Origin of the sequence: Janthinobacterium lividum, assembly GCF_034424625.1 — a bacterium.
Lineage (GTDB): Bacteria > Pseudomonadota > Gammaproteobacteria > Burkholderiales > Burkholderiaceae_D > Janthinobacterium > Janthinobacterium lividum.
The window spans coordinates 5,144,775-5,202,445 of record NZ_CP139976.1 but is presented as its reverse complement, the minus strand read 5'-3'; the positions used below and the strand labels follow the sequence as shown (position 1 = coordinate 5,202,445).

Genomic DNA, 57,671 nt, shown 5'->3' with positions numbered 1-57,671 from the left:
AAAGTGCAGCCTTCAGAGGCGCTGGTGAACGCTTTCACGCAGGCTCTGCAAAAGTTGCACGGCAATTTGCGGCCATTTGTGCCAACCGATGCGCCGGCGAAAAGCGTCAATAAAGGCAAGGTGCTCAATATCTTCGTGTCGATGTTCGGTTTCTCGCGTGGCGCGGCCGAAGCGCGCTCGTTTGCCAACTGGTTCATCTGGTTATGCAAGCTCGATGCGCAACTGACCGCTAGCAAGGGCGTCAAGGCTCGCCAGTTAAGTATTGGCACTATCGAGGTGACCTTCGACTTTATGGGCCTGTTCGATACCGTCGCTTCGGTTGGCTTGGCGGCTTCAGTGCCCCTCCCGAACAGGATGGTGGATGGACATGGCGGCTGGGCCGACGCCGAAGTGTCGCTCAGAATACCCACATCACCGGGGCCAAGCAAGTGCCTGCATCTGGTGTCGGCGCATGAAGTACGCCGGTCTTTTCCCTTGGACTCCGTTGCTCACCTGGGCAATATTCCCCCTAATTGCACGGAAATTGTTTTTCCTGGCGTTCATTCGGACATCGGGGGCGGCTATTTGCCGCGAGAACAAGGGCGCGGCACAGATCCAAGCGGGGGCGACTTGATGTCGCGCATTACGTTGGCCACGATGTATCGGGCTGCCCGCCTAGCCGGGGTGCCGCTGAAGCTGGAAGAGGCCAGTGAAGCGACGAAGCGGGCCTTTCGCATCGATCCGCGCACAATAGCCACTTTCAATGCGTATATCGGCTTTTGCCATGCGCAGCAAGGCGCCGAGCCATCATTGCGGCTACATAGGGTCATGGAATTCCAGCACATGCTGTACATACAGTGGCGCAAGAAAATGCTAGGCAAGATGGGAGATTTACCGAATGTCAAGAATCTGGCAACAAGCTATAAAAGCGGGAAATTCGATTTTACTGATCTCACTATGGCGGACAAGGAGCTGGAAGAAGAGGTTGCGAGCTTTGAAAAATGGCGCGCCAATCAGCGCACGACCAGCAGTAGAGGGCGGCCCCGTAATCCTGAATGGGAACCTATCGCCGAATTTTGGGACAAGCCAGTACCACCCGCGGAAGTAAACAATTTTTTTGAACAATTCGTGCATGACTCGCGCGCGTGGTTCAAGCCGTTGGGGAAAGACATTCCCGACTTGTGGTACGCGCTGGAATTGCTTGTGGCTCAGGAAGAGCGAGCCCGTGACTGGGAGAACGGACCGAATGCCGACCCTGGTAAACCCAATCCCTATAGCTTGAGCAATAAGGAAAAGGAGCAATTGCTGCGATACAAAGCTGTCAAAGGCACTGAAAATGAAATGGATGCGATCGAGCCGGACAAGGGCGGACGCGAGAACAGACTCCTGGGAGGTGGCTACTTGCGTTTTCGGTCAATTTACATGGGATCGGATACCTTCAAGCCGTCGGGCGCTCAGTATGCGGGCATGCTACCTGTTTTGCACAAGGAACAGCGCGGTATCGCGGTGGCCCATCACAGATCTGCCGATGCGATGGAGCAAGCGAAGACGGTGTAAGTCAAGCTAAGTCATTGAGCTACCCGTGCGGCCCGGCGGAGTTTGGCAAATTTCCCCTAAGTGACACCGCCTTCGCCGGGGGCAGTTTTGCAGACAAGAAATTGAAAATCCCTTCTATGGCATTCCCCGCAAGCCTCACAGGGAATGACGGATGGGCAACCGGCTGGCGCCGGCATGGAATCAGCCGATGAAGGAATCGAACTGCATGTCGAATTCCTGCAGCGCCTTCTGCGCATTCTGCATCTTCTTGCGGAACTCCGGACCCCGTTGCAGGGCCAGGCCCACGGCCAGCACGTCGATCACGACCAGGTAGGCCAGGCGGGCGGAAATCGGGGTGTAGGGGTCGGTGTTGAAGACCAGGTCGATCGGGATCAGCACGGTCGCCAGGTCGGCCAGCGGCGTGCCCGATGGGGCCAGCACGACGACGTCGGCGCCGCCGCGGCGCGCCAGTTTCACGGAGCGGACCAGGGCGGGGCTGTTGCCGCGCTGCGAGATGGCCACCAGGCAGTCGCCGCCGCGCAGCAGGGCCGCCGCGATACTGTGGATGTTCGGGTCGCTGTAGGCCACCGTCGGCACGCCCGAGCGGAAGAACTTGTGCTGCGCGTCGGCCGCCACGATGCCCGACGTGCCCTGGCCATAGAATTCGATCTTGCTGGCGCGCGACAGGATGTCGAGCGCGCGCTGGATCGCTTCCGGGTTCAGGTTGTTGCGCAGGTCGAGCAGGGTGTTGATCGAACGGCTGCAGATTTTATTTACCAGGTCGGCCGCCAGGTCGTCCTGCGCCGGCTGCTCGTTTGCGCCCGGCATGGCCAGGGCCAGGCCCTGCGCCAGCTTCAGCTTGAATTCATGCCAGCCGTCATAACCCAGGGTGCGGCAAAAGCGCACCACGGTCGGTTCCGATACCTGCGCGCTTTTCGCCAGCGCCGTGATGTTCTGGCTAACCGTCTGGTTAGGCTGGTCAAGCACGGCTAGCGCGACCTTCTTCTCCGACTTGGAGAGCGAATCGAGCTGTGTGCGGATGGAGTCAAGCAGCATTAAATTTGTCTTCTGTTTTCGGGAAGCGGTGAAGCAGGGGTTTCGCAGAGCACCACTCCGCGTCTGCGTAACGGCCTGCCCATGTATGGGCAGGCTCCTTGCGCTGCCAAACTAGTCTTCAGGCAGGGGTGAAGCAGGGGTTTCGTGGAGCACCGCTCCACGCCTGCGTAACGGTCTGGCCTTGCAAGGCCAGACTCCTTGCGCTTCCAAACTAGTCTTCAGGAAGCGCTTCTTCACGCCACTGCAAGCCATCGCGGCCGATCAGGGCGCTGGCGGCCGCAGGGCCCCAGGTGCCGGCCGTGTACGGAATCGGCGCGCTGTCGTTCTGTTCCCAGTTGTCGAGAATCGGCTCGACCCATTCCCAGGCCGCTTCCAGTTCGTCGCCGCGCATGAACAGGGTCAGCTGGCCGCGCAGGACGTCGAGCAGCAAACGCTCGTAGGCGTCCATGCGCGGGGTCTTGAACGATTCGCGGAAATCGAGTTCCAGTTCCGCCGGTTTCAAGCGCATGCCGTCGCCCGGGGTTTTCGCCATCAGGTTCATGCGCAAGCCTTCGTCCGGCTGCAAACGGATCACCAGGCAGTTCGGCTGGAAGCTGGACGTCGGCTGGTTGAAGATCGAGTGCGGAATCTGCTTGAAGCGCACGACGATCTCGGCCAGACTGTCGGCCATGCGCTTGCCCGTGCGCAGGTAGAACGGCACGCCGGCCCAGCGCCAGGTGTCGATTTCCGCCTTCAGCGCCACGAAGGTTTCGGTGCGCGAATGTTCCGGCGCATCCGGCTCGTCGCGGTAGCTCGGCACGGTGGCGCCATCGACGTGGCCGGCGCGGTACTGGCCGCGCACGATGTTTTGCGCCAGGGTGGTGGGCGTGAATTTTTTCAGCGAGCGCAGCACTTGCAGCTTTTCATCGCGCACGGCGTCCGGCGCGATCGAGGTCGGCGGTTCCATGGCGACGATGCACAGCAGTTGCAGCAAGTGGTTTTGCAGCATGTCGCGCAGCGCGCCCGACGTGTCGTAGTAACCCATGCGGTTGCCCACGCCCAGTTTCTCGGCGATGGTGATCTGCACGTCGGAAATCCATTCGCGGCGCCACAGCGGTTCGAACAGGATATTGCCGAAGCGCAGGGCCAGCAAGTTCTGCACGGTTTCCTTGCCCAGGTAATGGTCGATACGGTAGATCTGCGATTCCTGGAAAACCTTGCCCACTTCGGCATTGATCTGCTTGGCGCTGGCCAGGTCGCGGCCCAGCGGCTTTTCCAGCACCACGCGCGAGTTCGGCGTCACCAGGCCGTTGTCTTCCAGGTTGTCGCAGATGAGGGCGAACAGATGCGGCGGCGTCGCCAGGTAATACACGCGCGTCAGGTCGGCATCGCCGCGCAGCGCTTCGACCAGCGGTGCATACGTGGCCGCATCGCTGGCGTTGAGCGACACATACACGATGCGCGCGCAGAATTTGCTCCAGGTGGCGGCATTCAGGGTGCTGGCCTTGATGTGGGGACGCGAGTTGCTTTCCACCATTTTCAGGAAGGCATCCTGGCCGCTGTCCTGGCGGCCCACGCAGATGATGCGCGCCGTCGGCGGCAAATCGTTCGCGACGTCGCGCGCATACATTGCAGGCAACAATTTGCGCATTGCTAAATCGCCGCTGCCGCCAAACAGGACCAGGTCAAAATCGGTAAGTGCCATAAGTGAGTGTCGTCGCAAAAGTAAAAGGGCCGGAGCGGGGAGGAAGCCGACCGGAAGTGCCAGTCTGTCGCTACTATAATCGGTGGTGTAAATTTACTACGTAGAACAGGCAATTGCAAGAAATTTTACTACATTCCAGCCCCTGCCGTCGCCATTTTGCCCGGTATGCCCGCCAGCGGCGCCGGCATGGCCATTATATGCCGTTCGCCGGTGCCGGCGCGGTGTCCTGCTTTTCATAGCCTTTTCAAAGCAACCATGGTTACCAGGGAAATTTCTAGTTCTCTCCGTCATCATTTGCGCTGTAGCAACAAGCAAATCAAGAAATGCTGTCAGGATCGCTGTTGGCAGCGTAAAGTAGCTTTGAAGAAAGTAAAAAACCGTATAATTCAAGCTCGAATCGATAGCAACTATTGGTTGTAAGAAATTGTACGATATACACTGCACCGCTAGCGCCGGCCATGCCCCGAACCCGCCATCCGACGTCCATGCGACGTGCAGTCCGCACTGTCCGCAGCATCAGGGCAGGCGACTTAACTTTACAAGACGGCTCAAGGGGACACAATGAATTCAATGCAGCAAGATGTCGATGAACGCACGAGCCTGACAGGCAATAACAAATTCGAACTGTTCCTGTTCAAGCTGGGTACCAGTGATCACTCGACCAGCCGCGAACTATTCGGCATCAATGTGTTCAAAGTCCGTGAAATCATGGAAATGCCGGCCATCACGGCCGTGGCCGGTTCGCACCCGCACATGCTGGGCGTGGTCAATATCCGTGGCCAGATCGTGCCCGTGATCGACTTGCCGATGGCGGTCGGCTGCAAGAGCAATGGCTTGAAGATACTGATGGTGACCGAATTTGCCCGCTCGACACAGGCGTTTGCCGTGGAGGAGGTCGATGAAATCGTGCGCCTGGAATGGAACCAGGTGCTGTCGGCCGAATCGAGTGTCGGTGGCGGCCTCGTCACCAGCATCGCGCGCCTCGATGGCGACACGGACAAGACGCGCCTGGCGCAAGTGCTGGACGTGGAACAAATCCTGCGCAACGTGCTGCCGTCGGGCGACCCGGACGTGGACGAGAACAGCATCGGCCCGCAAGTGCGCTTGCCTGCCGGCGCCGTGATCCTCGCGGCCGACGATTCCTCGCTGGCCCGTTCGCTGATCGAAAAGGGCCTCGAAGCGATGGGCGTGCCTTTCATCATGACCAAGACGGGCAAGGAAGCATGGGAACGCCTGCAGGCCATCTCGGCCCAGGCGGCCACGGAAGGCAAGAGGGCGAAAGACAAGGTGGCGCTGGTGCTGACCGACCTGGAAATGCCGGAAATGGATGGCTTTACCCTGACGCGCAACATCAAGAACGATGGCCGCTTCGCCAACATCCCCGTGGTGATCCACTCGTCGCTGACGGGCTCGACCAACGAAGACCACGTCAAGGGCGTGGGTGCCGATGGTTATGTGGCGAAATTCGTGGCGGCTGAATTGGCTGAAACCATCCGCAAGGTGCTGGCGCGGTAAGCTGAAGCAACCGTAGGTCGGATTAGCGGCGTACGCCGCGTCATCCGACGCCACCATGGCCAACACTGTTGTCGGATTACGCGGGACCTTGCCCCGCTAATCCGACTTACGTGATCGTAAAAAAAGCGCCGGACCCTCGCAGGTACCGGCGCTTTTTCATGTTTGAAACGATTACGCCTGGTAAGCCGTCTCCGGCTGGCCCGCCACGTCCACGCGCACGGACAGCACGTGGCCGGTCAAAGGGTAGTTGGCAATTTCCTCGGCCGAGCGGTTATGGCTGGCGCTGGTGATGTACAGGGTGCGCAGGTCGGGGCCGCCAAACGTCACCATGGTGGGGCAGCGCACGGGCACGGTAATTTCGCCCAGCAGTTGGCCATCGGGGGCGAAGCGCAAGATCTTGCCGCCTTCAAACATGGCCGACCAGTAATTGCCTTCGCTGTCGACGGCCGCGCCATCGGGGCGCCCGCCGTAGTCCGCAGCTTTCTTGTCCATGGAAAAACGCTGGAACGGCTGCGGCGCGGAAATGGCTCCGCTGGCCGCATCGAAATGGTAGCGGTCGATGCGGTGCGTGGTGGTATCCGAGTGGTACATGGTGCGCTTGTCGGGGGAAAAGCCCAGGCCGTTCGAGACGGTCATGCCGCCCGACCAGACCTTGCGCACTTGTCCCTTTTCCAGCACGAACATTTCCGCCGCATCGGCGTTGCGCGGCTCGAAAATCGTGCCGACCCAGAAACGGCCTGCCGGGTCGACCTTGCCATCGTTGAAGCGCGTGGTGGCCATGTCGAACGGCGCCGGGGCGATTTCCGCCAGGCTGCCCGTCTTCGTGTCGAGGTGGGCAAAACCGCTGCGCAAGGCCACGATCAGGCCGCCGCCCGCGTTGATCGCCAGCGCCGACGGTTCCGTCGGCATGCTCCACTGGTCATGCTTGCCGCTGGCGGGGTGCAGGCGGTGCACGGCGCGGCCATCGATGTCGACCCAGTACAGGGCCGCTTCCTTGCCATGCCATAGCGGGCATTCGCCCACTTGCATGGGTTTGTCGCTCACTACTTTAATTTCGTAAATATTCATCTATCTCTTTTAGTATGCGGCTTTTGCAGCTTTAGCCAGCGCAATCAAGCCATTGGTCGAGCTGTCGTGGTGGTCGGGACGGGCTTCGCCCGTCAGTTCGGCCTGGATTTTCTTGGCCAGTACCTTGCCCAGTTCCACGCCCCACTGGTCGAAACTGTTGACGTTCCACAAGACGCCCTGCACGAAGGTCTTGTGTTCGTACAGCGCGATCAGGGCGCCCAGGGTGGTCGGGGTCAGCTGGTCCATCAAAATGGTGTTGCTGGGGCGGTTGCCGGGGAAGGTCTTGTGCGGCACCAGCGCCTCGATCTCGCTGTCCGGCAAGCCTTGCGCCTGCAGATCAAGACGCACCTCATCGCCCGTCTTGCCCGTCATGAAGGCTTCCGACTGGGCAAAGCAGTTCGCCAGCAGGGCGTCGTGGTGGCCCGGTAAATCGTGCGTGGCGCGCAGGGCGGCGATGAAATCGATGGGCGTGATGTCCGTGCCCTGGTGCAGCAGCTGGAAGTACGCATGCTGCGCATTCGTGCCGCAGTCGCCCCAGATGACGGGGCCGGTCGGCCCGTCGACGGGCACGCCATCCTTGGTGACGCGCTTGCCGTTGCTTTCCATGTCCAGCTGTTGCAAATAGGCGGCAAAGCGGCTCAAGTCCTGGTGGTATGGCGCGATGGAAACGGAGCCGCAATCGAGGAACTGGCGGTTCCAGAAGCCCACCATGGCCAGCACGACGGGCATGTTCTGTTCCAGCGGCGCCTGGCGGAAGTGCTGGTCCATCGCATGCGCGCCGGCGAGGAAATCGCTGAAGTATTCAAAGCCGATGGACAGGGCCACGGCCAGGCCGATCGACGACCAGACGGAGTAACGGCCGCCGACCCAGTCCCAGAAAGGGAACATGTTGTCCGGCGAAATGCCGAAGTCGACGATGGCTTGCGTGTTGGTCGAAACGGCCACAAAATGTTGGGCCAGATCCTTTTCTTCGCCTTCGAGCAGGAACCAGGCGCGCGCCGTGTTGGCGTTGAGCATGGTTTCGGCCGTAACGAAGGTTTTCGAGGCCACGATGAACAGGGTCGTTTCCGGATCGACTTTCGACAGGGTCGCTTCCATGTCGTGGCCGTCGACGTTGGAAACAAAGTGCATTTCCAGGCCCGGGTTGGCATACGAGCGCAGGGCCAGGCAAGCCATTTTCGGGCCCAGGTCCGAGCCGCCGATGCCGATGTTGACGATGTCGCAAATCGGCTTGCCCGTGTAGCCGAGCCAGCTGCCATTGCGCACCTTGTCCGTAAACGCCTTGACGCGTTGCAGCACATCTTGCACGTCGGTATCGATATCCTGGCCGTCGACCACCAGCTTGGTGCCGCGTGGCGCGCGCAAGGCGGTATGCAGAACGGCCCGATGTTCGGTAAGATTGATTTTCTCGCCAGTGAACATGGCTTCGCGCTGCGCTTCCACGCCGCGCTCGCGGGCCAGGTCCATCAGCAGACGCATGGCGGTGGCGTCGACACGGTTCTTCGAGTAATCGAGCAGCAGGCCGGCCGCATCGACCGTCATCGTCGAGAAACGCGCGGGGTCGGCCGCGAACAGCTGGCGCAGATGCACGTCGCGCAGGCTGGCGCCATGTGCTTGCAGGGACTGGAAACTGGCGGTGGCGGTGATGGCAGGAGTAGGTGCTGGCTGGCGCATGGCGGTCGGCTTGGGTGCTTGTCTCGGTTGAAAGGGGCGCGGCGCGTTCTTGATGGCGAACAGCGGATCCGGCATTGGTATGAGAATAATACATCAGAAAAACGTAATTTCACTACAGTTTGTGCAGGCGCCTGGCATTTTCAGCGTTTTTTCAGCGTTTTATCCGTGCTGCAATAGATAGGCACGCAAGACGAGTGGGCGTGGCACGCTGTTGTTTTGCCTTGAAAGGTCGTGGAAAAATGGATTATTTCTGCCACTGGCCACTGCAAGAGTGCTTCTGCACGACCATTTTGTAGTAAAATTTCACGAAATACTCATTTTTAAGGAAATCCATATGGCGCTGCATCCAGTAGTCGAATCCGTAACAGCGCGCATCATCGCGCGCAGCCGGCCATCGCGCGGCGCCTACCTGGCGCATCTGGATGCTGCCCGCATCCAGGGCGTGCAGCGCGGCGCCCTGTCGTGCACCAACCTGGCGCACGGCTTTGCCGCCTTTCCCGCCAACGACAAGCTGTCGCTGAAGGAATACAAGAAGCCTTCCGTGGCCATCGTTTCCTCGTACAACGACATGCTGTCGGCGCACCAGCCGTTTGAAGGCTTCCCGCAGATCATCAAGCAAGCCGTGCGCGAAGTAGGCGCCGTGGCCCAGTTCGCCGGCGGCGTGCCCGCCATGTGTGATGGCGTGACGCAAGGCCAGCCGGGCATGGAACTGTCGCTGTTCTCGCGCGACACCATCGCCATGTCGACGGCCGTGGCGCTGTCGCACAATATGTTCGATTCGGCCCTGTACCTGGGCGTGTGCGACAAGATCGTGCCGGGCCTGTTGATCGGCGCGCTGCACTTCGGCCATTTGCCGGCCGTTTTCGTGCCGGCCGGTCCGATGACGTCGGGCCTGTCGAATCAGGAAAAAGCCAAGGTGCGCCAGCTGTATGCGCAAGGCAAGGCCACGCGTGAAGACTTGCTCGAAGGCGAATCGAAAGCCTACCACGGCGCCGGCACCTGTACCTTCTACGGTACCGCGAACAGCAACCAGATGCTGATGGAAGTGATGGGCCTGCACTTGCCGGGCGCCGCCTTCATCACGCCGAATACCCCGCTGCGCGATGCGCTCACAAGAGCGGCCGCCCAGCGCGCCGCCGTCATCACGGCGCAAAGCGCCAGCTACTTGCCGGTCGGCCATATCGTTGACGAGAAATGTATCGTCAACGCCGTCGTGGGCTTGCTGGCCACGGGCGGTTCGACCAACCACACCCTGCACCTGGTGGCCATCGCCAAGGCGGCCGGCATCGTCATCGACTGGAACGATTTCAATGAACTGTCGGCCATCGTGCCGATGCTCACGCGCATCTACCCGAACGGCGACGCCGATGTGAACCATTTCCACGCGGCCGGCGGCACGGGCTATCTGATCCGCGAACTGCTGGACGCGGGCTTGCTGCACGACGACGTCAACACCATCCTGGGCCACGGCTTGCGCGCCCACTGCATGGAGCCGTTCCTCGGCGAAGACGGCAAGGTTTTCTGGAAAGATGCACCGGCTGCCAGCGCCGACGAAAACGTGCTGCGCCCCGCCTCGAACCCGTTCGCGCCGGACGGCGGCATGGTCCTGGTCGCGGGTAACCTGGGCCGCGCCGTGATGAAGGTCTCGGCCGTCAAGCCGCAGCACCGCACGGTGGAAGCGCCGGCGCTGGTGTTCAATTCGCAGGAAGATTTCATGGCCGCCTACAAGGCGGGCACCCTGGACCGCGATTTCGTTGCCGTGCTGCGCTTCCAGGGCCCGCGCGCCAACGGCATGCCGGAACTGCATGCGCTGACCCCGGCGCTGGCCAACCTGCAGGATGCGGGCCGCCACGTGGCGCTGGTCACCGATGGCCGCATGTCGGGCGCATCGGGCAAGGTGCCGGCCGCCATCCACGTCTCGCCGGAGATTCTCGCCGGCGGCCCGCTGGGCCTGGTGCGCGACGGCGACATCATCCGTCTCGACGCCTTTACCGGCGTATTGGAAGCGCTGGTGCCGGCCGATGTCTGGCACGCCCGTTCGCTGGTCACGGCCGACTTGTCGCCGAACCACGTCGGCATGGGCCGCGAGCTGTTTTCCATGTTCCGTTCCACCGTCAGCGCGGCGGAAGAGGGTGCCACCACCTTCGGCCTGCCGTCGCCGATTCCCACCACCGTCGCCTTGCACGACGCCGACAATGTCGGTGATACCGTACCGGGTTCCGATGAAGACTTTTTGGCTAGGAAATAAGAGATGACCATGACACTACTGGAAATTATGCGCACTTCGAGCGTGATCCCCGTGATTGCGATCGACGATCCTGAACACGCCGTACCGCTGGCGCGCGCGCTGGTGGCGGGCGGCATCCGCGTGCTGGAAGTGACCCTGCGCACCAAGCACGGCCTCGAGGCGATCCGCGCCATGTCGGCAGTGCCGGGCGCCATCGTCGGCGTCGGTACCTTGACCCGTCCCGAGGAATTCGCGCAGGCGCGCGATGCGGGTGCCGTCTTCGGCGTCTCGCCAGGCCTGACTTCCGCCCTGGTGGCGGCGGCGAAAAGCAGCGGCCTGCCGTTGCTTCCAGGCGTGATGACGCCAGGCGAAGTGATGGCGGCGCGTGAAAATGGCTTCCAGCAGCTGAAACTGTTCCCGGCCGTGCCGGCGGGCGGCATCGGCATGCTCAACGCGATTTACGGCCCGCTGCCGGACATCACGTTCTGCCCGACGGGCGGCATCTCGCAAGAGACGGCGTCGCAGTTCCTGGCGTGCAAGAACGTCGCCTGCGTGGGCGGTTCGTGGCTGACGCCGAAAGACGCGATCGCGGCCGGCAACTGGGACCGCATCACGGAAATCGCGAAAGCAGCCAGCGGCCTGCGTTCAGCGTAAGCAGCTCCGGCGCGGCAGGCTTCCCGCTTGCCGCGCTTTATTTCTTTCTCTCATGCGAGTCTTGCGCCGTCCCCTCACCATCGGCGAAACCGCCATGGCCCGCAGCGTCTTCCAGGGCGCCATCGACTACGCGCGCGTGCGCGTCGTGCGCGGCTCCTTTCTTCCGTTTGGCTTGCAGGACCAGAACACGGCCATGACGCCGCGTGGCAGCCTGCACTTCATGCCGGCCCAGTACCGCGACGATTTTTCCCGCGAAGGCAACAGCGGCAAGCTGTTCTTCATCCATGAGATGGTGCACGTGTGGCAGTACCAGCTCGGCTACGGCGTGCTGCTGCATGGCGTGCTGCTGGCGCTGCGCGGCGGCTACATCGGGCAACGCGCCTACCGCTACGATGCGCAGGCTGGCGGCGTCCTGTCCGACTTCAACATGGAGCAGCAGGGCGACATCATCGCCCACTACTTCGGCGCGCGCCAGCTGGGCATACCCGCCTACGTGGCGAAACTGCCGCAGCTGCAGGATATCCTGCAAGGCTTCCTGATCAACCCTGCCGACCGCCGCTTGCTTCCGCGCTAATTTCGTTTCCGATCGTTATTTTGTGTACGCGTGAATTTGTATGTAATTTGCATGTATTCAGACCTTGACTTTCGGCTTTGCATTACCTAAATTAAATTATTCAAAGAACAATTTATTTGGTTTTATTGCAACTTCGGCGGAAGACCGAGAGCAACCTGTCCAAGCGAGTAAATCATGCAGACTAGAAACAGCTGTAGGAGAAAGTTGTGCCTGAAAAATCGCCCACGTGGCGCTGCGATGGTGGAATTTGCCTTGATCGCCCCCATCCTGTTTTTCCTCATCGCCATGATCATGGAACTGGGGGTCATGTTCTGGGTCAACCTGACGATGCAGTATGCCGTGCGCGAAGGGGCCCGCTACTCGATTACGGGACAAAACAACCTCGATCCCGCCAGCGCCAACAAGCAGCGTTATGAAGCGGTGCTGAGAAAGATCAACGACAGCTCGCTGGGCCTGTATGCGATGGTCAGCCCAGTGGTAGTGGTCAATGGCGTATCGCAAGCGCCTTCCTCGTACAACAACAATATGTTTGGCGCGGCCGGCGATATCGTCGTCTTGCAGGTGAACTGTACCTGGCCCGTCATCACGCCCGCCTGGCGTCTGATGGCCCTGCTCAATCCTAAAACCTCCACCAGCGCGCCCGGCCAGTACTCGTTCAGCGTCGCTGCCACCATGCGTAACGAGGCCTTCTGATGCTACCTCCTACACTTTCCCGGCGCGTGCGGCGTCAGCAGGGCGTGGCCGCCGTGGAGTTCGCCCTGGTGCTGCCCTTCCTGCTGATGATGGCCGTGCCCGTCTTCGACCTGGCGCGCATCGTACAGGGTGACATGATATTGACCAACCTGAGCCGCGAAGGCGCGAACCTGGCGTCGCGCTCGTCGCAGGATCCGCAAACCATCATGACGGCGCTGGCGATGACGACGCCGCCGCTGGACATGGCCAGAAATGGCAGCATGTACATCAGCAAGATCATGGGTAATGGCCCCGGCAAGCAGAACGTCATTCTCGAACATTATCGCTGGACCAACGGACCGCAGCAGGCCAGCAAGGTGTGGAGCTGCGGCAGCTGGGCCAGCGACGGCACGGGCAAGTGCACCAGCATCCCCAGCGCGGGTTCGCCCATCAACGATGCCATGAGCAACCAGCTGGCCAATGGCGAAGTCATTTATGTCGTCGAGGGACTGTATCGCGCCAACATCCTGTTTGCTGGCATGAACCTGGGCTTTGGTGCGCAAACACCCCAGCTGAGCGGCAATCTGTATGCCAAGACCATTTTTTAGACACGCTGTCATCATTGCGCAGGCGGCCGTGCAGGCGCCGGGAGAACATCATGAAAAGCATACGCAGGCGGACTGGAAAACAAAAGGGACAAGTTCTGATCGTCATCGGCCTGTCGATGGTGGTGCTGATCGGCGCGGTGGGCCTGGCCATCGATTCCGGCCTGGGTTTCATCATCCGCTCCAAGCTCAATGCGGCCGTTGATGCGGCCAGCATCGCCGCCGCGCGCGCCGTCACGCAAGGCGTCGGCGAGGCGGCGCAGCGGGCCAGCGCCCAGGCGGCGGCGCAGAAGTTTTTTGCCGCGAATTTTCCCACCGGCTACCTGGGTGCCACGCCCACCTTCAACGATCCCAGCGTGACCTTTGACGCTGGCAAGGTGACGATCGATGCGGCGGCCACGGCCGTCGTGCCCGTGACACTGATGCGCGTGCTGGGCTTCAATTTGCTGACGGTCAGCGCCTCGGCGCAGACCATCCGCAAGGACCTGGACCTGGCCTTCGTGATGGATACCTCGGGGTCGCTGGCGCCCGTCGGCGCCACCGTCATCAGCAGTGCGCAGCTGTTTCTCAGCAAGTTCAACCCCGCGCTGGACCGCATGGCCCTGATCCATTTTTCCTACGGCGCTGAAGTCGATGCACCGATCAGCAAGGTGGCGCGCGGTTTCGACCAGGCGGGCATGAAGACCACCATTGGCAAGTATTCGTTTGACGGCTTGACGAATTCGGCAGAAGGCGTATGGAACGGGCGCGATCAGCTCAACAGCATCGCCCTGGCCAACCGCTCCAGCCTGCGCGTGATCGTGTTTTTTTCCGACGGTTCGCCCAATACCATTTCCTCCGTCTTCAAGTTCAAGACGCCGGCCGACTGCACCACGGCAGGCTCGCTGGTGACGGGCGACGGCACCAGCACCGGCACGCCGGCTGGCCTGTGGCTGATCAACAAACAGGGCACGACGGCGGCCGGCAAGTGCAACCAGGGTTCGAACATCGTCAAGAACCTTGATGCGGCCGCCTTGCCGCAATGGTATAACGCGCACAATCCCACGAACTTGCCGGCCTTGCAGGAGTTCCCCGTCATCACGGCCACGCCTCGCTCCGTCACCAACGATACCAGCAGCAACGCGGCTACCTGGATCAATATCAACCGGGCTTCGCGCAACCTGCTCGAGGCGATGGCCGCCAAGGCCCGTGCTGAAGGTATGTACGTATTTACCCTCGGACTCGGAAGCGAGCTGACGAAAGCGAATGGACCCGCTCCCAGTGACAAGGGCGAAGATATCCTGAAATGCATGGCCAACACACCGGACGCCTTGTCGCGCTGCGTGAAAGCCGGCGCCGGCCAGCCAGTGGGCATCTATTGTCACGCGGCAAACTCGGATGAGTTGAAACCTTGCTTCGAGAAACTTGCTTCTGCCATTTTGCGTATCAGCATGTAGATACGCAAAACAGATGGCCAGGGCCGGATATCCCCTCCGGCCCTTTTTTATGCCTGTGCATTTCGGCTGCCGCCCGCACACCATGCCGCTGTGCCGCTGAACCTCACTCGCCGAGGAATCGATGGCGCATGCAGCGGGATAGTCGTGCCGTATGGCGGAGCACCCCGTGGCGATAGGCAGACCTTGGTCCTGAAGGTTTTGGTCAGCCAAATCCGGCCTGTTTTCTGCTCTTGGCCATCCATGATCGGTCGGTTGGCCGCTGATTGCCCACAGGGGCTTGGCCCGGGTACATCCCGACGCCATCCGTAACGCGGAGGCAAAGGCTGGAATCGCTTACCGTGCCCGTGCGGCCCAGCGGCCCGGTGCCATGCGCAGTGCCTGAGGCGCCCGGCAGCGTTGCAGGAACTCGTGTTTCAGTGGCAAGGGCAATGCAGGGAGGTAGGAGAACAGGCAAACGGCGGGGAGAGTCGTGGGGCAGACCTTTGGCCCCGCCAGCGCTGGCTGGCGGGGGCAGGCGGGGAGGAGGCTGCTGTCCTAATTGCCCCCGGCCATGCCAGGCAGCAGCACGCGGTAGATTTGCAGGAAAGCGGGCCCCATGAGGACCACCAGCAGCGACGGGAAAATGAAGAAGATCAGCGGGAACAGCAGCTTCAGGGCAATTTTGGCGGCCTGCTCTTCGGCCAGCTGGCGCCGCTTGGTGCGCAGCTGATCCGATTGCACGCGCAGCGAGGCGGCGATGCTGGTGCCGAAGCGTTCGGCCTGGATCAGCATGGCGACGAGGGCATCGACATCTTCCACGCCCGTGCGCAGGGCCAAGTTGCGCAAGGCCCGTTCCTTCGAGTTGCCGGCGCGCAGCTCCAGGGTCAGCAGGTGCAGTTCTTCGGCCAGCACGGCGCTTTTCAGCGTGATTTCGGATGCCACCCGCGCCAGTGCCGCGTCCATGGCCAGGCCCGCTTCCACGCACACCGTCATCAGGTCCAGCGCATCGGGGAAACTTTCAAAGATGTCGCGCTGGCGCAGGCGGATGCGGCGGTTCAGCCAGGCGTTCGGCAGGTAGTAGCCGAACGCGGCCGCTAGTAGCAGCCACAGCAGCAAGGCAGTGCCGCTGTAATGCACGCCTGCCACGCTCAGGCCCAGGAACAGCAGCACGGGCAGGCCCACGGCGAGGGCCGTCTTGGCGCCAAAATACAGCAGCGGCGCCGATGGGTGACGCAGTCCCGCATGCATGAAACGCAAGCGTATTTTCGATGTCTCCCAGCCGTCTTCGGGCAGGGACAGGCGCGCCAGTGGTCCGCTCAGCTTGACGAAGTGCACCAGCCAGTGGCGGGCGCCGCCCGGCGCTGCAGCACCCACGCTGTCGAGGCGCTGGCGCAGCGGGTCGGGCACGGCCAGCAGCAGCACGAACATGGCACCAGCGAAGACGGCGACAAACAGCAAGCCGAGAAAGCCCATTTGCAAGGTAGTCATGATGTCATTCCCTTCAAAAAATCACACCCGGATATGGATCACCTTGCGCATGACGATGACGCCGACCAGCATCAGCAGCAGGGCGCCGACCAGCATCTTCTGTCCGCCGGGATCGCGATACAGCAGCTCCAGGAAGGTGGGGTTGGTCAGCTGGATCATGGCTGCCGCGCCGAATGGCAGCAGCGCCAGGATCCAGGCCGACAGCCGCGCCTCGGCCGACAGCACGCGTACCTGCCCCAGCAGCTTGATGCGTTCGCGGATGATGTGACTGATGCTATCGAGCAATTCCGACAGATTGCCACCCGTCTCGCGCTGGATCAGCACGGCGATGACGAAATAGCGCACATCCGTGCTGGGCACGCGCGTGGCCAGGTTCATCAGCGCGTCCGGCATGGCGATGCCGAAGTTGACTTCGTCGAAGGCGATGCGAAATTCGTCGGCCAGCGGCGCGTTCATTTCCTCGCCGACCATTTTCAGGGCCGTGGGAAAGGCATGGCCGGCGCGCAGGGCGCGGCTCATGAGTTCCAGCGCGTCTGGCAACTGCTGGCCGATGCGCTGCAGGCGGTGCGCCTTGGCGCGCTCGATGTAGTACAGGGGCAGCAGCGCACAGGCGGCCGCTACCAGCAGGCGCAGCAGCCAGGGCAAGTCGATCAGGCTGGCGCCGACCAGGCCGACGAGGAAGGCCAGCAGCACCAGCATGGCCCACTGTGCCACGCTCCACGTCAGCCCTGACTGTTCCAGCAGGCGGTCGAGTGCATGCACGCGCGGTACTTCCAGCAGCAGCTTCTGCAGCGCCGGTGTGTCGCTGAGCAGGCGCTGCTTGATCATCGACGTGTTCTGCTCGCCCGCGTGGGCCCCGGCCGACATCACGCGCAGGCGCCGCGCCACCCGTTCCGATTCCGGCCCGCGCACATTGTTCCAGCTCTGGTACAGGCCCGTGACGAGCAGCAGCACGGCGATGAAGATGAGGGCCCCGAAGACGTAATAACTGGTGTCCATGGCGTGGCTCCTCAATGGTATTGGCGGTTGGGATCGAACAGGCTTTCCGGCACGACCACGCCAAAGGCGCGCAGACGGTCGAGGAAGCGGGGACGCACGCCGCTGGCCTGGAAGTGGCCGCTGACGGCACCGTCCTGGGCCACACCCGTCTGGCGGAACGTGAAGATTTCCTGCATGGTGATCATCTCGCCTTCCATGCCCGTGATCTCCTGGATCGACACCACCTTGCGCTTGCCGTCCGTCAGGCGCGCCACCTGCACCACCACGCCGATGGCTGCGCTGATCTGCTGGCGCATGGCCTTGCCCGGCAACATGGAGGCGGCCATGCTGATCATGTTTTCCAGCCGCGTCAGTGCATCGCGCGGGGTGTTGGCGTGGATGGTGGCCATCGATCCCTCATGACCCGTATTCATCGCCTGCAGCATGTCGAGCGCCTCGGCACCGCGCACCTCGCCCAGGATGATGCGGTCGGGCCGCATGCGCAGGGCATTGCGCACCAGCGCGCGCTGCGTCACTTCGCCCTTGCCTTCGATGTTCGCTGGCCGGGTTTCCAGGCGTATTACGTGCGGCTGCTGCATTTGCAGCTCCGCCGCATCCTCGATGGTGACGATGCGTTCGGTGCCGCTGATGAAGCCCGATATCGCATTGAGCATGGTGGTCTTGCCGCTACCCGTGCCGCCCGAGATCAGGATATTGATCTTGGCCTTGCCCAGGCCCTGCAGGATTTGCGCCATTTCGGCCGTCAGGCTGTGATGCTCGACCAGGTCGGAAAGCCGCAGCGGCTGGGCCGAAAAGCGCCGTATCGACATCACGGGCCCGTCGATGGCCAGCGGCGGGATGATGGCGTTCACGCGCGAACCGTCCGGCAGGCGCGCATCGACCATGGGGCTCGACTCATCGATGCGCCGCCCCACGCGCGAGACGATCTTGTCGATGATCTTCATCAGGTGCGCATCGTCGGTGAAGCGGATGTCGCTCAGCTCGAGCTGGCCATGGCGTTCGACATATACCTGGCGGTGCGTGTTGACGAGGATGTCCGAGACGGTGGGGTCGTTGAGCAGCGGTTCAAGCGGGCCAAAGCCCAGCACTTCGTCCTGGATGTCGCGCACCAGGGTGCGCCGCTCCAGGTCGTTGATGACGACGCTGTCTTCTTCCAGCAGGCGCCCCACCAGGACCTTCAGGTCGTCGCGTATCTGTTCCTGGGACAGGCGTTGCATGCCTTCCAGGTCGATGCGGTCGAGCAGGGACTGGTGCACGTGCTGCTTGAGTTCCTGGTAGGCGGGATTGTCGATGCTGCCGCCGCGCACGGTGCCGAAGGCCGTATTGCCGTTCGCGGCCGGGGCGCTGCCGAGGCGTTCGCGCAGGCTGGGGCCGGCGCCATTGATGTCGATGCTCATGCTGTTTCCCCTCGAAGATGGATGGGCCTGTTACGCTGGAACAGGCGTGAAAACAGGCCAGGCGCGCTGGCCGCGCGCGTGCCGCCCAGCTTGCGCGCACACTCCTGCAGTGATTTGGCCAGCGGGCTGCCGGGCGCCAGCTTCAGTACGGGCACGCCCTGGTTGACCGAGGCTGCCGCCACCGCGTAGTGATTTGGCATGGCGTGGAAGATGTGCTGGCCATAGGCTGTTTCCAGGTCGCGCCCGCGGATTTCATCGGCGCCCGCATGGCGGTTCAGGATCAGGTGAATCTTGCTGGCCGGGTATTCCAGCGACTGGAACACCTGCAGCAGCCGCTTGCCATCGCGGATGTAGGGCAGGGTTGCCTGTACCACGGGGCAGATCATGTCGGCGTGATCGAGCGCGCGCACGCTGACGGCATCGAGGCCGCGGCCCGTGTCGAGCACGATGAAGTCATATTCGTGGCGCGCCAGATGCAGCAGCTGGTCGATGTGCTCGGGCTTGATGTCGCTCGCGTGGCCCGGATCTTCGGGAGCGGCCAGGATGCTGAAATTCGGCGTCACCTGCACCATGCTGGCGGTGAGGAAGGAGGGGTCGAGGCGGTGGATCTGCTGTGCCACGTGCGACAGCGTGGCGGCCGGCTTCTGATCCGAGACAAACAGCGCCGCATCGCCAAACTGCAGGTTCAGGTCGAACAGCGCCACGCGCTGCTTGTCCTGCGCCAGCGCATATGCCAGGTTGGCGGCGAGGAAGGTAGCGCCGCTGCCGCCCTTGCACGAGACGAAGGCGATGATCTTGCCATCGCGCCGCACGTGGCGCGTGCTCTTGTCCTCGATGCGTTGCAGCGCCGTATTCAGGGCGACGCCGTTGTCGGCTTGCGGCAGCACTTCGCGCACGCCCGCGCGCATGGCTTGCAGCAGGAAGTCGCTGCCCTGCTGCTGGCACTGCAGGATGATGGCCATGGCGGGCTGGCGGCTGGCCAGGCGTTCGATGCGCACCAGGTCGGTTTCGTCGATGACTGGCTGCGCCAGCAGCAGCACGTCTGGCGCAGCCATTTCAGCCGTGCCGGCCAGCCGTTCCAGGCTGCCGACGGCGCTGTCGATATCGTCGCCCGGGTGGCGCTCGCGCAACAGCGCCGTCATCGCGGCCAGTTGTTTTTCGTTACTGGAGATAATGAAGATTTTCACGGCAAGCTCCGGCAGTGGCTGGGGTGGATGCGACGCGGCTCAGCGTTTGCTGACGCCGATGGTCAGCACGTCGGGAATCGGGTCGGGGGCGCTGTACGATTTCTGGTACAGCTTGTAGCCGCTGACGGCCGCCTTGCCATCGAGGCCCAGCACGGGATTGTTGTTGTAGACGGCGTTCGGATACAGGATCTGCTGCTGCTTGAGCAAGGTCACCGACTCGCCGAAATGGCTGTCGAGCACCGGGGTGGTGGTGGCGGCACAGCCGGCCAGCGCGCCGATCGCCGCAGCGCACAACAGGCAGCGGGGCAGGGTGGTTGCGAAGGTTTTCATGGGGATGCTCCTATTTGAGATCATCGATGACGCTGGCCGACGGCGTGCCCGCATCGGCTTTCGGCACGGCGCGATATTGCGGCACGTCGTTGTTACCCGCCGTCGGCGTGGTGACGGGCATGGCTGCCGGCAGGGCAGGCGGTACGGGGGCTGCCAGGGCTGCCGGCGGCGGAGCGGACGCTGGTGCCGGCATCGGCATCGGTGCTGGCGCTGGCTGTGGCGCTGGCGCTGGCGCCGTGCCTTCCATCTTGCCTTGCATGAACATGTCGCCGCGCGTGGGCTGCACATACGGATCGGTGGGCAGCTTGTAGTCGGGCGGCAGCGGCTTGACCAGGTGCGGCGTGATGATGAAGACCAGTTCCGAGCGGTCCGTCTGGAAGTCCGTGCTGCGGAACAGGGCGCCCAGCACGGGCACTTCACCCAGGCCCGGCAAGGCCTTGATATTGCTGGTCACATTGTTTTTGATCAAGCCGCCGATGGCGAAGCTCTGGCCGTCGAACAGCTGCACCGTGGTGGTGGCGCGCCGCGTGGTAAACGAGGGCAGGATGGCGGTGGTCGAGATGCCGGTGGCCGTGATGCCGATGCCTTCCTTGTTCAGGTCTGACACTTCCGGCGACACCTTCAGGTTGATGCGTCCCCCTTCGAGCACGGTGGGGGTGAATTTGACGGCCACGCCAAACTCTTTTTCTTCCAGCGTGATGGTGGGCGTACCGCCGTTGTTGGTCTGGCTGACGGGGATGAAGATCTTGCCGCCGGCGAGGAAACTGGCTTCCTGGCCGCTGATGGCCATGATGTTCGGTTCGGCCAGCACCTTGATCAAGCCATCGCGCTTCTGCGCATCGAGGCCCAGGAAATTGCCATTGCGGCTGTTGTTGGCGCCGAAGCCGCTGGGGTTGTTGCTGAGCAAGTTCGACAGCAGCGAATAGGTCCAGCCGCCGATGGTCTTGCTCAAGCCCAGGTTGGCGCCCAGTTGGTCGACCAGGGTTTTCGACACTTCCGCCACCTTCACTTCCAGCATCACCTGTTGTGGCGCGGCGATCGCCATCAGGTTGATCACGCGCGGCGAGGCCGATGGCCCGCCCGAAGGGTCGGGCGCTGCGCCGGCCGCGGCCATGGGCGCCGCACCGCCGGCAGCGGCGCCGGCAGCCGGCCTCGAACCGCGCTGCGCATACGCGTTGGCCAGCGACATCGCCTGGTCGGCCTTGACGGTGTCGCTGACGACGCCCGACAGGATCAGGGTATCGCCGGCCACCGTCACGCGCAGATCTTTTTCATTCGGCAGCAGTTCGGCCAGGCGCGCCTGCAGCAGGCTGGCGTCGATGCTGACGGACAGGTCGATGATGCTCGCTTCATTATTGCGGTTCCACACGATCAGGTTGGTCGTGCCCACGGATTTGCCCAGCAGGTAGACATCGGTGGTATTGAGCAGGATCACGTCGGCGATGCGCGGATCGCCCACCGAGACGCGGGCGACAGGAAACGGCAGGTGCATCAGGGTGGACTTGCCTTCGGCCAGGGCCATGTTGCGCGACAGTTCGGCGCGTCCACCCACCTGGTCCAGCATGGCTTGCTGCGCCACGGGCTTCATGCGCGGCGCACGGCGCACGACCTTCGGCGGCGGCGTGCTGACAGTTGCCGCTGCCGCGGGGGCCGCCGTTGCGCCGGGCGGCGTGGCCGACAGGCCCGGCGACGTGGCCGGTGCGCCCGCTTCGCCATGGGCGGCCGGGATCAGGGCGCCGATGGCGGCGATGGCGAGTGCCATGCGCAGGATGCGGCTCCCGTTTGCTGTGCTCAGTTTGCTCATGGTGCTCATGGCATGCTCCTCGTGGTGCGGATCGGATGATGATCGGCGTGGCGTTGTTCAGAATTGTTGGGAGCTGCGTTCCAGCCCCTTGATGACATCGACTTGCGGCCCGGCGGGTCCTTGCACCACGCGGCGGCGCACGACTGGCCGGGGAGCGGGTGCGGCCACCTGGGCGGCGACCTTGGCGTCAAGCAGGCTGGTCTTGGTGGCGCCGTCCGTGTTGACGGGTTTGTCTTCAATCTGGTTGCGCAGCACCAGCGAGAGGGTGCCCACGCTGCGCGCCAGGTCGAGTTTTTCCGTCTGGTCGGGCGTCAGCTCCAGGGTCACGGCATTGACCACCTTGGGCTTGGTGTCGTCGCGGTTCGATTCCTGCGCGATGGCCAGCACGAGTATGCGTTCGAGCACGATTTTGGAGATGCTGGGGTCGCGCCCGGTGCCCGTCTTGGCTGCGTCGTCTTGCGTGTTGACGAGGATATCGACATAATTGCCGGGCAGGGCGAAGCCGGCCACGCCGACCACGTCATTGACACGCACCGTCATGGCGCGCTTGCCTTCGCCCACCACGGCCGACAGGCCGCCCTGGGTGCCGGGGGGCGCCAGCTTGCTCTCCATGATCGGTTCGCCGTGCTGGATGCTGGTGCGCGTGACGCGCGCATCGAGCAGTTTCGGGTCGTTGATGGCGCCCGGCGGCAGCGCGCTGCTGGGCCAGTCGACCATGCGCACCATTTCCGGCGCGATGCGCGCGCCCAGGCTGATGTCGACCAGGGCGACAGCGACCTTGTTGGTATTGCCCGAAGCCTGGGCATTGATCCAGCGCGCGGCCACGATGACCGCCACGAACGCCAGGATGACCGCAAAGGCCATCATCGTCAGAGCGCGTGCGTTTCTCATTTTGATACTCCTTTATGCAGGACCGCAGCCGGTCCGTTCTGGATGCCGGCGGAGCCGTCGGCGGCGCCGAAATAATTGTTCCAGGCCCAGTGCAGCGCGTCGGCCTCGAGCCGGGGCGGGCGGCCTTCATAGCGGGCCACGTCGCATAGCTGGGCCAGGATGTCGCGTGGATAGCAGGCCAGCAGGGGCCGCGCGTGCTGGCCGTGCAGCTGCAGCAGGTAGTGGTAGGCGGCATGGTTGAAAGTCATGCCGAATTGTTCGCAGACGTGGCGGAACACGGCTTCGTAGTGGTAGCCGCTCAATTCGCCGACATGGATCTTGTAGCCGATGCGGCGCAGGAAGGAGTCGTCGGCCAGCTGCTGCGGCGCCAGGTTCGAGGAGAAGACCACGATGACGTCGAAGGGCACGGGAAACTTGTAGCCCGTGTGCAGCGACAGGTAATCGACGCGGCGCGCCATCGGCACGATCCAGCGGTTCATCAGTTCCACGGGCGAGCAGCGCTGGCGGCCCAGGTCATCGATGATGAAGATGCCGTTGTTCGCCTTCAGGTGCGGCGGCGCCTGGTACAGGCGGGCACCGGGATCGAATTGCAGGTCGAGCATGTCGAGCGTCAGTTCGCCGCCCGTCAGCACCGTGGGACGCGATGCGCGCACCCAGCGCGGGTCGGCCGGCGGGGCCACGTCGGCAGCCAGCGTGTGCAGCATGGGGTCGAGGAAGGGCAGCACTTCGCCATCGACCATCACGGCGTGCGGCAGGGCGATGGAGCCGCTGAGTAAACCGTGCAGGCGCTCGGCCAGGTAGGTCTTGCCGCTGCCGGCGGGGCCGTGCAGGAACAGGGCGCGGCCCGAATTCATGGCCGCGCCCAGCTGGTCGAGCACCGAGGTGCAGGCCACCACGTCGTGGAACTGCTGCATCATGCTTTCGCGCGTGACCTGCATGTGCGCCACGCTTTGCGCCAGCACCTGCGCGCTGTAGTGGGCCAGGGTGACGGGGGCGGGGCCGCTGTAGGCATTGCGCCGCAAATAGTCGGCGGCGCGCAGGCGGCCCTGGTCGACCAGGTGGTAGTGCTGGTCGGCGTCCGTGCCGCTGTAGCCGTTGCGCTGCACTTCGCACAGTTTTTCGGCGCGCATGAAGGTCAGCAGCGGTTCGAGCACGCCGGCGCCCAGTTTGACATGCGACGACAGGGCCGGCAAGCCGATCTGGCCGCGCAGGAACATCACTTTCACCAGCAGTTCCACCAGGAACAGGAAGGGCAGGCCCGTTTCGGCCACGTTGCGCGGTGCGCGCTGCATGGCCGGCATGATGCTGCCGTCGGCAGGCGCTTCTGGGTAGGTATCGGGCATGATGATCGCTCCTTTTGCCGGGTGGCGAGGTCAGAAGATGAAGGGCAGCAGCCGGTATTTCACTTGCCGCATGTACACGCGGTAGCGCACGTCGGTGGACAGGAAGCGCTCTTCGCGCAGCAGGCGCAGCACCAGCAGCAGCATGGCGACCGCATACACGGCCGTGTTGCCGGGCGATGCATTGCTGAGCAGATAGGCGGTCGACGACACCACATAGCTGGAGTACACGGGATGGCGCACGAAGCGGTACATGCCGTGCGTCTTGATGTTGCGCTGCGCCGCCACCAGGCCGAAGCTGCGGTTCAGCGACAGCAGGCCGGCGATCTGCAGGGCGCAGCCGAAGGCCAGCAGGTAGCGCGCAGCGGGCCAGATGGTCATCTCGGATGGCGAGAAAAAGAACGGCGCGAAGGTGGCGCCGACGGCCAGCAGCCAGTCGCCCGCATCGGTCGAGACGCTGACGGGCGCAGTGCGCACGATGAACAGCAGGGCCGAGATGGTTTCGGCGCCGCAGAACAGCAGATAGCTCCAGTCGCCGCTGTGCTGATAGGCCAGCACATGGACCCAGGCAAACACGCTCCACAGGCAAGCCATGAAGATGCTGCAGGCGTGGCTGACGCGGCGTGAACTGAACAGAGTGGCGATGTTTTCCATGGTCGTAGTCCCGGTTGGGTGGCGCGCCGTTCAGCGCAAGCTCCACAGTTGCGTGTAATGGAGGAAGAGTTGCAATCCCGTACCGCTGGCGATGGCGAAGGCATACGCCAGCCTGCCGCTGGCGGCCGGCGGTTCGGCGATGCTGGCAACGCCGCCGGCAAGGCTGTGCAGCAGGGCGCCCAGCAGCATGTCGCAGGTGTTTTTCAGGACCTGCCGCAGGCGCCGCCCTGCCAGCGCGGCGGCCAGCGCCAGCACGCCGCCGGCCAGGCAGGTCAGCAGCACGGCTTCGAGTATGCCGAGTGGCCCCAGGAAGGCGCCGCACATGGCCATCAGCTTGACGTCGCCGGCGCCCAGAGCGCGCAGCAGATACATGGGTAGCAGCAGGGCCAGTCCGGCGCCGGCGCCGGCCAGCGCCTGCAACAGGCCCAGGCCGCCGAATGCGGGGTCGAACAGGCCGCTGCCAGCTGGCACGGCAGTGTTCAGCAGCAGCCCTGCCAGCGTGCCGCACAGCACCAGGCGGTTGGGGATGCGGCGGCTGCGCAGGTCGTGCCACAGGGCGGCGGCCAGCAGGCCGGCCAGGGTGAACAGGCACAGCAGCATGGCAGGATGGGCGTTCATGGCGTCAGCCCTTCCTTGTTGAGGCAGGGGGCGATGCCCAGCGACAGGCTGGCTGGCGCGCCGCGCCTGCGCAGGACCAGGCCCACCGCTTGCCAGATCACGACGGCGCCGGCCGCTCCCACGTAGCCGTCCAGCGCGTAATGCCAGCCCAGGTGGACCGAGCCGAGCATGATCAGCACGGTAAAGGCGGCCAGGGCGATGCCGGCGATACGGCGGATGGGCCAGGCGACCAGGGCCATCAGTACGGAGGTGGCCACGTGCATGCTGGGCATGGCAGAAATGCCCAGTTCGCCAACGCTGCCGCCGCTCTGGTAGCCCTGCCATAGCATGTCCTGTACCTGCAGGGCCCAGACGGGAACGCGGTGGTTGCTTTCCTGCAGGTAAGCCATCAGCGGTGCATACGGATCGCTGGCATGGAAGTGGCCGTAATAGCAGGGTCCGGCGGAGGAAAACAGGACGGCCACCACGCTGCCCAGGACGATCCAGGAAATGGTAAAGCTGAGCAAGAACTGCATGCGCAGCAGGGGGCGCCGGGTATCGAGGATGAGCCAGTACAGCAGGGCGTAAAACAGCAGGAACCAGAAATGGTAAGCCGCGTTCAACAGGCCCGTCAGCAGGGGATGGCCCAGCAGCGGCTGCAGCCAGACCCACGGAGCCGTGCCGCCATGCAGGGCGACGTCGATGGTCGACAGGCGGGCGTCCCAGTCATATGGATGCAGGCGGGGAATGGCGGCCTTGAACGTGGTAAAGCTGAGAGCGAACAGCGGCACGAGCAGCAGCGCAGGCAGCGCATGCAGCAGGCGCTCGCGGCGCAGGTAGCGGCGCAGTGCCTGGTACAGGAAATGGCACAGGCGCGCGGGGCGCAGCGCGCACATGACGTAGCCTGTCCAGGCGCACAGCAGGAAGACGGGGCCGGTCAGCGCGGCCAGGGCAAAGCTGGCCAGCAGGGGGGCGATATCGTGGCGTGTCGGCTTGCTGCCGGCCAGCAGCAGGACCACGGCCGTGTAGGCCAGCACCAGCAGCAGCAGCGCGCGGTGGCTGTGCAGGGATGCGCGCAGGCTCGATGGGATAGTCATGACAGCGCCAGGATGACCTGGTCCTTGATGGTGGTAAACAGCAGGGCCAGACTGTCGCCGGCCAGGCTCACGGCAGCGACGATGACCACGGCCAGCAGTCCTGCCAGAAGCGCGTATTCCAGCGCCGTGACGGCAGTTTCCTCGTACAGGCAGGACAGCAGAGAATTCACGATGGGCCTCGCAGTCGATGGATGGCAATGCGGGTGGGCGGTCAAGGCGGCGTGCCGGCTGTGCCGCCTGCTGCACTCCGGACAAGGCGGCTGCCTTGCCCGGAGTGCAGCGCTTAGGCATTGGCAGTGGTCAGGGCCGTACCGATCTTCGTGAACGTCGTTCTCAGTTGCGTGCCGACGATGGTGACCGAGGCGATGATGACGACGGCGATCAAGGCGGCGATCAGGCCATATTCAATCGCGGTCACGCCATCTTCTTCGCGGATGAAATTTTTGATGAAATTCATGATGACTCCTAGAGTAAAAGAGAACTGCAGGGAACGACAAAGGTTGAACAACATGGTTGCCGTGAACGGTGGCATCATGGACTTTGCCCCAATGCCAGCAGTCCGATGATGCAGACCACCACCACCAGCGCCGCCGTCAGCGCATAGCGGTAAAACGCCGCTTTTTCCTTGCCTTGCAGATACGTGGCCAGGCGCGAGGGGAGGTACTTGTCAAAACGCATGTTGTACTCCGTCTCGGTGGACTGCGACTGGTGGCGGAATGGACACTGGTACGTTCACTATAGAAGTCGACGTATTGATCTACATCAGAAGAACCTCCCGTTTATGGCAGGAGGATTTGCTCGATTTTTTCGTGACAATTGTCATGCCCGAGGCTGCCACGCGCAGGGCGTGGCCAGCCACCGGCGGCAGGGGAGACGAGCCGCGGGAATGGCAGGAAAATGCGCGAGCGGCTGGCGCTCAGGCAGGAGAGGTCAGGCGGCGGGCGGCAGTTCGCCCAGGCGGTGCTTGGTGGCGTAGGCGTACAGTTCCAGGCGGTTGTAGACGCCCAGCTTGCGGTAGATCGAGGTCAGGTGGTTGCGCAAGGTGTGTTCGGAGATGAACAATTGGTCTGCCAGCAGCTTGGCCGGCGTGCCGCTGCCGTGCACCAGGGCGGCAATGATTTTTCTTTCCTTGAGAGTCAGGCTGGCGACGGCGATCGCTTGCGCCGAGCTACCGCCGGGCTGGGTCAGCTGCGTCATCATGCGGCCTAGCATGGCTTGCTCCAGCCATAGTTCGCCATGGCTGACCTTTTCGATGGCTTTGAGCACCAGTTCCGGTGGTGCATCCTTGCTGATGATGCCGCGCGCGCCATGGAGCATGGCTTGCTCCATGACGGCCTGGTCGTGGCTGCCTGTCAGCACGAGGATGCGCGTATTGCCGTTTTGTAGCAACTGCGGAATGATGGCCAGCGAGCTGACGCCGCCCAGGTCCAGGTCCAGCACGATCACGTCGGGGCAGGTGATGGTCGCCTGCGCCAGCGTGCCGGCGCTGTCGCAGGCCGTGGCGACCACCTGCATGCCGGAATGTTCGCCGCCGATCAGCCGTTCCAGGCCCCACAGCATGGTCTTGTGGTCATCTACCAGCATGACGCGGATGGCGGTATGGGATGGGGGTTGGCGGTCATTCATATCGGAATCTCGATCTGCACGGAGGTGTTGCCCAAGGTGTTGTGCGTGACCCTGGCGCTGCCACCCAGCGCGGCGGCGCGTTCGGTCAGTGAGTCGGGCAGGAAATCAGGCACGTGCGCGGCCGCGCATTCATTCTCGATGCTGATGTGCAGCGCGCCCTGCACGCAGGTCAGCTTGACGGCGCCATGGCGCGCCGACGTATGCTTGCGGATATTGCTCATGCCTTCGTTGACGATCTGGAACACCTCGGCCGCCAGGCGGTCGTTGATGTGCAGGTCGCCTTCGATATGCAGGGCGATGTCGATGCCATAGAATTCGCGGATCTGCGTGGCCTGGCGGCGCAGCGCGACCAGCAGTTCCGGCTCGCTTTGTACCTGGCCATTCTTGAACGTGCGCGCGTAGCTGCGCAGGTCGGTGATCACCTGGCCCGACATGATGATCAGCTTTTCCAGTTCCGGCAGCAGCGGGTTGCCCGGCGTGGCTTCGTTGCGCAGGGCGGCCAGGCCGTGGCGCAAGCCGATATACGGCTGCACGGCCGTGTCATGCAGGTCGCGCGCGATCTTTTCGCGTTCGCGCGAGGCCGCCTGCGACGCCAGGCGGTCGAGCAGGTTGATGTTTTCAATGACGGGAAACGCCTGCGCGCCGATATGACTGAGGAAAAGGGCGTCGGTCTTGCTCAGGCTGGAAGTGGAAACGATGTAGAGGCGCCCTGTTCCATTGCGCAAAGGCAAGGGGGCGCTGATGAAGGAGTGCGCTTCGAGCAGCTCGGCCAGGCTGGCGCCGGCCGTATCGTCATGTCGCGGCCAGCGCCCGCTGTCCGCGTCCAGCGTACGCACGCCGCCTGTCCACGGCAGCCAGCTGGCCAGGGGACGGTTGTAGAGCACGATCTTTTCGGGCGGGAAGGCCAGCAGGGGGCTGGCCGCCTCATCGCTGAGGATGGCGCTGGTCGTGACCAACTCCGTGCCCGTATGCACGGCACTGCGCAGTGACCAGTGCGGTGCCCCCTTGTCCTGCATCGCCAGCAGGCAGCTGCGGGCATGGAAATAGCTGCGCGTTTTTTCCAGCACCGAGGTGATGGTCTGGTCGACGCCGAAGCGGGGATTCGACAGCTGGCTGACATCGCGCAGCAGGGCCAGGTGGCTGCGCTGCGTGATGGCCGAGCCGCCCCAGTAGGCGATCATGTAGCCGAGTGCCAGCAGGAAGGTGGTGCGCAGCAGCAGGCGCGACAGTTCAGCATCCGTTTCGCCGAACAGGGCGGTGGCGGCGAACAGGCCGGCCGAGGCCAGGGTGATGCGCGCGCCTTCCTCGAAGCCCCGTTGGAACGACGAGGTCAGGATGGCAAAGAAGAAAAACAGGAAGAACAGGTTGTTGTGGCTGCTGCTGGAAAATACGATCAGCCCATACCAGGCCACGTCCAGCCAGTACAACAAGATGTCCTGGGGCAGGCTGAAGCCCAGCAGTGCCAGCACGTAGAGCAGCAGGCTGTGCACGGTGTAGGCGGAAAAGATCAGCCAGGTGATCTTGCTCATTTTGCCGGCGCTTTCGGGGTCGATGAACAGGGTCAGCAAGGTGGCGCTCGATAGCAGCAGGCGCATGCCGTTCACCATGGTCGTATCCATGCCGGCACCCGGCAAGCCTGATCTGAGGGGAGGATCGAGATTCACAAGCGCTCCTGGCCATGTCCCGCATGGTGGGGCCATGCGCAGGGATAGATACCACAGATAAATTCTTGTTATTGTTGCTGCAAGCAATGACGAGTCTACGCACACGCCGTAAAGATGTCTACAGGAATCCTTTGTCCTGCGTTGCTTTTTTTATAGCGACTGCACCATCACGCGGTTGCGCCCGGCGCCCTTGGCCAGGTACAGGGCGCGGTCGGCCGCGCCGATCAGGGCAGGGATGGCCAGCGGCTGCTGCGGCTGCTGCGTGGCGATGCCGATACTCACTGTGATGTGCTTGACGTCATTGCCCGTCTTGGCATGCGGAATGCGCAGCTCGGCCGCGTGCTGGCGGATCGCCTCGGCCATGCGCAGCGCCTGCGCCGCGTCCGTGTCGGGCAGGATGGCGGCAAACTCTTCGCCGCCATAGCGGGCCAGCAGGTCGGTGGGGCGCTGCAGCATGGCGGCCAGTTCGGCTGCCACGCGGATCAGGCAATCGTCTCCCTGCTGGTGGCCGTAATGGTCGTTGTAATCCTTGAAATGGTCGATATCGATCATCAGCAGCGACAGCGGGCTGCTGGTGCGCATGGCGCGCCGCATTTCCTTCTCGATCGCCACGTCGAAATGGCGGCGGTTGGCGATGCCCGTCAAGCCGTCGGAAAAGGTTTGCGAGCGCAAGACCATGGTCTGTTCGCGCAGCAGCTTTTCGCGCCCCACGGCGATGGTGACATCATTGATCTGGATCAGGCAATGGCGTGGCGAGCCGGGCAGGTTGATCGGCGTGACGGCGATGGCTTGCTGCATGCGTTCCTCGCCGTCGCTGCCGCCCGTGGCCGAGCCATGCGTGTACAGCGCAAACGGCGCCTTGTGCAGGGTTTGCGACAGCAGCGACTGGAAATTGTCGCGCAGTGCCTGGGTGATGGCCGAATCCATGCGCTTGTGCCGCAGTTCCGGAAAGACGGCGAAGAAATCCTGGCCCAGCACGGCGTCGGCCTGGCAGGCCGAGTGGCGCGCCATCCACTTATTCCACAGCACGATGCGATGCTGCTCATCGAGCACGATGGCGCCCAGGTTGACGGCGCCGAGTATGCTCTCGAGCAGGGCGAGTCGGTGCAAGGCATCCGGCATGATCGTCACGCCTGTCCCAGCACCTTGGCCAGGTAGCGGCTGACTTGCTGTTTCAGGTCGTGCAAGGCGGACAGGTCGAGCACGAATGCTACATAACCGTGGATCTGGTGCTTGGACAGCACGAAGTCGATATGCAGCATCAGCACGACGGCTTCGTCATCCTGGCCGCCGAACGAGGAGAGGATTTCCGCGCTGGTGCCCACGTGGTACAGGGGCAGCGAGCCATGCAGTTCGCTGTCGAACAGGTTGGCCAACGTCCCGACGCAGGAATTGAGGATGATGTTGCCGATCTCACTCATCGCTTCCTGTTCCATCTCCGTCAGTTCCTGCAGCGGCATGGCGTCGCCCACCATCAGGCGCACGATTTCCAGGCTTTTGTCCTCGGGAAACATCAGGATGGCTTCGGTGGCGAAAGCGCCATCGTAATGCTGGCTGACGCCGCAGATGCGTTCGCCATCCTTCTTGCTGCCGAGCAAGGCTGCCGCGTCGGCACGGTTCAGGAAGGTGATCGACGGCACCGACATGGTGACTTCTTCATTCACGATCTCGCTCATGGCCGCCGCCGCATGGCCCACCCCGATGTTGAATATCTCTACCAGGGCGTCGTTCTCGAGTTCGGAAAGATTGACCATGCTCACAGTCCCAGTGATTCGATCAACTGGTGGATGCGCGTTTCCGTGATCGGTTTTTCCATGAAGCCGACTTTCATTTCGCTGGCGCGGTTGCGGGTGGCGTTCTGCACATTGGCCGTGACGAGAATGATGTGCGTCTGCGGGCACAGCACGCGCAATTGTTCTGCCGCCGCCATGCCGCCCATGCCGGGCATGTTGACATCCAGTAGTATCAGCACAGGGTTGACGGTCTTGACTTTTTCCAGGGCTTCCTCACCCGTCGCCGCCTCAATCACTTGCCAGTCGGCATGTTTGCTGAGGATGAATTGATGCGACATCAAACGTGAAACCCGGCTGTCATCGACAACAAGTACCTGTTTACTGTGATTCATGTGCTATTCCTGAAACGTCATATCGGACTATCGTGCCATTTTCGCATATTTTAGAGGGCATAGAGTGTATTTGGGTGCGCGATTGCCCTAGGGCAAAGTTTTCCCGCTTGCCTGTTGTATTGAGTCGCATCGCCGGGCATGCTGGCCGGCTGGCCAGGCTGGCAATCCGTTAAAATAGCGCCATTCCTCACTTTAGCCTGAATGCCATGACCCAAGACGAATTGAAGCAAGCCGTAGCCCGCGCCGCCATCGACTACGTAGTAAAAGGTGAAATCATCGGCGTCGGCACCGGTTCCACCGCCAATTTTTTCATCGATGAACTGGCCAAGATCAAGGACACCATCAAGGGCACGGTCGCCTCGTCCGAAGCGACGGCCGCGCGCCTGGCTGGCCATGGCATTCCCGTCTTCGACCTGAACGATGTCGAGTCGATCGCCGTCTACATCGACGGCGCCGATGAAATCACGGCCAGCGGCGCCATGATCAAGGGTGGCGGCGCGGCATTGACGCGTGAAAAGATCGTTGCTTCTGTCGCGAAACAGTTCGTCTGCATCGCCGACGGCTCCAAGCTGGTGGAAACCCTGGGCGCCTTCCCGCTGCCGGTGGAAGTGGTGCCGATGGCCCGCGCTGCCGTATCGCGCCAGCTGGCTGCGCTGGGCGGCACGCCCCGCCTGCGCCTGAAGGCAGGTACTACCGAAGCGTTCATTACGGATAACGGCGGCGAAATCATCGACGTGCTGGGCTTGAAAATTGCCGACCCGGTGGCGCTGGAACAGCAGATCAATCAGATCGTCGGCGTCATTGCCGTTGGCCTGTTCGCCGTGCGCGGCGCGAATGTCTGCCTGCTGGGCATGCCGGAAGGCGTGCGTACCCTGGCGTACTAAGATGATAGCCGGCGTTCGCCGGCATAGATGTTTTAAACGGCGGCCCCTTGCGGGCCGCTTGTCATTTGCGCTTCGCGGTACACGGCCACGGTGCGCAGCAAGCCGCCGAGGAAGATGCCGCTGAAGCAGCCATAGGCGAGGCAGACAGGCACCATGAAGCTGGTCGCATGGGCATAGGTCGGCGCGATGGCCAGGGTCACGGCGACCGCATATTTCATGCAGAAAATGCTCATCATCAAGATCAACGGCACCCAGCTGCCGGGACGCTGCACGCTGCCGCGCTGGGGAATGGCCACGATGGTGGCTGTCCTGGTCAGCGACCATGCCAGCGCCGCGCCAGCCAGCGCGCCGGCGCCCCAGGCGAACGGCGCCACGCCGGCCAGGCCGAAACTGCCGTACACGCCGCTCAGGGACAGGGCCAGCATGACCAGGGGAATGATGCACAGCTTGCGCAAGCTCACTTCGCGTGCCCGGCTGGCCAGCACGCCGCGGTAGACGAGAAAGCCCAGGATGGCCCAGACGTAGAGGGGAGTGTGGCTGAAGATTTGCTGCAACATGGTGTCCGCCTTGGTGTGAGGTTGTCGATGGACGTACTGTGCCAGCCGGCGGCGGGGGCGGCGAGCCGTGTGCGACGAAACGGGAAAGGGCAGCCGTGAAACAGCGTCAGGCGGCGTGAAAGGGAAAGGGGAGAATCAAGGGGAAACTGCCCGCGGCGCGGTGGCCACGGGCGGGAATACGGAAAAACTTACTCGGTCGGCGGGACATAGCCCATGGCCGCATCGGCGCCATCGCCGAAGAAATGTTTTTCCATCTGCGTGGCCAGGTATTTGCGGGCGCGCGCGTCGGCCAGGTTCAGCCGGTTTTCATTGACCAGCATGGTCTGGTGCTTGAGCCAGGCTGCCCAGGCTTCTTTCGACACGGATTCGTAAATCTTCTTGCCCAGTTCGCCCGGGTACGGCGGGAAATCCAGTCCTTCGGCTTCCTTGTTGAGTTTGATGCAGTGGATCGTGCGGGCCATCTGTGCTCCTGAATCAGTGTAGAGATAAAGCGTGATTATAAGGCACTTTGCGCCAGCCCTCGCGGGGCCGTCGCGGCCTGGCGACACGCCGTTTGCCGCGCCCTTGCGCTGGATCAAATTTGATCTGCGCCGCCCTAGCTAGTAAGATGCCTTATCGCGCCAGCCGCTGGCTGCGCCCCTTCCAACCAAGTAGTAGTAATTAACCAAGATGGAATCCCTATGACCTCAGTGAAAGTCCATGGCATCGATGTCAGCAATACCGGCAGCTTCGCGCTGTTTGGCGGCATCAACGTGCTCGAATCGCGCGATCTCGCCATGCGCGCCTGCGAAGAATATGTGCGCGTGACGCAAAAACTGGGTATTCCATATGTGTTCAAGGCCAGCTTCGACAAGGCCAACCGCTCGTCGATCCATTCCTACCGCGGTCCGGGCCTGGAAGAGGGCATGCGCATCTTCCAGGACGTCAAGGCGGCGTTCGGCGTGCCCGTGATTACCGACGTGCATGAGCCATGGCAGGCGCAGCAGGTGGCCGAAGTTGTCGACGTGCTGCAATTGCCCGCCTTCCTGGCGCGCCAGACGGATCTCGTCGTGGCCCTGGCGAAAACGGGCAAAGTCATCAACATCAAGAAGCCGCAATTCCTCAGCCCTGGCCAGATGGCCAATATCGTCGAGAAATTCAAGGAAGCGGGCAACGATCAACTGATCCTGTGCGACCGCGGCACCTGCCTCGGCTACGACAACCTGGTGGTCGACATGCTGGGCTTTGGCGTGATGAAGAAAACCTGCGACGACTTGCCGATCATCTTCGACGTCACGCATGCGCTGCAGCAGCGCGATCCCGGTGGCGCCGCTTCGGGCGGCCGCCGCCAGCAAGTGGCGGACCTGGCCCGCGCCGGCCTGGCCGTCGGCATCGCCGGCCTGTTCCTGGAAGCCCATCCTGACCCCGACAACGCCCGCTGCGACGGCCCCAGCGCCTTGCCGCTGGATCAGCTGGAGCCATTCCTGACGCAATTGAAGGCGCTCGACGACCTGGTCAAGTCGTTTGCCCCATTGAATATCAAATAACGATCTGAATGTAAAAAAAGCCCGGCATGCCGGGCTTTTTCAGTTTTACAGTGTCTTGATGAGCACTTGGGATTTACGTTGCCAGTTATACATATGCTGGCGATCCTTCGGCAAATCGTCGACGGTGGCCGGCACGAAGCCGCGTTTCTTGAACCAGTGCGAGGTGCGCGTGGTCAGCACGAACAACTTGTTCAGGCCGGCGGCGCGCGCGCGGTTTTCCATGTGTTTCAGGATGCGCTCGCCGTCGCCCTGGGCTTGTACTTCCGGGTTGACCGTCAAACATGCCATTTCCGCCATTTTTTGCGCGGGGAACGGGTACAGGGCGGCGCAGCCGAAGATCACGCCATCATGCTCGATGACGGAGAAATAATCGATTTCGCGTTCGATCAGCTCGCGGCCCCGCTTCACCAAAGTACCGTCCGCTTCCAGCGGCTCGATCAGTTTGATGATGCCGCCCACGTCTTCGATGGTGGCCTGGCGCAGGCTTTCCAGGTTTTCATGGCTGATCATGGTGCCCACGCCATCGTGGGTAAACAATTCCAGCAGGGCAGAACCATCCATCGAGAACGGCACGATGTGCGAGCGCTCGACGCCGTTATGGCATGCCTTGACGCAATGTTTCAGGTAAAACGCCGTCGCGTCGGGCAGGAAGCCCGCCATCAGCACGGCTTCGGCCTGGTGCGACGACAGTTCGCGGATTTCCACGCCCGTGGCGTCTTCCATCATCGGCGTTTCGGTGATGAAAATCAGCTTGTCCGCGTGTAGGGCGATGGCGGCGCTGCACGCCACGTCTTCCATGGTGAGGTTGAATGCTTCGCCCGTCGGCGAGAAACCCAGCGGCGACAGCAGCACCAGGCCGTCCGAACCGAGGATGGAATGGATGGTTTCGGCGTCGACCTTGCGCGTGATGCCCGTCAGTTCCAGGTCCACGCCATCGATCACGCCCAGCGGGCGCGCCGTGATGAAGTTGCCGGAAATGATACGGATGGCCGCATGCGACATGGGTGTGTTCGGCAAGCCCTGGCTGAACGCGGCCTCGATATCGAGGCGCAGCTCGCCGGCGGCTTCCTTCGCGCATTCCAGCGCGGCGATATCCGTGATGCGCACGCCATTGTGGAAGCGGCCTTCGACGTTACGCAGGGCCAGTTGTTCCGCCACCTGCGGCCGCGAGCCGTAGACGACGGTGACATTGATGTCCAGCGCATGCAGCAGGGACAAATCATGGGCCAGCACCTGCAGCGCCCCGGCGCTGACGAGTTCACCGGGGAAGGCGACCACGAAGGTCTTGCCGCGAAAGGCGTGGATGTAGGGCGCGACTGAGCGCAGCCATTGGACGAATTGGGTAGGGTTTTCCATTAAGCGCATTATAATTCGCTGCGCGATGTGCGCGCTTAAAATACCTGTAAAAAACAATGTCTTCAGCCAGCAATAAGTCTTCCCCTCCTTCCAACGTTGCAAATGTGCCCGCCAGCGGGGATGTTTCCGCGCCTGCCGCCACGCCTGCGCAGGGCCGCCAGCGCCCGCCCGTGAGCCAGCAAAGGCAGCAGCCGCCGCGCGCGGAGCAGCAGAAACAGCAACAGCAGCAGCGATCGGGAGAGGGCAAGCCCCAGGCCGCGCGCCCGCCGCGCGAGGGGCAGGAAAGCCGCGAAGCCCGCGATGCGGCCCGCGCCGCGCGCGAGGCGGAAAAGGCTTTCCGCAATCCGCTGCCGCCGATTACGTATCCGGAAGACTTGCCCGTCTCGGGCCGGCGCGCGGAAATCGCCAAGGCCCTGATGGAAAACCAGGTGATCATCGTCTCGGGCGAGACGGGTTCCGGCAAGACGACCCAGTTGCCGAAGATTTGCCTGGAACTGGGACGCGGCCAGAAGGGCATGATCGGCCACACGCAGCCGCGGCGTATCGCCGCTTCCTCGACGGCCAAGCGCATTGCGCAGGAGCTTGGTACGCCGCTGGGCGAAACGGTGGGTTTCAAGGTCCGCTTTACCGATACCCTGAGCCGTGGCGCGTCCGTCAAGCTGATGACGGACGGTATCTTGCTGGCCGAGACGCAGACCGATCCGTTGTTGAAAAATTACGACACCATCATCATCGATGAGGCGCACGAACGCAGCCTGAACATCGATTTCCTGCTCGGTTATCTGAAACAGCTGTTGCCGCGCAGGCCGGACCTGAAAATCATCATCACGTCGGCCACCATCGATGCGGAACGCTTCTCGCGCCATTTCGGCACGCCGGAAAAACCGGCGCCCGTGATCGAAGTGTCGGGCCGTCTGTACCAGGTCGAAGTGCGCTACCGTCCCGTGGAGCGCGAGCAGGTGGCCATGCCTGGTTCGGGCGCGAACACCGACAAGCCGGGCCAGCGCACGGCCGCCGCGCGCGAAAAGCGCGACCTGATGGACGCCGTCGTCGATGGCGTGGAAGAACTGTGCCGCATCGGTTCGGGCGACGTGCTGGTGTTCTTGCCGGGCGAGCGCGAAATCCGCGACTGCGCCGAGGCGCTGCGCAAGCACCATCCGCCGCACGTGGAGATTTTGCCCCTGTTCGCCCGTTTGTCGGCTGAAGAGCAGGAACGCGTCTTTAAAACCAGCAACGCACGCCGCATCGTGCTGGCCACCAACGTGGCGGAAACCTCGCTGACGGTGCCCGGCATCCGTTACGTGGTCGATGCGGGCCTGGCCCGCGTGAAACGCTACAGCTATCGCAACAAGGTCGAGCAGCTGCAGGTCGAGCCGATCGCCCAGTCGGCCGCCAACCAGCGCGCCGGGCGTTGCGGCCGCGTCGCCGACGGCGTCTGCATCCGCCTGTACGAAGAGCAGGATTATCTGCTGCGGCCCAAATTCACGGAGCCGGAAATCCTGCGCTCCTCCTTGGCGGCCGTCATCCTGCGCATGAAATCGTTGCACCTGACGGACGTGGAAACCTTCCCCTTCATCGAGCCGCCGCTGGCGCGCGCGGTGGCCGACGGTTATCAGTTGCTGCAGGAACTCGGCGCCGTCGATGAAGTCAATAAACTCACGCCCTTGGGCAACAAGCTGGCCAAGCTGCCGCTGGACCCGCGCGTGGGCCGCATGATTCTGGCCGCGCTCGATAACGCGTGCCTGACGGAAGTGCTGATCGTCGCCTCGGCCCTGTCCGTGCAAGACCCGCGCGACCGTCCGATGGAACACCAGCAGGCGGCCGACGAGGCGCACAAGAAATTCGCCGATGAAAAGTCGGAATTCCTCAGCTACCTGAAAATCTGGCGCTGGTTCGAGTCCGCCATCGAGCACAAGAAAACCAACCGCCAGTTGCAGGATAATTGCCGCACGAATTTCCTGTCGCAGATGCGCTTGCGCGAATGGCGCGACGTGCATTCGCAGCTGCTGACCATCGTCAAGGAGCAGGGCTGGCGATTGAACGAAGCGCCGGCCACCTATGACAACCTGCATATGGCCTTGCTGACCGGCTTGCTGGGCAATATCGGCTTCAAGGGCGAAGACGAACCGGGCGCCGGCTACCTGGGGGCGCGCGGCATCAAGTTCCACATCTGGCCCGGTTCCTCGCTGTTGAAAAAGCCGGGCAAGTGGATCATGGCGGCCGAACTGGTCGACACGACGCGTTTGTACGCGCGCTGCGTGGCGCAGATCCAGCCCGAATGGCTGGAAAAAGTCGGCGTACACTTGCTGAAGAAATCCTGGGGTGAGCCGCGCTGGGAAAAACGCTCGGCGCAAGTGACGGCGTCCGAACGGGCTACTCTTTATGGCCTGGTGGTGTACAGCCAGCGGCGCATCAATTACGGCAATTTCAACTTGCCGGAAGCGCGCGAAATCTTCATCCGCGACGCCCTCGTGGGCGGCGACTTCGACACGCGCGCGCCGTTCTTTGCGCACAACCACAAGCTGATCAAGGATATCGAAAACCTGGAACACAAATCGCGCCGCCTGGACGTGCTGGTCGACGATGAACTGATCGCCGCCTTCTACGACAAGCTGCTGCCGGCGGACGTGTGCAATGGCGCCGGTTTCGAGAAATGGCACAAGGAAGCCACGCGCGAAAACCCGAAGCTGCTGTATTTGAACCGCGAAGAGCTGATGCGCCACGAGGCGGCCGGCGTGACGACGGACCTGTTCCCCAAGACCATGTCCGTGACGGGCCTGGAAATGGGTCTGACGTACCACTTCGAGCCGGGCAGCGTGCGCGATGGCGTGACCTTGAGCGTGCCGCTGTATGCCTTGAACCAGTTGCCGCGCGAGCGCTGCGAATGGCTGGTGCCGGGCATGCTGAAGGAAAAAGTGCATCTGCTGCTCAAATCCCTGCCGCAAAAGCTGCGCCGCCACTGCGTGCCGCTGCCCGATTACGCGGCCAAATTCTGCGAGCGCGTGCATGAGGCGGGCGTGTTTGGCCGCGGTGATTTGATCGACGCCATCATCTTGGATATCCGCACGCAGATCACGATCAATGTGCTGACGACGGACTTCAAGCCGGAAACCCTGCCGGCCCATCACTTCATGAATTTCAAGGTGATCGACGAGCATGGCCGCCAGCTCGACATGGGCCGCAACCTGGCCACTTTGCAGGCGGAATTCGGCGGCCAGGCGCGCCAGAGTTTCCAGAAGCTGGCCGAAGTGTCGGGCGTTGCCGGCACGGGCACGCCCGGTGCCAAGGTGGCGGGCGCGCAAGTGGCATCGCGGCTGCAGGCGCAAGCCCAGGGCGCCGCCGCCAACGCGGCAGCAGGCAAGGGCGGCGCGCCGGCAAAGGGAGTGGCTGCCGCTGCAGCGCCGGCGTCCCCGAATGCCACCGTCTCGCAGCACATGGGCTTGACGGGCTGGACTTTTGGCGAGTTGCCGGAGTTGCTCGAAATCGTGCAGGGCAAGCTGACCCTGATCGGCTTCCCCGCCCTGGTCGACAAGGGTACGCATTGCGACCTGGAAGTGTTCGATGATCCGACCGTAGCCGCCCGCACGCACAAGGTGGGTTTGCGCCGATTGTTCGCGCTGCAAATGAAGGAACAGATCAAGTACGTCGAGAAAAGCATCCCCGGTCTTCAGCAGATGGGCATGCAATTCATGGCCCTCGGTTCGCAGGAAGAGTTGCGCGAGCAAATCATCAACAAGGCGCTCGACATCGCTTGCCTGCAAGATCCGCTGCCGCTGGACGCCGCCTCGTTTGCCAAGCGCCAGGCGGAGGGCAAGTCGCGCCTCGTCTTGCTGGTCAATGAAATCGCCCGTTTGCTGTCGCAAGTGCTGACGGAATTCCACGGCTTGCCCAAGCGCCTGCAGAATATTCCCGCAGCGGCAGCCGCCGATATCCAGTCGCAGCTGCAAGGCCTCGTGCATAAGCGTTTCCTGACGGAAAACGAGTACACGCAGCTGGCGCATTTCCCCCGCTATCTGAAGGCGATCAACGTGCGCCTGGAAAAGCTGCGCGCCGACCCCGCGCGCGACACCAAGTTGATGGCCGAATGGCAATCGGCCGCCGCGCCGTATCTGCGTCAGGCCAAGGACCGCCAGGCCGGCAAGAATACGGACCCGAAACTGGTCGACTTCCGCTGGATGCTGGAAGAGCTGCGCGTGTCGCTGTTTGCGCAGGAGTTGCGCACGCCGATGCCTGTTTCTGCCAAGCGTTTGCAGAAAGTGTGGGAGTCGATGCAGCGGTAGGTCGGATTAGCGGGGCAAAGCCACGCGTAATCCGACAACATCGTTGGCGCGACCGGTGGTGCCGTGTCAACGGTGTTAACGGTGTCGCTGGTGGTGTCGGATTACGCGGCTAGCCGCTAATCCGACCTACCCGACCTATGTTTATCGAACTCATCATCGCCGAGCGCCGAACGCGAGCCCAGGTCGCCCTGGCTGCTGGCCGTGCCAGCGCGGCTGCCGCTCATGGAGGTGCCGGTCAGGCTGCCTTCGCTGCCCGATTGCAGACTGGCGCCGCTGCGCAGGTCGCTGCCGGATGGCGTGCGGCTGCCTGCCATGGCGCTGCTGCCGTAGCGCATGCCGCTGCCATAGAACGCTTCCATCTGCTGGTTCCAGGCATCGCTGCCCATGTCGGGCCAGTTGTTCTTGTCGAAACCGGGAGCCTCTTTCAGCAAGTCTTTGTCCACGTTGAGCAGAAAGCGCTTGTTGACGGTGTCCAGGGTCAGGCGTTCCCAGGGCACGGCAAACAGCTTGTCGCCCATGCCCAGCATGCCGCCGAAGGACAGCACGGCATAGGCGATCTGGCCGGTGCGCATGTCGAGCATGATTTCCTTGATGTCGCCCAGTTCCTCGTCGTTGTGATTGTAGACATCGTCGCCGAGCAGGGTGTCAGCTCCCATCAGGGCCGGCCCCGGGCCGTCGTGGTTGCGGTACATGCCCAGGATGTCGCGGTCCAGATAGCTCATGGTGTTTTCTCCTCGTGAAGTGCTGATCGAACATCCAGATTACGCATGCGCACCAAGTCGCGCTTGATCTGCCTCAATGGTGCCAGCGGCACTTTTATCGGTGTGCAAGCGTACGGTGTGGTCAGCCAATTGCGGTACTCTATGCGTTCTAAAGAGGAGGCCGCACATGCTGACGATGCAACGATGCAGTGGGATGAACTTGCGGTACGCTCCACCACGACATGGGCGCCGCTTGCCATGGTAAAGCCCGCCACCAAATGGCTGCGCGGGTTATTGCGCGCCGGTAAGGCGCAGCAGCGCACGGCGACCAAGCTGGCCAAGGTGCTGTTCGGGCCCGTGCCGGCCAAGCCCACGCCTAAATCTAAACCTAAGCCCCGCAGCAAACCCGTGGCCAAGACCAGGCCGACGCCGCGCGCCAGGCCCGCCAGCGACGCCGTGCCCTCGCTGGCGCCCTTTGCCACGCCCCTGTCGCCCCCGCGCGTGCGCAAGCGAACGCCGCCCCCGCCAGGCAAGTGGCTGGCCGCCCACTATGCGCCATTGCCGGAACTGGGACAGTTGCCGGGCCGGCGCCTGCCCTATTTCCTGTACTTGCCCGAGAAGGCGCCCAGCGCCGCCATGCGCAGCCGTGGCCGGCCGCTGCTGGTGATGCTGCACGGCTGCGAGCAGAGCGCCACGCAGTTTGCCGAAGGCACGCGCATGAACCGCCTGGCCGAACGCAAGGGTTATGCCGTGCTGTATCCGCAGCAATCGCTGCGCTCGCATGCGCGCCGCTGCTGGAAGTGGTACGACAAGCTGACGCAGGAGGGCGGCGGCGACGTGCGCCTGATCGTCGGCGCCATCGAGCAGGTGGCGGCCCGCTATGCGATCGACCGCGTGCGCATCTATATCTGCGGCATTTCCGCCGGCGCCGGCATGGCGCATATCGTGGCCTTGAACCATCCCCATCTGTTCGCCGCGCTGGGCCTGCATTCCGGGCCCGTGTTTGGCGCCGGGCATAACCTGATCGGCGCGCTGGGCGTGATGCAGCATGGCGCTGCCGCCCGTGCCGACGCGGCCATCGATGAAGTGCTGGCGCGCCAGCCCGCGTTTCCCGGCCTGCCCACCATCCTGCTGCAAGGACTGGCCGACAAGGTGGTGCGGCCCATCAACCAGACGCAGCTGGTCCGCCAGAGCGTGCGCGTGAACCGCTTGCCGTTTGATACCGTGGTGACGGCGCAGCGTCTGCCTGGCGGCGCGGCGGGCGGACGCAATCCGGCCCATGCGTATGCGCTGCACGACTATCAGGTGGGCAAGGATGTGCTGCTGCGCGTGGCGCAGGTCGAGCACCTCGAGCACGCGTGGAGCGGCGGCGATGCCAGCTTGCCGTTCAACGACAAGGCCAAGCCCGACGCCAGCAGGATGCTGCTCGATTTCTTCGCCAGCCACCGCCGCCGGTAAGCCAGCGTGCCTGCGCGCCGCAACGGCGCGCAGGCACTGGTACGCATCGTTCTTCCATTCCCCCTCAGGGCCGCTGCCGCGCGCCGGGGCGCTGGCCGCGCCCATTTCAGCACAGATTCCACATGCCGCAGCACCATCGAGTTTATTTAATTGGTATTGCTGCGGTATTTAAAAATCACAAAAACAGGCGCTAAAAATACGAACTGGTATACAATTGGTACACGTTTTCAGTGTGAAACCGTGTCCACCGTCCCATGCCCCGACGGCGGGCACGCACTGACGGCAGCCACCCACGTTACGGAACGCGCCATGTCCATCAAGTCCAAGCAGTTGCTGTGGTTTTTTGCGTTTTTTCTCGTCTTTGAACTGAATATTTATCTGTCCAATGACATGATCATGCCGGCGATGCTGGGCATCGTCGAGGAGTTCCAGGCGGAGAAAAAGTTCGTCCCCCTGTCCCTGAGCCTGTATCTGCTGGGCGGCAGTTCCCTGCAGATTTTCCTGGGGCCATTGGCCGACTGCATCGGCAAGCGCAAGCTGGTGCTCACGGGTAATGCCTTGTTCCTGCTGGCCACCTTGGCCGTGCCATTTGCCGCGTCGATCGAGCAATTTCTCGCCGCGCGTTTCATCCAGGGCATGGGCTGCTGCTTCATCTTCGTCGGCTATGCCATGATCCATGAACTGTTCGATGACATGGCTGCCGTCAAGCTGAGCAGCATCCTGTCGAGCACCACCATCCTCGCGCCCCTGGCCGGCCCCATCCTCGGCAGCGCCATCATCAGCCGGCTGGACTGGCGCTACGTCTTTTTCCTCTCCGGCCTGCTGGCGCTGCTGTCCTTGCTGGGCCTGTTCAAGACCATGCCGCGCGCGGCCCCCAGGGTCACGCGCCTGGACCTTGCCGCCATCGTGCGCAGCTACGCGGCCATTTTCAGCAACAAGCGCTTCATGTTCGGCATGTTTACGGCCGGGCTGGCCACCGTGCCCCTGACGGCCTGGATCGGCTTTTCGCCCATCTTCGTGCTGCAGGAAATGGGCGCCTCCTACGCCACGTATATCGCCCTGCAATGCGTGATTTTGTCGGGCTTTGTCCTCAGCAGCATCGCCATCCAGCGCCTGCGCCAGGATTTCCCCCTCGTGCATCTGCTGCGCTTGGGCGGGCTGGTCGCGGCCGCCGGCATGCTGGGCGCCGGCGCGGGCCGCCATCACGTCGACGTGTTCGCCGCCTGCATGTTTGTCTATTCCATCGGCTTCGGCCTGTTCAATGGCGCCCTGATACGCAGCGCGATTACGGCCAGCAAGGAATCGGTGACCTTGACGACGGCTGCCATGAGCTTGTTGTACTGCATTTATCTGTCCGCCTGGCTGCAGCTCTATAACGTGCTGTGCCAGCGTTTCGGCTATGCGCTGGAAACGTATGCGCTGCTCAATATCCCCGTCATCGTGGTCATCGCCGCCTGCCTGCTGCTGTTTACGCGGGGCATGGCGGGGCGCCGGGAAAGCGAGGTGCTGCTCGCCCGGCACTGATGGCGCAGCGATGCGCATGTTGTCGACCTTGTTTTACCTCCTGCGAAGTTTATTGACACTCTCCTGCGGAAAATGGTGCGCCCATGAAAATAGATGACCTGGCCTCGAAACACGATCAAGCAAAGATTTTCAACCTGGAATACGAGTTCCGCATCAACCGGCTGAAACTCGATTACATCACCCTGGCCGATGTCCGGCCGGCCGGCAGCGACCTGGAACAACTGGCCGTGGAGCACCAGGCGGGCATCGCGGCCCTGCGCAGCTTCGTCGCCCTGAACTTCAACCATTTCAATGCAGCAAGCTGCTCGTCGCTGAGCTGCATCCCCACGCGCGCGCTCGGCGACGACGAGCGCTACCTGCACCGCATCTGGATGGGCGGACCGTTGCCGGCCATCGCAGCCGAAGCGATCCAGCAGTGGGGCGCGGCGCTGGAAGCGGTGCGGCACAACGGCGGCGCGCCGTACGTCTCCATCCTGTGGGTGTGGGATGCGCAGCAGCTGCGCAATGACGAGCGCTTCAGCCCCACGGGCGGCGCCGGGCGCTACACGATAGGCCGCTACGCCATAGGCGGCACGACCCTGCATATCAATTCGCTGCGCGCGCTGGCGCTGGATTTCGCGCCGGCCCGCTTCGGCGTACTCGATACCCTGCATATGCAGCGCTACTTCGCCACCTTGTCCGATTATTTCCGCATCCTCATCATGTGCGAATACGGCGGCATGTATATGGATGTCGATACGATCCCGCACAATCCGGCGACGATTTTCCTGATGAAGCCGGAAGTGCCCGATTATTTCCAGCGCAAGGATGGCGACAGCGAAGAGCGCCAGCATGTCAGCTGGATGAATCTGTTTCTCGATGAAACGGGCATGCTGATCGCCAAGAAGAACGATGCCGCGCTGCGTGTGATCCAGCGCAATGTGAACATCGCCTATGCGGGTATCGATGCGCGGATTCCTCGTTCCTGCCCGCAATTCGAGGCGCAGCTGTTTGGCCAGTTCTATGCCGAATGGAAGAAAAACCTGGGCGTGACCCTGCTCAGCCATGCCGAGTTCTACCAGCGCTATTGCGTGCTGTATGACGGTGCGCGGGAAGCGGTGGCGGGCGGCATCCGGGGCATGCGCTTGCTGGACGATATCATTACCGACGTGCACATTCCCCTCAGTGACGAGGAACGGCGCGCGTATGCGCGCTGCGTCGCCAGGCTCGACGAAATCGGCTGGCAGCTCGACGATCCTTTGAGCCTGCCCGACATCGTCGATGTGTTCGATATCGAGGAAGTGCCGCGCATGGCGTATGCGGCCCAGCTGCGGGCGGACATCGACCACTTTCACTATTACTCGGTGCTGTCGGACGACCCGCAGCTCGATCGCGTGAATGGCGTCTTTTGCCGCTACCTGCTGGCCCACCGTTCGCGGCATATTGCCGCTGGCGATTTCTGGCGCCCGACCGTGGGCCGCCACGGCAGTCGCATGCCGGTCGCCAGCGATGCCGTCCCGTCCGGCGACGAGACGCAGGCGGGCCTGCTGTCGCATGCGCCGCTCAAGCTGGTGCCGGGTGAACTGCTGGGCGATGAGACGAGGAACCGCATGGCGAAACTGCTGTTTGCCACCAGCTATCTCGAATACTGCTCGTTCGGCAATAAACTCAATCTGCAGTTCGTCGAATTGCAGCGGCGGCAGAATATCGACCCGTATCTGCAGCACATCCACGGCCTGCATGACGAAGACGGGCGTTTCATCGGCTTCTTCACGGCCGCCACGATGGCCGAGTTCCAGGCTTGCGGCGCCGTCTCGTATTACCGGGACGACATGAAGGCGCTCGACGATGCGTATGACGCATTCGTGCTCGCGCATGCGCGCACCGACGACTGTTTCGTCAGCAGCCTGGCCATCGACGAGAAATACCGGGGGCAGGGCCTGTTCCGGCAGATGTTCCATGAAATCCGCGACCTGGCCAGCCGCAAGGGCTGTGCGCGCATCACCTTGACGGTATGGGAAAAAAGCGAAGCGCTGCAAGTGTATCTGCACAAGGGTTTTCGCAGCGTGGGCACGTTCGACTATGCCTACAGCCTGTTCTATGACCGGCTGCATTTCCTCGTGTATGAAGGAAACTGAAGAGGGAAATTGCAGGCAGCAGGGGCGGCCGGCAGCCGCCCCGTGATGAGGCTTACAGGGCCAGGAAGGCCAGGCCCGCCACGGCCGTCGGCAGCAGGGCGCCGGCCAGCAAACCGACGGCGCCGATCGATTCATCCTTGAAGCCGCGGCGCAGCAGGGCCACGCCGGCCGGGTTCGGCGCATTGGCGATGACGGTCAGGCCGCCGCCGGCCACGGCGCCGGCCATCAGCATGTATTTCGCTTCGTCCGTCATGCCGACGATCAGCGAACCGAGGTAAGTGAGGGCCGCATTGTCGGTAATGGCTGTCAAGCCCAGGGCGCCGAAGAACAGGGCCAGCGGTTTCAGGCTGGAAACGATGGGCTGCAGCCACCATTGCTGCATGCCGCCCAGTACCACCAGGCCGCCGAGGAAGAAGCCGACCAATAAACCCTCTTTCAGGATCAGCGGGCTTTGATAGCGCTCATACGCCTGCACGAAGCCGAGGAAGAACAGGAACAGGCCGATGAACAGCACGGGATGGTGCGCCAGGGCGACGACGCCGGCCAGCACGATCATGTGCACCAGGCTGACGGCCAGCGGCACTTTTGGCGCTTCGACTTCACCGGCCTTCGGCTTGATGTCGGAGGTGTTGCTGTGCAGGTATTTGCGCAGCAAAATGCTCACGCCCGTGGCGTTGACGAGGACGGCGATGGCCGCCTTCCAGCCGAAATGGCTAGCCATGTAGGCGCTATCCCAGTTCCACGTGGTGGCCACCATCAGCACGGGCGGCGCCGCGTACGAGGTGAGCGTGCCGCCGATGGAAACGTTGACGAACAGCACGCCCAGCGCGCCGTATTTCAGCCATTCAGGGATGCCCGGGCGGAAGATTTGCGGTGCCAGCATCAGCGCGGCCAGGGTCATGGCGGCCGGTTCCGTGATCAACGAACCCGTCAGGGGCACAAGCGCCAGGCCCAGCCAGACGAGGGCCAGTTCCGTGCGCAGCGGCATCACGCGCGCCACGCCTTTCAACAGGCGCTGCACGGCGTCGAGCACGGGGCGCGAGGCAGCCACGACCATGACGACAAAGACGAACAGCGGCTCCGTGTAATGGCGCGACTCGGCATACTCGATGGCAGCATCGCCGCCCGAGACAAAGGCCATGATGATGATCAAGATGAAGGCCCAGAAGCCGAACACGACTTCCACTTCGCCCAGCAAGTGCAGCAGGCCCGCATGGCGGGGGTGGCGCCGCGACAAGGTTTCAAACGACTTGGCGGCAAAGGTGTGGATGAGCGCAAGCCCGAAGACGATGGCGCTGATGATTTGGATGGTGGTCAAATGCGTTTCCTTATGGACGGAGGAGGCCGACTGGTACGTTGCCAGACGGTAAGGAGAGTGCTTATGGTACAGCAATCGATGTGAAAAACGGTGTTTTTCGGACGTGGCGGGACGTCCCCCGGGGAGCTGCGGCGCAGATAAGCCTTGCCAAATGCGGGGCTGGATAGTACTGTATATGCATACAGTATTTATCTTTATATACAATTATGCAACATTACCAATTGATGGCCTCGCCGGAAGCCTTGCACCCGTCCCTGTGGCGCGCATCGCAGCTGGGGCAGGGCGCCACGCGCTGCCTGGATACGGGCTTTGCCGCCCTGTCCGCGCAGTTGCCCGGCGGCGGCTGGCCCAGCGGCAACCTCATCGATCTGCTGGTGCAGCAGCCGGGCAGCGGCGAATTGCGGCTGCTGGCGCCCGCGCTGGCGCAACTGCCGGGCTTGCCCATCGTGCTGCTGCAACCGCCCCATCCGCCGCAGGCGCTGGCCTTGGCCGCGCAGGGGCTGGCGCCGTCGCAATTGCTGTGGTTAAAGAGCGCCAGCAGCAAGGATGCCTTGTGGGCGGCGGAAAACATCTTGCGCAGCGGTAGTTGCGGCGCCTTGCTGTTCTGGCAGCCGCATGTGCGCGCCGACAGCCTGCGCCGGCTGCACCTGGCCGCGCAGTCCGGCAACACCCTGTTTTGCATGCTGCGCCCGCTGCACGGCGCGCAGGATGCGTCGCCGGCGCCGCTGCGCCTGTCCGTGCGCCCGGCCGCCGGCGGCATCGAGATTGGCTTCATCAAGCGCCGGGGACCGCAGCGCGACGCGCCCCTGTTCCTGCCCCTGCAACCTCCTTCATTACTGCTACGCCATGCGACTCTGGATCGGCCTGTGCCTGCCCCGGCTCCCGCTCGAAGTGTTTTGCCCGCGCTGGTCGGTTGACAGCCTCGGCGTGGTGCTGGAGCAGGAGCAAGTGATGGCCGTGTCGCCGCTGGCGCGGGCGGCCGGCATCCGGCCGGGCATGCGCCGCGCCGGTGCGCTGATGCTGGCGCCGCAGGCGCGCCTGCACGAGCGCTCGCCCGAGCTGGAAGCGCAGGCGCTGCAGGCGGTGGCGCTGGCGCTGCTGCAATATTCGCCGCTGGTGGCGCAGGGCGAGGAAGCGACCCTGCTCGTCGATGCGGGCGCCAGCCTGCGCCTGTTCGGCGGCGTGCGCGCCCTGTGCCGGCACATCGCGGCCAGCTTGCGCGCGCTCGGCTACACGGCCCGGCTGTCGTGCGCCCCCACGGCGCGCGGCGCCTGGCTGATGGCGCGCGCCGCTACGCGCCGGGGCCGCACATTGAGCATGGCCAGCCTGGTGCGCCGCCTCGACCGCCTGCCGTGCGCCTTGCTGCCGCCGGCGCGCCCCTATCTGGAATGGCTGGACGGCATCGGCTGCCGCACCCTGGGGCAGCTGCGCCACTTGCCCCGGCCCGGCTTGCAGCGCCGCTGCGGCGGGGCCTTGCTCGACATGCTCGACGATGCGCATGGCCACGGCACGGAACTGTACCTGTGGCTCGAAGCGCCGCCCACGTTCCGCGCCAGCCTGGAATTGTTCGACCGCGTGGAGCACGCCGACGCGCTGCTGTTCGGAGCGCGCCGGCTGCTGCAGCAAATGACGGGCTGGCTGTGCGCGCGGCAATTTGCCGTCGAGCGCATCCAATTGTTGCTGGCGCACGAGCGGGGCCGGGTGGCGCGTGCGCCCACCGTCATCGACCTGGCGCTGGGCGAGGCCGTCTGGCGCGACGAGCACCTGGTGCGCCTGCTCAAGGAACGCCTGGCGCAGCTGGTGCTGGACGCGCCCGTGATCGGCCTCACGCTGGAAGCGCTGCAGGTGCAGCCGATGGCGCCGCCCAGCGACACCCTGTTCCCCGAGCCGGGCGGCACGCCGCAAGAGCGCCAGCGCTTGATGGAATTGCTGGTGGCGCGCCTGGGCACGGACAATGTCTTGCAAGCCGCGCCGCGCGCCGATTACCGTCCCGAGGCGGCCAACCAGTGGCTGCCGCTGTCCGTCAAGCCTGGCGCCAAGAACGCGGTGCCGGACTTGCCGCCGGGCTTGCCCGGCATGCCCCGTCCCGGCTGGCTGCTGGCCCAGCCCATCACCCTCCTGATGCGCGAGCACCGGCCCTTCTATGGCTCGCCCCTGAAAATGGTCTCTGTCGCCGAGCGCATCGAAGCGGGCTGGTGGGGCCAGTCACAGGCGCGCGATTACTTCATCGCCGAAGGCCTCGACCATGCCCACTACTGGGTCTACCGTGAACGCATCGCCGGCAGCGGAGAAGATGCCGCGCCGCGCTGGTTCTTGCATGGCTTGTTTGGCTGAATGCGCTGTCCTGCTGAAACTGCCATGCTTGGCTATACTGGCTGCCCGGCGCCGCATCTTTAATTGAAATGAAGGATATCCATGACACAGCTTTCCGACTTCCCCATCACCCAAAAATGGCCTGCCCGGCATCCCGAGCGCCTGCAACTGTACTCGCTGCCGACGCCGAACGGCATCAAGGTTTCGATCCTGCTGGAAGAACTGGGCCTGGCGTACGAGCCGCACCTGGTCAGCTTTGAGCAGAATGACCAGCTGTCGCCCGCCTTCCTGTCCCTCAATCCGAACAACAAGATTCCCGCCATCCTCGACCCGGACGGTCCCGATGGCAAGCCGCTGGCCCTGTTCGAGTCGGGCGCCATCCTGCTGTACCTGGCCGAAAAGACGGGCAAGTTCATCCCCCAGGACGCAGGCCTGCGCTATGAAACGATACAGTGGCTGATGTTCCAGATGGGCGGTATCGGCCCCATGTTTGGCCAGGTGGGCTTCTTCCATAAATTCGCCGGCAAGGATTACGAGGACAAGCGGCCGCTGGAACGCTATATCGGCGAGGCCAAGCGCCTGCTGGGCGTGCTCGAGCAGCGCCTGCAGGGCCGCGACTGGATCATGGGTAGCCAGTACACGATTGCCGACATCGCCATCTTCCCGTGGGTGCGCTGCCTGGTGGGTTTCTATGGTGCGGGCGACCTCGTCGGCTTTGGCAATTTCCCGCATGTGCAGCGCGCGCTGGACGCGTTTCTGGCCAGGCCAGCCGTTGCCAAAGGAGTCAATATTCCCAAGCGGGATTAAAGCAGGAAGTGGCCGGGCGGCGCTACAATGCGCCATCGGCCGCCCTGCGCGGCAGCTTTGATCTGAGACAATGAAATCCACCCGGCAAGATTTTCCCGGCGCGCACGGCCATGTGCTGGCGGCGCGCCTCGATGCGCCCGACGGCGCCATCCGCGCGTATGCGCTGTTCGCCCACTGTTTTACCTGCGGCAAGGATGTGCTGGCCGCGCGGCGCATCGCGCAAGGTCTCACGGAACACGGCATCGCCGTGCTGCGCTTCGACTTCACGGGACTGGGCGCCAGCGAGGGCGAGTTTGCCGCCACCAATTTCTCGTCGAACGTCGACGACCTGGTCGCCGCCGCGGATTTTCTGCGGGCAAAACACGCCGCGCCGCAATTGCTGATCGGCCATAGCCTGGGCGGCGCGGCCGTGCTGGCCGCTGCCGCGCAAGTGCCGGAAGCGACCGCCATCGCCACCCTGGCCGCACCCAGCACGCCCGCCTACGTGACGCGCATGTTCAGCGACCACCTGGAGCAAATCGCCGCCGAAGGCGAAGCGCTGGTGCAGCTGGAAGGGCGGCCTTTCCGCATCCGCCAGCAATTCGTCGACGACGCGGGCAGCCACAGCCTCAAGACCCACATCACCGGCCTGCGCCGTGCCCTGCTGGTGATGCACGCGCCGAACGACACGACGGTGAGCCTGTCGAACGCGATGGAGATCTTTACGGCCGCCAAGCACCCGAAAAGTTTCGTTTCGCTCGACGATGCCGACCATCTGTTGACGGGACGCGATGATGCCGCCTATGTCGCCAACGTCATCGCTGCGTGGAGTGCGCGTTATTTGAACTAAGCTGAACTAATCTGTCGCCCATGAAAAACGCCGCGGCAGCAGAAGCTGGCGCGGCGCGGATACTATTGGTACTTTACAACACCTGACAAAATCGTAGCGAGCGGCAGTGATTTGTGGCCGAGAAGCGCAGCCGTGCTAAAGCACGGTGAGCATCGCCGGCCGCAAAGCGCGACGCGCAGTAGATTTGGTCAGGTGTTCTCAGTCTTCGTCAAATTCGGCGGATAGATCCTTCCAGCCCTTGCTGATGGCAAAGGCCGAAAATTCCTCGGGTGCTTCCAGAACGATCAGTTTCTTGTCTTGCAAGCCAAGGTCGCCGTGGCCGAAGTCGGGGCCTACGTAGCCGAGGCTGCGCAGGCGCGCCAGGATGTGGCCGACCAGGGTCTTGTCCTTATAGGCGCCCGCTTCGAGCGGGGCGGCGAAATCGACGTAGACGTCGATGATGCCGTAACCTTCGTCGAAGATGCGGATGGCCTTGATGTCGTGGGCACGGCCGGAGCCGTCGGTGGCCTTGAAGGGGCCGCTGAGCTGGATGTCGGTGTCATTGTTCATGCCGCCAGCATACACCAAAAGCCGGTGCCGCATGGGGGACGCCATGCAAAATCCTCTTGGGCTGGCCATGTAAAAATTTCTTACAAATTTGGCGGCGTCTGGGGCGCTTTTCGCCAATTTCAAGGCCTTGAAAGGGGCTGGAGAGGCCGTATATCGGTAACAAGCGGATGCTCATGGTGAGGTCCGCCCCTCTTATCGCTTCATTTGAAAAGGATATTTATCATGCGTACTTTTGACCTTGCTCCCCTGTACCGTTCCGCCATTGGCTTTGACCGCCTGGCACAGCTGCTCAACGAACAGCGCGCCGATGCGCAACCGAGCTATCCGCCGTACAACATCGAACTGGTGTCGGAAGATAAGTACCGCATCGTGATGGCATTGGCCGGCTTCTCGCGTGAAGAGATCGACATCATCACCGAACGCGATTCCCTGCACGTCACGGGCCGCAAGCAGAAAGATGGCGTCGAGCGCACGTTCTTGCACCGCGGCATCGCTGCCCGCGATTTCGAACAGCGCTTCCAGCTGGCCAACCATGTGAAGGTCACGGGCGCCACGTTTGAAAACGGCATGCTGACCATCGACCTGGTGCGTGAAGTACCGGAAGCGCTGAAACCGCGCAAGATCGAGATCGGCACCACCACTGGCGCCACCGTCAGCACTTTGGAACAGCGTCAGGCAGCCTGATGTGATCTGAGCTGATCCCGGCGCCACGCGCTGGCATCGGCGGGAGGGAACAGCGCTTCCCCATGCAGTAAAATACTGGCCGGTTGATCCGGCCAGTGTCACGTCTGGAGTCCGTTCGGGCCGCATTGAGGGCTTCCATTGGTTGCCCATGCCACGCAAGATTAAACCATGCTTAAAGGCGCAAATGCCTGTTTCCAAATAGAAAAATGTTAAGCACCGCCTAAGACTCGTGGCCCAATATTGCATACATCAAAATCTCATTGAATGAGGAGCAATTCATGGAACAGCAAACGAATATCGCATCCCTGAAAATCAAACGCACCGTAGCCGCGCTGGCCGCGATCGGTGTGCTGGGCGCCGGTGGCGCCATGGTGGTGCATCAGAACAATGCTGGCGCGAATGCCGCCGCTGGCGTACCTGCCGCTCCCGTGGCTGCCGCCGTGGCGCCCGCCGCCGCCGCGCCGCTGGTGGCCTTGCCCGACTTTAGCCAGATCGCCGCGCGCAACAGCCCGGCCGTCGTCAATATCAGTGTCACGGGCAGCACCAAGGTAGCATACGACCCCTCGGCCCAGGCCGGCAACGACGATTTCGGCAACGACCCCTTCTTCGAGTTCTTCCGCCGCTTCCAGGGTCCGCAAGGCGGGCAGCGCGGTGGCCGCGACGTGCCCACGCATGGCCTCGGTTCCGGCTTCATCGTCAGTCCGGACGGCATCATCATGACGAATGCCCACGTGGTGCGCGATGCGCGCGAAGTGACCGTCAAGCTGAACGACCGCCGCGAATTCCGCGCCAAGGTGCTCGGCACGGATCCGAAGACCGATATCGCCGTGCTGAAGATCGACGCCAACAACCTCCCCATCGTGCCGCTCGGCCATTCCAGCGACTTGAAGGTGGGCGAGTGGGTGCTGGCCATCGGTTCGCCATACGGCTTCGACAGCACGGTGACGGCCGGCGTGGTCAGCGCCAAGGGCCGTTCCTTGCCGGACGATAGCAATGTGCCGTTCATCCAGACGGACGTGGCAGTGAATCCAGGCAACTCGGGCGGCCCGCTGTTCAATACGCGCGGCGAAGTGGTCGGCATCAATTCGCAGATATACAGCCAGACGGGCGGCTTCCAGGGCCTGTCGTTCGCCATCCCCATCGACCTGGCGGGCCGCATCAAGGACCAGATCGTCGCCACCGGCAAGGCCAGTCATGCCAAGCTGGGCGTGACGGTGCAGGAAGTCAACCAGGGCTTTGCCGACTCGTTCAAGCTGGCCACGCCGGAAGGCGCCCTGGTGGCCAACGTGGAGCGGGGCAGCCCGGCCGACAAGGCGGGCCTGAAATCGGGCGACGTGGTGCGCAAGGTGAATGGCCAGCGCATCATCGGTTCGGCCGACTTGCCGGCGCTCGTGGGCACCTCTTTGCCAGGTGACAAGATCAGCATGGATGTCTGGCGTGACGGCAAGATCGTCAGCCTGACGGCGACCCTGGGCAATGCGGCCGACAAGGTGGCCGAAGTGGCGAAGAGCGACAGCGCCGCCGGCAAGGTAAAGCTGGGCCTGGCCCTGCGTCCGTTACAATCGGATGAAAAACGCGAGGCGGGCATCAGTGCCGGCCTGCTGGTGGAAGACGCGGGCGGCGCCGCCGCGAATGCCGGAGTGCAGCCGGGCGACGTGCTATTGTCGGTGAATGGCCGTCCCGTCAACACGGTCGAGCAGGTGCGCGACGTGGTGGAAAAATCCGCCAAGTCGGTGGCCTTGCTGATCCAGCGGGGACCGGACAAGATCTTCATTCCCGTGCGTTTGGGCTGAAAACAAGAGTAACTAGAGAGAGGCAAGCCATGCGCTTATTGCTGGTAGAAGACGATACGATGATCGGCGAGGTGGTGCTCGATCTGCTGCGCGCCGAGCATTACGCGGTGGACTGGGTCAAGGATGGCGACATGGCCGATACGGCCCTGCAGACGCAGACCTATGACCTGGTGCTGCTGGACCTGGGCCTGCCCCGCAAGGATGGCCTCGACGTGCTGCGCTCGATGCGCTTGCGCAAGCTCGATACGCCGGTGCTGGTCGCCACGGCGCGCGATGCCATCGAGCAGCGCATCGCCGGCCTCGACGCGGGCGCCGACGATTACGTGCTCAAGCCATATGACCTCGACGAATTGCTGGCGCGCATACGCGCCCTGCTGCGGCGCGCCTCGGGGCGGCCGGAACCGATCTTCGAGCACCAGGGCGTGAGTATCAATCCGCTGACGCGCGAAGTGATCGCCGAGGGCCATCCCGTCAACCTGTCGGCGCGCGAATGGGCCGTGCTGGAAGCGCTGATCGCGCGTCCCGGCATCGTGCTGTCGCGCGCGCAGCTGGAAGAAAAGCTGTACAGCTGGAAGGATGAAGTCAACAGCAATGCCGTGGAAGTGTATATCCACGGCTTGCGCAAGAAGCTGGGCAGCGACTTGATCCAGAATGTGCGCGGCCTCGGTTACATGGTGCCCAAGGCATGAGGATGAAGGTCACGGTGACGCACTCGCTGCGCGGCCGCCTGCTGTGGTTTTTGCTGGCGGCCATCATCATGGCGGCCCTGGCGCAGGCGTCGATCGCCTACCGCAGCGCCCTGTACGACGCCGACCAGATTTTTGACTATCACATGCAGCAAATGGCCCTGTCGCTGCGCTCCGGCGCGCCGCTGGCCAACCATGCGCAAGCCTTGCCGGCCGACCCCGTCAACAACGACATGGTGGTGCAGGTATGGACGCCGGACGGCGTGCAGGTGTTCCGCTCGATCACGCGCGCGGAACTGCCGCAGCGCGCCGTGCTGGGCTTTTCGAATGTGAAGGCCAACGGCACGACCTACCGCATCTTCTCCGTGCAAACCAGTTCCCAGACCGTGCAGATTGCCCAGGACATGGCCGTGCGCAAGCGCATGGCCGGCAGCCTGGCCTTGCGCACGGTGGGCCCGATCGCGCTGATGGCGCCGATATTGATGCTGGTGGTCTGGTGGGTTGTCAGCGGCTCGCTGGCCCCCGTCTCGCGCGTGCGCAAGCAGGTGGCGGCGCGCCAGGCGGACGATCTGTCGCCCGTCTCGGAAGCGGGCTTGCCCGACGAAGTGCGTCCCCTCGTGCATGAACTGAATTTGCTGTTCGGTCGCGTGAAGACGGCGTTCGACGCGCAGCAGCATTTCGTTGCCGACGCCGCGCATGAATTGCGCACGCCGCTGGCGGCCCTGAAGCTGCAGGTATTGAGCCTGGAGCGGGCCGAATCGGAAGAAAAGCGCAGCCTGGCCATTTCCCGCGTGAGCGCCGGCATCGAGCGGGCAACGCGCCTGGTCGAGCAGCTGCTGGTGCTGGCGCGCCAGGAAGCGAGCGCCGCCAGCGGCGACCAGCTGCAGGCTGTGGACTTGAACGATGTCGTCAAGCGCGCGCTGGGCGACATGGCCGGCATCGCGCAGGCGCGCAAGATCGACCTGGGCCTGCATCACATGGATGCGGCCAAGGTGGCGGGGCAGGCCGATGCGCTCAACATCATGCTGCGCAACCTGGTCGACAACGCCATCAAGTACACGCCGCAGGGCGGCACGGTCGACATCGACCTGCGCGCCAGCCCCGTCGGCGTGACCTTGTCCGTGGAAGACAGCGGCCCCGGCATCCCGCCCGAAGAGCGCGAGCGCGTCTTCAGCCGCTTCTACCGCGTGCCCGGCACGGATGCCAACGGCAGCGGCCTTGGGCTGGCCATCATCAAGGCCATCGCCGAGCGCCACGGCGCGCGCCTGGTGCTGGACAAGTCCGAGCGCCTGGGCGGCCTGTGCGTGCGCGTGGAATTCCCGCAAGCCGTGAAAAAATAACGTTTTGATCATGATCTTTGGCATGTTGCATTGACGCGCGCGCCGCTGGCATATATTGTCTGCGCAATAAGCATTCAAGCAAATGGAGCGCAGCATGCAGAAGATCGGCTTTTCAGGAACCCTCGACCCCATCACCAACGGCCACATGTGGGTGATCGGCGAAGCGCGTTCGCTCGCCGACGAGGTGATCGTGTTCCTGTCGCAAAACCCTGCCAAACGCCCCCAATTTCCCGCCGAAGACCGCAAGCGCATCATCGAGCAGAGCGCGCGCGAGTGCGGCTGGGACAATGTGCAGGTGGTCATCGTCAAGGGCGACTACACGGCGCGCGCGGCAAAAAAGCATGGCTGCGACTACCTGATCCGCGGCATCCGCACGACGGCCGATTTCGACTATGAAAACCTGATCCAGCAAACCAATGTGGACGTGCTGCAGGGCGCCAAGACGATTTTCGTCATGCCGCCGCGCGACCTCGGCTCCGTCAGTTCCAGCTTCGTCAAGGCGCTGGAAGGTCCCGTCGGCTGGAACTGGACCATGAAGAAATTCGTCCCCGGCCCGGCCTACCAGGCGTGGATACTCGACTGCCTGCGCAAGGAGTGGGAAGCGCTGTGGAACTACGCCACCGCCTCGCAAGCGGACATCGCGCTGGCGGACCACTGGTTCGCGTACCTGACGGGGCCGCAGGCGTATGGCGGCGCGGACCGCCACTATCACAACCTCGACCACCTGGTGCACGGCCTGTCCGAGATCCGCGTGTGGGCCGACAATACTTTTGCGCCCAAGCGCGACAGCGCGCTGGTCAAGAAGGCGTTCTGGTTCCACGACGCCGTTTACAGCCACGACGACGATGCCCTGTATTCGAGCGAAGAGGCGAGCGCCCAGCTGTGGCTGGCGAGCGGCCTCGATGCGGGCGACAACCTCGATGTGGCGCAATTGATACGCGTTACCGACCATTTCCAGGGACCGGGCATCAGCCATCCGCTGAAAGACGCCATGCTCAGCGCCGACCTGGCCATCCTGGGCCAGGATGACGAGGTGTACCAGGCCTATACGCAAGCCATCGGCCGCGAATACGCGCACGTGGACCCCGTGC

General features: G+C 63.2%; 52 protein-coding genes (2 of these 52 cut by a window edge). 23 read left to right on the top strand and 29 right to left on the bottom strand.

The annotated features are described in order from the left end of the window. Positions 1–1,536, top strand: partial view of a T6SS phospholipase effector Tle1-like catalytic domain-containing protein gene (locus tag U0004_RS23455; RefSeq protein WP_081345914.1) — the 3' portion only. Its footprint begins 567 nt before the window's first position; only the last 1,536 of its 2,103 coding nucleotides appear in the window; its start codon lies beyond the left edge, outside the window; it ends in the stop codon at positions 1,534–1,536. A 180-nt stretch (positions 1,537–1,716) separates the two neighbouring features. On the opposite strand, the gene U0004_RS23450 is transcribed toward U0004_RS23455, so the two are convergent. Together U0004_RS23450 and zwf are read right to left on the bottom strand one after the other, a co-directional pair. Beyond that, a complete protein-coding gene (locus U0004_RS23450) occupies positions 1,717–2,571 on the bottom strand; it encodes an SIS domain-containing protein (protein WP_034750862.1) in 855 nt (284 codons plus the stop codon). 211 nt (positions 2,572–2,782) lie between these two features. Beyond that, positions 2,783–4,255 (bottom strand): glucose-6-phosphate dehydrogenase, encoded by a 1,473-nt coding sequence (gene zwf, locus U0004_RS23445; protein ID WP_070260463.1) that lies wholly within the window; start codon positions 4,253–4,255, stop codon positions 2,783–2,785. A 561-nt stretch (positions 4,256–4,816) separates the two neighbouring features. Here zwf and U0004_RS23440 point away from each other — a divergent pair. Next, positions 4,817–5,770, top strand: a complete 954-nt coding sequence (locus U0004_RS23440; RefSeq protein WP_070260462.1) for a chemotaxis protein — start codon at positions 4,817–4,819, stop codon at positions 5,768–5,770. Positions 5,771–5,941: 171 nt separating this feature from the next. On the opposite strand, the gene U0004_RS23435 is transcribed toward U0004_RS23440, so the two are convergent. Further along, the gene (locus tag U0004_RS23435) at positions 5,942–6,838 is read right to left on the bottom strand and encodes an SMP-30/gluconolactonase/LRE family protein (protein WP_070260460.1); all 897 of its coding nucleotides are present in this window, start codon (positions 6,836–6,838) and stop codon (positions 5,942–5,944) included. A 9-nt stretch (positions 6,839–6,847) separates the two neighbouring features. Next, a complete protein-coding gene (gene pgi / locus U0004_RS23430; protein ID WP_070260486.1) occupies positions 6,848–8,512 on the bottom strand; it encodes a glucose-6-phosphate isomerase in 1,665 nt (554 codons plus the stop codon). A gap of 334 nt (positions 8,513–8,846) precedes the next feature. On the opposite strand from pgi, the gene edd reads away from it, so the two are divergent. From edd to U0004_RS23400, 6 genes are all read left to right on the top strand, one after another. Further along, positions 8,847–10,760 (top strand): phosphogluconate dehydratase, encoded by a 1,914-nt coding sequence (gene edd, locus U0004_RS23425; RefSeq protein ID WP_070260459.1) that lies wholly within the window; start codon positions 8,847–8,849, stop codon positions 10,758–10,760. 3 nt (positions 10,761–10,763) lie between these two features. Beyond that, on the top strand, positions 10,764–11,393 hold the full coding sequence (gene eda / locus U0004_RS23420; RefSeq protein WP_070260457.1) for a bifunctional 4-hydroxy-2-oxoglutarate aldolase/2-dehydro-3-deoxy-phosphogluconate aldolase: 630 nt from the start codon (positions 10,764–10,766) through the stop codon (positions 11,391–11,393). A 61-nt stretch (positions 11,394–11,454) separates the two neighbouring features. Then, positions 11,455–11,967, top strand: coding sequence for a hypothetical protein (locus U0004_RS23415; RefSeq protein ID WP_081345913.1), 513 nt, complete (start codon positions 11,455–11,457; stop codon positions 11,965–11,967). Positions 11,968–12,204: 237 nt separating this feature from the next. Continuing rightward, positions 12,205–12,660, top strand: coding sequence for a TadE family protein (locus U0004_RS23410; RefSeq protein ID WP_231958363.1), 456 nt, complete (start codon positions 12,205–12,207; stop codon positions 12,658–12,660). Further along, positions 12,660–13,247, top strand: a complete 588-nt coding sequence (locus tag U0004_RS23405; RefSeq protein ID WP_070260451.1) for a TadE/TadG family type IV pilus assembly protein — start codon at positions 12,660–12,662, stop codon at positions 13,245–13,247. The genes U0004_RS23410 and U0004_RS23405 overlap by 1 nt, the downstream gene beginning before the upstream one ends. Before the next feature lie 50 nt (positions 13,248–13,297). Next, positions 13,298–14,680: a vWA domain-containing protein gene (locus U0004_RS23400; protein WP_070260449.1), complete on the top strand. Its 1,383-nt coding sequence runs from the start codon at positions 13,298–13,300 to the stop codon at positions 14,678–14,680. Positions 14,681–15,214: 534 nt separating this feature from the next. On the opposite strand, the gene U0004_RS23395 is transcribed toward U0004_RS23400, so the two are convergent. The 19 genes from U0004_RS23395 to U0004_RS23305 all read right to left on the bottom strand — a co-directional run bounded on the left by U0004_RS23395 (position 15,215) and on the right by U0004_RS23305 (position 31,858). Further along, positions 15,215–16,147 carry a type II secretion system F family protein gene (locus tag U0004_RS23395; RefSeq protein WP_070260447.1) on the bottom strand — a complete coding sequence of 311 codons (933 nt, stop codon included), beginning with the start codon at positions 16,145–16,147 and terminating at the stop codon, positions 15,215–15,217. 21 nt (positions 16,148–16,168) lie between these two features. Continuing rightward, on the bottom strand, positions 16,169–17,146 hold the full coding sequence (locus U0004_RS23390) for a type II secretion system F family protein (protein WP_070260445.1): 978 nt from the start codon (positions 17,144–17,146) through the stop codon (positions 16,169–16,171). Between the two features lie 11 nt (positions 17,147–17,157). Continuing rightward, positions 17,158–18,543, bottom strand: coding sequence for a CpaF family protein (locus U0004_RS23385; protein ID WP_070260444.1), 1,386 nt, complete (start codon positions 18,541–18,543; stop codon positions 17,158–17,160). Beyond that, the gene (locus U0004_RS23380; protein ID WP_070260443.1) at positions 18,540–19,730 is read right to left on the bottom strand and encodes an AAA family ATPase; all 1,191 of its coding nucleotides are present in this window, start codon (positions 19,728–19,730) and stop codon (positions 18,540–18,542) included. Before U0004_RS23380 ends, U0004_RS23385 begins: the two co-directional genes overlap by 4 nt. A gap of 39 nt (positions 19,731–19,769) precedes the next feature. After that, entirely contained in the window at positions 19,770–20,060 is a 291-nt protein-coding gene (locus U0004_RS23375) for a hypothetical protein (RefSeq protein ID WP_070260441.1), read from the bottom strand. Positions 20,061–20,070: 10 nt separating this feature from the next. Next, on the bottom strand, positions 20,071–21,873 hold the full coding sequence (locus U0004_RS23370; RefSeq protein WP_231958365.1) for a type II and III secretion system protein family protein: 1,803 nt from the start codon (positions 21,871–21,873) through the stop codon (positions 20,071–20,073). Positions 21,874–21,921: 48 nt separating this feature from the next. Then, a complete protein-coding gene (gene cpaB, locus U0004_RS23365) occupies positions 21,922–22,755 on the bottom strand; it encodes a Flp pilus assembly protein CpaB (protein WP_070260437.1) in 834 nt (277 codons plus the stop codon). Next, positions 22,752–24,098: an ATP-binding protein gene (locus tag U0004_RS23360; protein ID WP_070260435.1), complete on the bottom strand. Its 1,347-nt coding sequence runs from the start codon at positions 24,096–24,098 to the stop codon at positions 22,752–22,754. The genes cpaB and U0004_RS23360 overlap by 4 nt, the downstream gene beginning before the upstream one ends. A gap of 30 nt (positions 24,099–24,128) precedes the next feature. Continuing rightward, positions 24,129–24,749: an isoprenylcysteine carboxylmethyltransferase family protein gene (locus U0004_RS23355; protein WP_070260433.1), complete on the bottom strand. Its 621-nt coding sequence runs from the start codon at positions 24,747–24,749 to the stop codon at positions 24,129–24,131. Between the two features lie 30 nt (positions 24,750–24,779). After that, a complete protein-coding gene (locus U0004_RS23350; RefSeq protein WP_231958372.1) occupies positions 24,780–25,367 on the bottom strand; it encodes a prepilin peptidase in 588 nt (195 codons plus the stop codon). Beyond that, positions 25,364–26,443, bottom strand: coding sequence for a phosphatase PAP2 family protein (locus tag U0004_RS23345; RefSeq protein WP_070260431.1), 1,080 nt, complete (start codon positions 26,441–26,443; stop codon positions 25,364–25,366). The genes U0004_RS23350 and U0004_RS23345 overlap by 4 nt, the downstream gene beginning before the upstream one ends. After that, positions 26,440–26,613, bottom strand: coding sequence for a Flp family type IVb pilin (locus U0004_RS23340; RefSeq protein ID WP_115057567.1), 174 nt, complete (start codon positions 26,611–26,613; stop codon positions 26,440–26,442). Before U0004_RS23340 ends, U0004_RS23345 begins: the two co-directional genes overlap by 4 nt. 113 nt (positions 26,614–26,726) lie before the next feature. After that, entirely contained in the window at positions 26,727–26,900 is a 174-nt protein-coding gene (locus tag U0004_RS23335; RefSeq protein WP_070260429.1) for a Flp family type IVb pilin, read from the bottom strand. A 74-nt stretch (positions 26,901–26,974) separates the two neighbouring features. Next, a complete protein-coding gene (locus tag U0004_RS23330) occupies positions 26,975–27,121 on the bottom strand; it encodes a hypothetical protein (RefSeq protein ID WP_167468693.1) in 147 nt (48 codons plus the stop codon). Between the two features lie 252 nt (positions 27,122–27,373). Continuing rightward, positions 27,374–28,069, bottom strand: a complete 696-nt coding sequence (locus U0004_RS23325; RefSeq protein WP_070260427.1) for a response regulator transcription factor — start codon at positions 28,067–28,069, stop codon at positions 27,374–27,376. Then, complete coding sequence (locus tag U0004_RS23320; protein ID WP_167468692.1) at positions 28,066–29,733, bottom strand: sensor histidine kinase; 1,668 nt, start codon at positions 29,731–29,733, stop codon at positions 28,066–28,068. The genes U0004_RS23325 and U0004_RS23320 overlap by 4 nt, the downstream gene beginning before the upstream one ends. 150 nt (positions 29,734–29,883) lie before the next feature. Further along, positions 29,884–30,855, bottom strand: a complete 972-nt coding sequence (locus U0004_RS23315; protein WP_070260482.1) for a sensor domain-containing diguanylate cyclase — start codon at positions 30,853–30,855, stop codon at positions 29,884–29,886. A gap of 5 nt (positions 30,856–30,860) precedes the next feature. Then, complete coding sequence (locus tag U0004_RS23310) at positions 30,861–31,487, bottom strand: chemotaxis protein CheC (RefSeq protein ID WP_034786994.1); 627 nt, start codon at positions 31,485–31,487, stop codon at positions 30,861–30,863. Between the two features lie 2 nt (positions 31,488–31,489). Then, complete coding sequence (locus U0004_RS23305) at positions 31,490–31,858, bottom strand: response regulator (protein WP_070260423.1); 369 nt, start codon at positions 31,856–31,858, stop codon at positions 31,490–31,492. 206 nt (positions 31,859–32,064) lie between these two features. Here U0004_RS23305 and rpiA point away from each other — a divergent pair, with 206 nt between their 5' ends. Then, the gene (rpiA, locus tag U0004_RS23300) at positions 32,065–32,742 is read left to right on the top strand and encodes a ribose-5-phosphate isomerase RpiA (RefSeq protein ID WP_034786987.1); all 678 of its coding nucleotides are present in this window, start codon (positions 32,065–32,067) and stop codon (positions 32,740–32,742) included. Positions 32,743–32,774: 32 nt separating this feature from the next. Here rpiA and U0004_RS23295 read toward each other — a convergent pair whose 3' ends face one another. Further along, positions 32,775–33,344, bottom strand: a complete 570-nt coding sequence (locus tag U0004_RS23295) for a DUF6622 family protein (protein WP_327076263.1) — start codon at positions 33,342–33,344, stop codon at positions 32,775–32,777. A 143-nt stretch (positions 33,345–33,487) separates the two neighbouring features. Further along, positions 33,488–33,760, bottom strand: coding sequence for an oxidative damage protection protein (locus U0004_RS23290; protein WP_034750797.1), 273 nt, complete (start codon positions 33,758–33,760; stop codon positions 33,488–33,490). Between the two features lie 219 nt (positions 33,761–33,979). Here U0004_RS23290 and kdsA point away from each other — a divergent pair, with 219 nt between their 5' ends. Beyond that, entirely contained in the window at positions 33,980–34,825 is an 846-nt protein-coding gene (gene kdsA, locus U0004_RS23285; protein WP_070260419.1) for a 3-deoxy-8-phosphooctulonate synthase, read from the top strand. Between the two features lie 45 nt (positions 34,826–34,870). On the opposite strand, the gene argA is transcribed toward kdsA, so the two are convergent. Continuing rightward, complete coding sequence (gene argA, locus U0004_RS23280; RefSeq protein ID WP_046685875.1) at positions 34,871–36,181, bottom strand: amino-acid N-acetyltransferase; 1,311 nt, start codon at positions 36,179–36,181, stop codon at positions 34,871–34,873. A gap of 56 nt (positions 36,182–36,237) precedes the next feature. Between argA and hrpA the strand changes: the two genes are divergently transcribed. Continuing rightward, a complete protein-coding gene (gene hrpA, locus U0004_RS23275; RefSeq protein ID WP_070260417.1) occupies positions 36,238–40,461 on the top strand; it encodes an ATP-dependent RNA helicase HrpA in 4,224 nt (1,407 codons plus the stop codon). A gap of 116 nt (positions 40,462–40,577) precedes the next feature. Here the strand turns inward: hrpA and U0004_RS23270 are convergent, their stop codons facing one another. After that, the gene (locus U0004_RS23270; RefSeq protein ID WP_070260415.1) at positions 40,578–41,183 is read right to left on the bottom strand and encodes a PRC-barrel domain-containing protein; all 606 of its coding nucleotides are present in this window, start codon (positions 41,181–41,183) and stop codon (positions 40,578–40,580) included. A gap of 237 nt (positions 41,184–41,420) precedes the next feature. Here U0004_RS23270 and U0004_RS23265 point away from each other — a divergent pair, with 237 nt between their 5' ends. The 3 genes from U0004_RS23265 (at position 41,421) to U0004_RS23255 (ending at position 46,261) form a co-directional block, all read left to right on the top strand. After that, the gene (locus U0004_RS23265) at positions 41,421–42,620 is read left to right on the top strand and encodes an extracellular catalytic domain type 1 short-chain-length polyhydroxyalkanoate depolymerase (protein WP_070260413.1); all 1,200 of its coding nucleotides are present in this window, start codon (positions 41,421–41,423) and stop codon (positions 42,618–42,620) included. A 309-nt stretch (positions 42,621–42,929) separates the two neighbouring features. Continuing rightward, entirely contained in the window at positions 42,930–44,144 is a 1,215-nt protein-coding gene (locus tag U0004_RS23260) for an MFS transporter (RefSeq protein WP_070260412.1), read from the top strand. 83 nt (positions 44,145–44,227) lie between these two features. Next, positions 44,228–46,261, top strand: a complete 2,034-nt coding sequence (locus tag U0004_RS23255) for a GNAT family N-acetyltransferase (protein WP_070260410.1) — start codon at positions 44,228–44,230, stop codon at positions 46,259–46,261. A gap of 52 nt (positions 46,262–46,313) precedes the next feature. Here U0004_RS23255 and U0004_RS23250 read toward each other — a convergent pair whose 3' ends face one another. Beyond that, positions 46,314–47,579, bottom strand: coding sequence for a putative Na+/H+ antiporter (locus U0004_RS23250; RefSeq protein WP_070260408.1), 1,266 nt, complete (start codon positions 47,577–47,579; stop codon positions 46,314–46,316). 206 nt (positions 47,580–47,785) lie between these two features. Between U0004_RS23250 and imuA the strand changes: the two genes are divergently transcribed. From imuA to U0004_RS23230, 4 genes are all read left to right on the top strand, one after another. Further along, positions 47,786–48,496, top strand: coding sequence for a translesion DNA synthesis-associated protein ImuA (gene imuA, locus U0004_RS23245; RefSeq protein WP_070260406.1), 711 nt, complete (start codon positions 47,786–47,788; stop codon positions 48,494–48,496). Then, a complete protein-coding gene (locus U0004_RS23240) occupies positions 48,426–49,913 on the top strand; it encodes a Y-family DNA polymerase (protein ID WP_070260404.1) in 1,488 nt (495 codons plus the stop codon). The genes imuA and U0004_RS23240 overlap by 71 nt, the downstream gene beginning before the upstream one ends. An 81-nt stretch (positions 49,914–49,994) precedes the next feature. Then, complete coding sequence (locus tag U0004_RS23235; protein ID WP_070260403.1) at positions 49,995–50,699, top strand: glutathione S-transferase N-terminal domain-containing protein; 705 nt, start codon at positions 49,995–49,997, stop codon at positions 50,697–50,699. A 70-nt stretch (positions 50,700–50,769) separates the two neighbouring features. Next, positions 50,770–51,528, top strand: coding sequence for an alpha/beta hydrolase family protein (locus U0004_RS23230; protein ID WP_070260401.1), 759 nt, complete (start codon positions 50,770–50,772; stop codon positions 51,526–51,528). A gap of 198 nt (positions 51,529–51,726) precedes the next feature. Here U0004_RS23230 and U0004_RS23225 read toward each other — a convergent pair whose 3' ends face one another. Beyond that, a complete protein-coding gene (locus U0004_RS23225; protein ID WP_035827997.1) occupies positions 51,727–52,077 on the bottom strand; it encodes a hypothetical protein in 351 nt (116 codons plus the stop codon). Between the two features lie 222 nt (positions 52,078–52,299). Here U0004_RS23225 and U0004_RS23220 point away from each other — a divergent pair, with 222 nt between their 5' ends. From U0004_RS23220 to coaD, 5 genes are all read left to right on the top strand, one after another. Continuing rightward, positions 52,300–52,761: an Hsp20 family protein gene (locus U0004_RS23220; protein WP_034783311.1), complete on the top strand. Its 462-nt coding sequence runs from the start codon at positions 52,300–52,302 to the stop codon at positions 52,759–52,761. A gap of 278 nt (positions 52,762–53,039) precedes the next feature. Next, the gene (locus tag U0004_RS23215; protein ID WP_070260399.1) at positions 53,040–54,554 is read left to right on the top strand and encodes a Do family serine endopeptidase; all 1,515 of its coding nucleotides are present in this window, start codon (positions 53,040–53,042) and stop codon (positions 54,552–54,554) included. A 29-nt stretch (positions 54,555–54,583) separates the two neighbouring features. Then, the gene (locus tag U0004_RS23210) at positions 54,584–55,243 is read left to right on the top strand and encodes a response regulator (protein WP_034783312.1); all 660 of its coding nucleotides are present in this window, start codon (positions 54,584–54,586) and stop codon (positions 55,241–55,243) included. A gap of 2 nt (positions 55,244–55,245) precedes the next feature. Beyond that, the gene (locus U0004_RS23205) at positions 55,246–56,580 is read left to right on the top strand and encodes an ATP-binding protein (RefSeq protein WP_046685864.1); all 1,335 of its coding nucleotides are present in this window, start codon (positions 55,246–55,248) and stop codon (positions 56,578–56,580) included. Positions 56,581–56,674: 94 nt separating this feature from the next. Then, positions 56,675–57,671 carry the 5' portion of a pantetheine-phosphate adenylyltransferase gene (coaD, locus tag U0004_RS23200; RefSeq protein ID WP_070260481.1) on the top strand. The gene runs 158 nt beyond the window's last position, so the window shows 997 of its 1,155 coding nt (coding positions 1–997); the start codon lies at positions 56,675–56,677; its stop codon lies beyond the right edge, outside the window.

Bases quoted from the DNA above. Each gene is read 5' to 3' on its own strand.
- U0004_RS23450 (WP_034750862.1), bottom strand. From the start codon at position 2,571: ATGCTGCTTGACTCCATCCGCACACAGCTCGATTCGCTCTCCAAGTCG.
- zwf (WP_070260463.1), bottom strand. From the start codon at position 4,255: ATGGCACTTACCGATTTTGACCTGGTCCTGTTTGGCGGCAGCGGCGAT.
- U0004_RS23440 (WP_070260462.1), top strand. From the start codon at position 4,817: ATGAATTCAATGCAGCAAGATGTCGATGAACGCACGAGCCTGACAGGC.
- U0004_RS23435 (WP_070260460.1), bottom strand. From the start codon at position 6,838: ATGAATATTTACGAAATTAAAGTAGTGAGCGACAAACCCATGCAAGTG.
- pgi (WP_070260486.1), bottom strand. From the start codon at position 8,512: ATGCGCCAGCCAGCACCTACTCCTGCCATCACCGCCACCGCCAGTTTC.
- edd (WP_070260459.1), top strand. From the start codon at position 8,847: ATGGCGCTGCATCCAGTAGTCGAATCCGTAACAGCGCGCATCATCGCG.
- eda (WP_070260457.1), top strand. From the start codon at position 10,764: ATGACCATGACACTACTGGAAATTATGCGCACTTCGAGCGTGATCCCC.
- U0004_RS23410 (WP_231958363.1), top strand. From the start codon at position 12,205: ATGGTGGAATTTGCCTTGATCGCCCCCATCCTGTTTTTCCTCATCGCC.
- U0004_RS23405 (WP_070260451.1), top strand. From the start codon at position 12,660: ATGCTACCTCCTACACTTTCCCGGCGCGTGCGGCGTCAGCAGGGCGTG.
- U0004_RS23400 (WP_070260449.1), top strand. From the start codon at position 13,298: ATGAAAAGCATACGCAGGCGGACTGGAAAACAAAAGGGACAAGTTCTG.
- U0004_RS23395 (WP_070260447.1), bottom strand. From the start codon at position 16,147: ATGACTACCTTGCAAATGGGCTTTCTCGGCTTGCTGTTTGTCGCCGTC.
- U0004_RS23390 (WP_070260445.1), bottom strand. From the start codon at position 17,146: ATGGACACCAGTTATTACGTCTTCGGGGCCCTCATCTTCATCGCCGTG.
- U0004_RS23385 (WP_070260444.1), bottom strand. From the start codon at position 18,543: ATGAGCATCGACATCAATGGCGCCGGCCCCAGCCTGCGCGAACGCCTC.
- U0004_RS23375 (WP_070260441.1), bottom strand. From the start codon at position 20,060: ATGAAAACCTTCGCAACCACCCTGCCCCGCTGCCTGTTGTGCGCTGCG.
- U0004_RS23370 (WP_231958365.1), bottom strand. From the start codon at position 21,873: ATGAGCACCATGAGCAAACTGAGCACAGCAAACGGGAGCCGCATCCTG.
- cpaB (WP_070260437.1), bottom strand. From the start codon at position 22,755: ATGAGAAACGCACGCGCTCTGACGATGATGGCCTTTGCGGTCATCCTG.
- U0004_RS23360 (WP_070260435.1), bottom strand. From the start codon at position 24,098: ATGCCCGATACCTACCCAGAAGCGCCTGCCGACGGCAGCATCATGCCG.
- U0004_RS23355 (WP_070260433.1), bottom strand. From the start codon at position 24,749: ATGGAAAACATCGCCACTCTGTTCAGTTCACGCCGCGTCAGCCACGCC.
- U0004_RS23350 (WP_231958372.1), bottom strand. From the start codon at position 25,367: ATGAACGCCCATCCTGCCATGCTGCTGTGCCTGTTCACCCTGGCCGGC.
- U0004_RS23345 (WP_070260431.1), bottom strand. From the start codon at position 26,443: ATGACTATCCCATCGAGCCTGCGCGCATCCCTGCACAGCCACCGCGCG.
- U0004_RS23335 (WP_070260429.1), bottom strand. From the start codon at position 26,900: ATGAATTTCATCAAAAATTTCATCCGCGAAGAAGATGGCGTGACCGCG.
- U0004_RS23330 (WP_167468693.1), bottom strand. From the start codon at position 27,121: ATGCGTTTTGACAAGTACCTCCCCTCGCGCCTGGCCACGTATCTGCAA.
- U0004_RS23325 (WP_070260427.1), bottom strand. From the start codon at position 28,069: ATGAATGACCGCCAACCCCCATCCCATACCGCCATCCGCGTCATGCTG.
- U0004_RS23315 (WP_070260482.1), bottom strand. From the start codon at position 30,855: ATGCCGGATGCCTTGCACCGACTCGCCCTGCTCGAGAGCATACTCGGC.
- U0004_RS23310 (WP_034786994.1), bottom strand. From the start codon at position 31,487: ATGGTCAATCTTTCCGAACTCGAGAACGACGCCCTGGTAGAGATATTC.
- U0004_RS23305 (WP_070260423.1), bottom strand. From the start codon at position 31,858: ATGAATCACAGTAAACAGGTACTTGTTGTCGATGACAGCCGGGTTTCA.
- rpiA (WP_034786987.1), top strand. From the start codon at position 32,065: ATGACCCAAGACGAATTGAAGCAAGCCGTAGCCCGCGCCGCCATCGAC.
- U0004_RS23290 (WP_034750797.1), bottom strand. From the start codon at position 33,760: ATGGCCCGCACGATCCACTGCATCAAACTCAACAAGGAAGCCGAAGGA.
- kdsA (WP_070260419.1), top strand. From the start codon at position 33,980: ATGACCTCAGTGAAAGTCCATGGCATCGATGTCAGCAATACCGGCAGC.
- argA (WP_046685875.1), bottom strand. From the start codon at position 36,181: ATGGAAAACCCTACCCAATTCGTCCAATGGCTGCGCTCAGTCGCGCCC.
- hrpA (WP_070260417.1), top strand. From the start codon at position 36,238: ATGTCTTCAGCCAGCAATAAGTCTTCCCCTCCTTCCAACGTTGCAAAT.
- U0004_RS23270 (WP_070260415.1), bottom strand. From the start codon at position 41,183: ATGAGCTATCTGGACCGCGACATCCTGGGCATGTACCGCAACCACGAC.
- U0004_RS23265 (WP_070260413.1), top strand. From the start codon at position 41,421: ATGGTAAAGCCCGCCACCAAATGGCTGCGCGGGTTATTGCGCGCCGGT.
- U0004_RS23260 (WP_070260412.1), top strand. From the start codon at position 42,930: ATGTCCATCAAGTCCAAGCAGTTGCTGTGGTTTTTTGCGTTTTTTCTC.
- U0004_RS23255 (WP_070260410.1), top strand. From the start codon at position 44,228: ATGAAAATAGATGACCTGGCCTCGAAACACGATCAAGCAAAGATTTTC.
- imuA (WP_070260406.1), top strand. From the start codon at position 47,786: ATGCAACATTACCAATTGATGGCCTCGCCGGAAGCCTTGCACCCGTCC.
- U0004_RS23240 (WP_070260404.1), top strand. From the start codon at position 48,426: ATGCGACTCTGGATCGGCCTGTGCCTGCCCCGGCTCCCGCTCGAAGTG.
- U0004_RS23235 (WP_070260403.1), top strand. From the start codon at position 49,995: ATGACACAGCTTTCCGACTTCCCCATCACCCAAAAATGGCCTGCCCGG.
- U0004_RS23230 (WP_070260401.1), top strand. From the start codon at position 50,770: ATGAAATCCACCCGGCAAGATTTTCCCGGCGCGCACGGCCATGTGCTG.
- U0004_RS23225 (WP_035827997.1), bottom strand. From the start codon at position 52,077: ATGAACAATGACACCGACATCCAGCTCAGCGGCCCCTTCAAGGCCACC.
- U0004_RS23220 (WP_034783311.1), top strand. From the start codon at position 52,300: ATGCGTACTTTTGACCTTGCTCCCCTGTACCGTTCCGCCATTGGCTTT.
- U0004_RS23215 (WP_070260399.1), top strand. From the start codon at position 53,040: ATGGAACAGCAAACGAATATCGCATCCCTGAAAATCAAACGCACCGTA.
- U0004_RS23210 (WP_034783312.1), top strand. From the start codon at position 54,584: ATGCGCTTATTGCTGGTAGAAGACGATACGATGATCGGCGAGGTGGTG.
- U0004_RS23205 (WP_046685864.1), top strand. From the start codon at position 55,246: ATGAAGGTCACGGTGACGCACTCGCTGCGCGGCCGCCTGCTGTGGTTT.